Origin of the sequence: Streptomyces abyssalis (genome assembly GCF_001751365.1) — a bacterium.
Lineage (GTDB): Bacteria > Actinomycetota > Actinomycetes > Streptomycetales > Streptomycetaceae > Streptomyces > Streptomyces abyssalis.
The window spans coordinates 57,672-114,957 of sequence record NZ_LJGT01000037.1; the positions used below are offsets into that span (position 1 = coordinate 57,672).

Genomic DNA, 57,286 nt, shown 5'->3' on the forward strand with positions numbered 1-57,286 from the left:
CAAGCCGTTCCAGCAGGTCGGGGAAGTCGAGTTCACCGGTGCCGGGGGCGCCCCGGCCGGGGCTGTCGGCGATCTGCACATGACCGGTGCGGCCGGTGTGCTCGTCGATGACCCGGTGCAGGTCCTCGCCGTTCATCGCCAGGTGGTACAGGTCCATCAGGAACTTCGCATTGCCCAGCCCCGTGGCCTCGTTGACCCTGTCGGCGACCTCGACGGCCTTGGGCGCGCTCACGATCGGGCACTTCGGCGACTCGATGGCGTTGAGCGCCTCGATGAGCAGCACCGCTCCGATGGAGTCGGCCGCGCGGGCCGCCGACACCAGGTTCTCCAGGGCGAGTTCGTCCTGCTCCTGGGGTGTGGCGCCGGGAACGCGGTTGCCGTAGAGGGCGTTGAGCGCCGTGCAGCCCGTCGACTGGGCGAAGCCGACGGCCACGTCGATGTTCCGGCGGAAGCGCAGCGACTCCTCGCCCGGCACCGACAGCGCGCCGCGGTCCGGGCCCGGCAGCTGTCCGGCGTAGAAGTTCAGGCCGGTCAGCCTGGTGCCCGCGTCGCTCAACGCCCGCCGCAGCGCGTCCAGTTCGGACTTCTCCGGTACGGGCGCGTCCACCCACGGCCACCACAGCTCGACGGCGGTGAAGCCGGCTGCGGCGGCTGCGGCGGGGCGTTCGAGCAGGGGCAGCTCGGTGAAGAGGATCGAGAGATTGACGGTGTATCGGTGATCGGTGCCGCCGGTGCCGGCGAACTCTGAAAGGGGCGCCACGGCGATCGCCTTCCCTCCGGGACTGTAGTTCCGTATCGTGAAAGTCAGTTTCTACTTTACGGAAGAGTGCTCTCGTGTCCCGGCAGCTGTCAAGAGGTCTGCGGAGCCGGAGGTCTCACGTCCGGCGGCCGCCGGCCCTCCGCCGCCCGCCTCCGATGGCCTCCGCCGAGGGCGTTGCCGTAGGTTGACGACGTGCGATTGCGAGTTGAGTTCACGACCGAGCCCTTCGATCTGGATGAGCCCCCGCAGCATGCGCTGGTGGCCCGTGAGGTCGTGCAGAGCGCGCCGCTGGACTCCGTCGACGTGGGCCCGTTCGGCAATACGGCGGAGGGCCCGGCCGAGGAGGTGCTCGGCACCGTCCAGGCCCTGCTGCGCGACTCGCTCGGCGCCGGCGCGACCCGTATCTCGCTGCAGCTCAACGTCCTCCCGGACACGGGAGGCGATCCCGCTCCGGACGCCGCGGGCGGCGGGTCATGACCGGCGCCGGAGGCGGTGACGGCCACCCCTTCGCGGACGCGGTCAAGCCGCTGGTCGACGCCATGGGCGGCGAGATGATCGCCCCGGAGGAGGCTCAGGGCGACGACGTGGTCCTCAGCTGGGAAGGCCGGGAAGTCGTCGCCGTGCGGCTGCCCCACCTCTCCGACTCCCTCGACCACATCCTCGCGGAGCTGGAACGCCGCCACGGCAAGCCGCTCTCCGAACTCGACCGCAGGACGAAGCAGTCGGTCGTCCGCGTCCTGGAGACACGCGGCGCCTTCTCCGTCCGGCACGGCGTCGAGACCGTGGCGAGCGCGCTGGGCGTCAGCCGTTTCACCGTCTACAACTACCTCAACCGCGAGACCCGAGGCGACGCCGCCGAGCAGCCACCCCCCGGGGGCTGACCTTCCCGGGGACCGGACCCGCAGGGCCGCCGGCCGGCGCCGCGCAGCCCGCTCCCTCCGCGCTCACTGGTCCCGTCGGTGCACCGCGATCAGGGCGAGGGCGGCACCCGCGGCCGCCCACAGTGCGTACACCGTCCACGCTCCGGCGGCCGTCCACGGATGGACGCCCGGCTGAGCGCTGCCGACCTGAACCAGCCGGGTCCACGCGCTGTAGGGCAGCGAGTGGTCGACGACCGCCGCCACGTACCGGTCGTCGCTCAGGCCCATGGGCAGCAGGAAGAGAAGGACGGACTGCGTGACCATGGTGATTGCGCCGTGCCGGACGAGAGCGCCGAGGGCCAGGCCCGCGAGCGCCGCCACCGGACCCAGCAGCGCGGACGCCACGACGACGCGCAGTGCTCCCGGATCACCGAGCGACAGACCGGCGTGGCGCTCGCCGAGGATGGCCTGCGTGAGTCCGAAGGAGGCCGCCGCCACTGTCCCGCCCAGGGCCGTGGTCACCACCGTGACGACGGTCGCCTTGGCCGCCATCACCGAACGGCGGTCGGGGACGGCCGCGAACGTCGTGCGGATCGATCCCGTGCCGTACTCACCGACGATGACGAGGGCACCGATGGTGCCCGCCGTGACCATGAGACCGAGTGCGGCGGCGTCCGTGAAGGCGTCCAGCATCGCCCACTTGGGAACGAAGGCGGCACGCATGCGCGCGTCCCACCCCGGCCAGTGGCGGTAATCCTCGTACGCCGTACCGGCGTTGAAGCCGATGACCGTCAGCGCGCCGATCACCAGCGTCCACACGGTGGAGCGCAGCGACCACAGCTTCGTCCACTCCGCCGCCAGAACGCAGCGGAACCCTGCGGAGGGCTCGCCGTGTGGCGGCCGTGGCTCTGCCGCCGTCGTCGCGGTCACCGGCGCTCTCCGGCGAGGTGTTCGGCGCTTCCCGCGGTCAGTTGCATGAAGGCCTCCTCAAGGGAGGACGTACGGGTGGTCAGTTCGTTCAGCAACACGCCCTGCTGCAGCGCGAGTTCACCGATCCGTGCGGCTGTCAGGCCGGTCACGGCGAGCGCTTCGCCGTCCGGCCGCACCGCCGCACCCTCGGCGGCCAGCGCCGCGGTCAGGGCGGCCGGGTCGGGCGTGCGCACGGCCACGGCCGTGCGCACGCCGCGGGCCGCGAACTCGGCGAGGCTCTCCGCGGCGATCAGCTCGCCCCGGCCGATGACGACCAGCTGGTCCGCGGTGTTCTCCATCTCCGACATCAGGTGGCTGGAGACGAACACCGTACGGCCCTGTGCGGCCAGCCGCTGGAAGAGGCCGCGTACCCAGGTCACGCCCTCGGGGTCGAGGCCGTTGAGCGGCTCGTCGAAGAGCAGCACCGGCGGGTCACCCAGCAGCGCGGCGGCGATTCCCAGGCGTTGCTTCATGCCCAGGGAGAAGCCGGCGATGCGCCGTCCCGTCACGCCTGCCAGACCTGCCTCCTCCAGCACCTCGGCGACCCTGCGCCGCGGGATGCCGTTGCTGCGGGCCAGCGCCGTCAGGTGGGCCGCCGCGCTGCGGCCCCCGTGGACGTCGCCCGCGTCGAGCAGAGCACCGACGTGCCGCAGGCCACGCCTTCGGTTCCGGAAGGGAACTCCGCCGACGGTGGCTGTCCCGCTCGTGGGATCGCTCAGCCCCAGGATGATCCGCAACGTGGTGCTTTTTCCCGCCCCGTTGGGGCCGAGAAACCCGGTGACGTGCCCGGGGCGCACGGTGAAGCTGAGGCCGTTCACAGCGGTGGTCCTGCTGTAACGCTTCGTCAGTTCTTCGGTTTCGATCACATGCTCACGGTGCCGCGCGGCATCCGCGCACGTCGTCCGGCCGGTGGTGACAATCGGCGCGGCCGTTGCCGCCCCAGGGTGTACACCCGTGGTCCGATGACCGCATGGCAGTGCGTCGTTACGATCGGCGCATGTCCGCCGAATCCTCACTTGCCCTGCTCGGTGAGTCCTCCCGTGCCGGGGGCCGGCGGAATCCGGGTGTGTGGACGGCCGTGGTCTGGTGCGCGGCGATGATCTGGCCCGTCGTGGAGTTCGTGTGGCTCGTGCCGGGGCACGGCGTTTCCTACGACTACCCCCGTACTGCTCTGGATTCGGGCACGTCCAGGGCGTTGCTGGTCTCGGCGACCGTGCTGGCGCTCGCCGGCAGCGTCCTGCTGCGCCGGCGGCCGGCCGCGGGCTTCGGCCTGGTCGTCGCCGGCACCGTCGTCTCGACGGCGGCGTGGCGGCAGAGCGAGATTCCGCCCCCGCAGTTCCTCGCGGTGGACGTCGCCCTGTGCTTCGTCGCGGCCGTTCGGCCACCCCGCAGCTCACTCGGCTCCGCCGCACTGGCGCTGGCCGTGCAGTCCGGGTACCTGGTCGTGCGGATGCTCATCCACGGCGGCCATGAAGGGACGTCGCCGGAGCCGTACATGGGCCTCACCGTCGTCATCGCCTGGCTCGTCGGGAACTCGGTGCGTCAGCGCCGCGACCACGCCGAGAAGCTGCGCGCTCAGGCGGCGACCCAGGCGGCGACCCAGGCCGTGACCGCCGAACGGCTCCGCATCGCACGGGAGTTGCACGACATGGTCGCGCACAGTATCGGCATCATCGCGCTTCAGGCCGGTGCGGCGAGGCGCGTCATCGACTCCCAGCCGGCCGCAGCGCGCGACGCGCTCGAGAACATCGAGACGGCGGGACGGGAGACGTTGTCCGGGCTGCGCAGGATGCTCGGCGCGCTCCGGCAGGCCGAGCCGGAACGACGCCCACAGGCCGCGCCGTCCCCCGGCTCCGGTCCCGGAGGCCTGGCGGACGTCGGTGTGCTGGCCCGGAGGACGACGGACGCCGGAGTCCGCGTCGACGTCCGCTGGCTGGGCGAACCCAGCCCGCTTCCACCGGAGATCGACATGTCCGCCTTCCGCATCGTCCAGGAGGCGGTCACCAACGTGGTGCGGCACGCAGGCAGCGATTCCTGCCGGGTGTCCATCGACCGCCGGGGCGGCGAGGTGTTCATCGAGGTCGTCGACAGCGGGCACGGCGACAGCGTCGGCGGCGGCGCCCGCAACGGGACCGGCGGCGAGGCCGGCTGGGGTCTGGCCGGAATGCGCGAGCGAGTGGCCCTGCTGCACGGGGAGTTCACTGCCGGGCCCCGGTCCGGCAGCGGCTTCCGCGTGGCCGCCCGCCTTCCGGTACCGGCCCGCGAGGCCCGATGACGGTCCGCGTCGTACTGGCCGACGACCAGCCGCTCGTACGGGCCGCACTGCGGATGGTCATCACCGACGCCCCGGACATCGAAGTCGCCGGTGAGGCCGCGACCGGCGACGAGGCGGTACGGCTGACAGCGGACGAGCAGCCCGACGTCGTGGTGATGGACATCCGCATGCCGGGCATGGACGGCATCCAGGCCACCCGGCAGATCACCGCTGCCGGCAGCGGAGCCCACGTCATCGTCCTCACGACGTTCGACGACGACGACTACGTCTACGGTGCGCTCCGCGCCGGAGCCGCTGGTTTCCTCGTCAAGGACATGGCGCTGGAGGACATCCTCGCGGCGGTCCGCGTGGTTGCCGCGGGGGACGGCCTCATCGCACCGGGGGTCACCCGGCGCCTGATCAAGGCGTTCGCGCAACGCCCCGCACCGGCACAGCCGGCTGGGCCGCCGGGTGAACCCGCCGGCATCACCGGCCGGGAACGTGAGGTGCTGACCCTCATCGGAAGCGGCCTGTCCAACACCGAGATCGCAGCGGAGCTGTTCATCAGCGTCGCGACCGCGAAGACCTACGTGACCCGGCTGCTCGCCAAGCTCGGTGCCCGCGACAGGGTGCACCTCGTGATCATCGCGTACGAGGCGGGACTCGTCGCTCCCTCCGGGTGACGTCCGCGAGGGGCGGGAGCGCGAGGGCAGCCGGGGCGGCCCCGGCAGCCGGAGCCGCGCGGGCAGCCGCAGCCCCGCGGAAACTGCCCCCCTCATGCGGGCTCCGCCCGCCCCGTCACGGCGACGGTCACCCCGAGGCCGATCATGCCGATGCCGCCCGTCGCCCCGAGCAGGGACGCGCGGCGCGGTGAGCGGGCGAGCCAGTCCCTCGCCGCGGAAGCCGCGAGACCCCACATGCTGTCCGAGGCGAGCTGCAGCAGTGCGCCCGCCATCCCCAGCAGCAGCATCTGAACGACGACATGACCCGCTGCGCGGTCGACGAACTGGGGCAGGACAGCCATCAGGAAGACGATGCTCTTGGGGTTCGTCACCCCGACCGTGAACCCTTCCCACCCCTGCCGCAGGCCGCCCGGCGCAGCGGTCTCCGGGGCCGTACGCGTCGGGGCCGCGCGCCCCCGGGCCGTGCCCTCCCGGAGGGTGCTCCGGCTGCCGCGTACCGCCCGCACGCCCAGCAGGATCAGATACGCCGCTCCCACGATCTTGACGGCGCCGAAGAGGAAGGCCGACCGGGACACCACGCTCCCCAGCCCCAGCGCCACCGCGACGACGAGGACATAGCCGCCGACGGCGTTGCCGGTCACGGAGGCGAGCGCCGCACGGCGTCCGTGTGCCAGGGCCCTGCCGACCACGAAGAGCACACTCGGTCCGGGTACTGCGGACAGCAGCAGTGACATCGCGCAGAAGGCTGCCAGGCGGTGGAGGTCGACCATGACCCGGAAGCATTCCGCAGGCCGCCCCCGCGCGGCCACCCGGACCTTCGGACGAGGACTCCGGACGTAGCCGGAGGCGGGCCGGCGGACGCGGCTGCCACGTCCCGCACCCGGGTCCCCGCGATCCCCGCACCCCGTCGAGAATTTCAACAAAGTGTTGACGTCGGGTGTCTCCGGGGCTTAGCTGTTCCCAGCCCGAACGTCTCACGGAGGCATACGTGACGCCCTCCCACGCACCTTCCCATTCCTCGGCGGCACCAGGTCTGACCTGGCTCAACTCCGCCGCCCGCAGCGACGCCCGTACCGCGCTCGACGAGGTCTGCACCGCCTCCGCATGGGCGGACTCGCTGCTCGCCGGACGTCCGTACGCGGACACGGCGGAACTGCTCGCCGCGAGCGACGCCGCCATGGCCGGGCTCACCGCGGCGGACCTCGCCGAGGCCATGTCAGGGCACCCGCCCATCGGACGGCCTCGTCCCGGCGACCCGTCCTCCGCACGTGAGCAGCGGGGGATGGCGGGAGCTCCGGAGGCGCTCAAGGAGGAGATGCTGGAGCTGAACCTCGCCTACCAGGAGCGGTTCGGGCACGTCTTCCTGATCTGCGCGACCGGACTGAGCGGGGAGCAGATGCGGGACGCCGCACGCAGCCGCCTCGGCAACTCGCCCGAGGAAGAACGGGAGACCGTCCGCACCGAGCTGACGAAGATCAACCGGATCCGGCTGACCGCACTGGCGGACACGGGTGCCACCGACCCCTCGGCGGCACCCACCGCCTCGGTGTCCACGCACATCCTCGACACCAGCGCCGGCCGGCCCGCCGCCGGCGTCGGCGTCGAACTCTCCGTGCGTACGGGCCGCGAGGCGCAGTGGTCCGCACACGCCGTCTCGACGACGGACGCGGACGGACGCTGCAAGGACCTGCCGGCGCTGCCCGGGGGCACCGCGCACGCGCGGCTCACCTTCGGGGTCGAGCCGTACCTGACGACGAACACCGCGGACGGGCCCGAGGAGCCGGACGGGGCGGGGGAGCGGGGGACCTTCTTCCCCGAGGTGACCGTGGTATTCGCGGTCGCCGCCGGCGAGCACTATCACGTGCCGCTGCTGCTCAACCCGTACGGCTACTCCGTATACCGAGGGAGCTGACAGCGACATGACGGTGCCGAACACGATTCTCGGCCAGAACCAGTACGGCAAGGCGGAGAACCGCGTCGTCAAGATCACCCGGGACGGTGCCACCCACCACATCAAGGACCTCAACGTCTCCGTCGCTCTCAGCGGCGACCTCGACGAAGTCCACTACTCCGGCTCCAACGCGAACGTCCTGCCCACCGACACCACCAAGAACACGGTCTTCGCCTTCGCCAAGGAGCAAGGCATCGAGTCCGCCGAGCAGTTCGGCATCGCGCTCGCCCGCCACTTCGTCGACACGACCGAACCGATCCGCACCGCGCGCATCCGCGTCGAGGAGTACGCGTGGGAGCGCATCGCCGGCTCCGGCGGCGGGAGGCCCCACTCCTTCGTGCGCGGCGGCCGCGAGACCCGCACCGCGCAGATCACCTACGACGGGCAGAGCGTCCAAGTGCTCAGCGGGCTCAAGGGACTTACGGTGCTCAACTCCACGGACTCGGAGTTCTGGGGCTACATCAAGGACAAGTACACGACCCTCAAGGAGGACCACGACCGCATCCTCGCCACCGAGGTGACGGCCGTGTGGCGGCACAACTCCGCACACCAGGGCCCCGGCTGGGACGCCTCGTACGAGGCCACCAGGGAGCAGATGCTGGGGGCCTTCGCGGAGACCTACTCGCTCTCACTGCAGCAGACGCTCTACCAGATGGGCTCCCAGGTCCTGCAGAACAGGCCCGAGTTGGAAGAGATCCGCTTCTCGATGCCCAACAAGCACCACTTCAGGGTGGACCTGGAGCCGTTCGGCCTCGGCAACGAAGCGGCGGACGGTGCCGTCTACTTCGCCGCAGACCGCCCCTACGGCCTCATCGAGGCCACGGTGCTGCGCGACGGCGCCGAGTCGCTCATACCGGCCGACATGACCAACCTGTGACCACCGCTGCCGCGGCACGACGCGGCCGGCACCGAGGACGGGACTCCCGACACCATGACTGACCCGGCAGACCGCACAGACCGGACCGAGGGCGCAGCCGAGAACACGGCCGAGGGTGTGGCGGAGCGCACCGTCATCGAGAACTGCGCCGTGGCGACCGTCGACGCGCACGGCACCGAACACGCCGTCGGACACGTCGTCGTGGCGGGCGACCGGATCGAGTACGTCGGTGAAGGCAGCGCGCCGGCGGGACTTGACGGTGTCGTGCGCCGCGTCGACGGTGCCGGCCATCTCGTCACTCCAGGCCTGGTCAACACCCACCATCACTTCTATCAGTGGCTCACCCGCGGTCTCGCACAGAACGCCAACCTCTTCGACTGGCTCGTCGCTCTCTACCCCGTGTGGGCACGCATCGACGAGGACATGGTCCGCGCCGCCGCGCGCGGCTCGCTCGGCATGATGGCGCGCGGCGGCGTGACCACCGCCATGGACCACCACTACGTCTTCCCGCGCGGCGCCGGCGACCTCCTGCGTGCCGAGATCGACTCCGCGCGCGAACTCGGCGTCCGCTTCAACCCCACCCGGGGATCGATGGACCTCGGGGCGTCGGACGGCGGACTTCCGCCGGACTTCGCCGTCGAGACCACCGACGACGCCCTCGCCGCGACCGAAGCGGCCATCGACACGCACCACGACCCGTCCTTCGGCTCGATGCTGCGGATCGGCGTCGCGCCCTGCTCGCCGTTCTCCGTGACGACCGAACTGCTGCGGCAGGCAGGTGAGCTGGCACGGCGCAAGGGTGTACGGCTGCACACGCACGGATCGGAGACGGTGGAGGAGGAGAAGTTCTGCCACGAGCGGTTCGGCATGGGCCCCACCGACTACCTGGACTCGGTGGGCTGGCTCGGCGACGACGTGTGGATGGCGCACTGCGTCCACATGAGCGACTCCGACATCGCCGCGTTCGCCCGCACCCGCACGGGCGTCGCCCACTGCCCCTCCTCCAACGCCCGTCTTGCCGCGGGCATCGCGAGGGTTCCCGACATGCTGACGGCGGGCGTCCCCGTCGGTCTCGGGGTCGACGGCACCGCGTCCAACGAATCCGGCGAACTGCACACCGAGTTGCGCAACGCGCTCCTGGTGAACCGCCTCGGCGCACACAAGGAGAAGGCCCTCACCGCACGTCAGGCACTGCGTCTGGGAACGTACGGCGGAGCCCAGGTCCTCGGCAGAGCCGACGAGATCGGCTCGCTGGAGCCCGGCAAGCTCGCCGACCTGGTGCTCTGGCGGCTCGACGGCATCGGGCACTCCACGATCGAGGACCCGGTCGCCGCGCTCGTGCTCGGCGCCGCCGCCCCGGTGACGCTCTCGCTCGTGGGGGGCCGGACGGTCGTCGAGGACGGCCGTCTCACCACCGCCGACGAGGACCTGATCGCGCGCGAGGCCCGCAACGAGGCCCGGCGCCTCGCCCGTATCGCCGCGGACGCGGGCTGAGACGCAGCGGCCGGACCGCGGCCCCGGTCCGGGACCTGAACACGCGGTCCGGGGCCGCGACAACACAAGACTCCGGCCGGGAGGGACGGCTCCCGGCCGGGCCAGCACCACCTCAGCCGTTCCCGGGCGTGGCCCAACCCCCTCACGCCTCCGGGACGGTCCGGCACCACCGGGCGTAACGGCGACGCAGAACACCGTGGAACGTGACCTGACCTGTGGCACCGACAGCAGGACCGGAGGACCGCCGTGAACAAGACGCCCGGACCCAACGAGACGCCCGGACCCAACGAGACGCCCGCCCCGGACGACGAAGCAGCAGGGAGCGGGCACCCGCCCGCGTCGCCGCAGGGCAAGCACCCCGTCGACCAGACCCTCCCGCCGCTGAAGCTCCTCACCACCGGCCTGCAGCATGTGGCGGCCATGTACGCGGGAGTGGTGGCGCCGCCGCTCATCATCGGGGCGGCCGTCGGACTGCCGGTCTCCGAACTCACCTTCCTCACCGGCGCGAGCCTGTTCCTGGCGGGCGTCGCGACCCTCCTGCAGACGATCGGAGTCTGGCGGATCGGCGCGCGCCTGCCCTTCGTCAACGGCGTCACCTTCGCGTCGGTCGCGCCGATGCTCGCGATCAACAAGTCCGAGGGCCCGCAGGACGCGCTGCCGGTCATCTTCGGCGCGTGCATGGTCGCAGCGGCACTCGGCTTCCTGCTCGCGCCGTACTTCAGCAAGCTGGTGCGCTTCTTCCCGCCCGTGGTCACCGGCACCGTGATCACCCTCATCGGCGTCTCGCTCATGCCGGTCGCCTTCAACTGGGCGCAGGGCGGCGACCCCGAGGCCCCGGGCTACGGCGCGACGAAGAACATCGCCATGGCCGGCGTCACCCTCGTCGTCGTGCTGCTGCTGCGTCGCTTCACACGCGGCTTCGTCAAGCAGATAGCGGTGCTGCTCGGACTCGCGGTGGGCACGCTGATCGCCGTCCCCGTGGGCATCACGGACTTCGGCGCGCTGAGCGGCGCGGGCATCGTCGGCTTCCCCACGCCCTTCCATTTCGGCGCACCGCAGTTCGCGCTGGCCGCCATCGTCTCGATGTGCGTCGTCATGCTCGTCTCGATGACCGAGTCCACCGCCGACATGCTGGCGCTGGGAGAGATCGTGGACCGCCCGGCGGACGAGAAGACCATCGCCGCCGGGCTGCGGGCCGACACCCTCGGCTCCTTCCTCAGCCCCTTCTTCAACGGCTTCCTGGCCACCGCCTTCGCGCAGAACATCGGCCTGGTCGCGATGACGCGGATCCGCAGCCGCTGGGTCGTCGCCGCGGGCGGCGGCATCCTCATCCTGATGGGGCTGTGCCCGGTGGCCGCCGCTCTGATCGCGACGGTGCCGCAGCCGGTGCTCGGCGGGGCCGGCGTCGTACTCTTCGGCTCCGTCGCGGCCAGCGGCATCCGCACCCTGGCCAAGGCGGACCTGGGCGACGACAGCAACATCGTGATCGTCGCGGTGTCGCTGGCGGTGGGTGTGGTCCCCGTCGCGGCCCCCGACTTCTACGACGTCTTCCCGGGCGGCGCCCGCATCATCCTGGACTCCGGCATCTCCACGGGCTGCGTCACGGCCGTCGTCCTCAACCTGCTCTTCCACCACGTGGGCCGCCGCCGGGACGAAGCCGCCGCCGCACCCGCGGCCGAGGGCGCAGTCCCCGCCCACGAGGGCGGAGCCAACGCGGACGAGGGCGGAATCCCCCGACCGCGCACGACCGGCACCGCGGACAGGCAGGGCAGGGAGGCCGCTCAGGAGTGAGTCCCGCCGCCGGGTCAGGGAAGGGCGGGAGGAGGCCGGCGCGCAGCGTCCCGGGCACGGCCCGGCGAAGAGCCGGTACGAGACGGCCGGCGAGCGCTAATCGGGGAACTGGGCCCAGAAGTGACCGACGATGTTGTCGACGAAGCGCCGTCCCTCTTCGCCGGTGGCGTTGCTGCTGGCACGGCCGAGGGTGGCGGCCATGAGCGCCTGGTACTCCTGCTGCATGGCAGCCAGAGGTTCCTTCAGCTCGCTCTTGTCCATGGAGACGAGCTTGGAGATGGCGCGGATGTGCGCCTGCCAGCGGGTGGAGACGGCTTCGGTGAGGAGACGGGCGAGTTCGTCCTCCAGGCCTGTGATGGCGATGAAGTCGCGAGGGGGGAGCTTGAGGATGCTGCCCAGGTTGGCGGACTGACGCTTGTCACCCGTCCAGCTGCCCGTCTCCTCCATGCGACGGTAGGCGTCGAGATCGACCCCGATGAGGCGGGCGATGTCGTCGGCCGACATCCCTTGGGCCAGGCGGTGTTCGAGCAGGGAGCGGGGACGGCCCATGAGTTCGCCGGGGTGGCACCACAAGGCGCCGGCCAGGGCGGACAGCTCGTTGGCGTTGGGCAGGGCGTCGCCGCGTTCCCACGCGGTGATGTGGTCGGGGCTGACGTGACTCATGCCGTACGAGGCGCGCATGCCGTAAGCGACGTGGCCAGGGGCCATCCCCAGTCTCTCGCGCAGGGTACGGGCGGCGCGCGCGTTGAATGAGATCGGTGGATGCACGGGGTGAGAGTAGGGGGTTACACACCGCGACTCCACGGTTGCTGTCCCGGCATTCCGTTTTGGGGGATAGGTCGGGGGCGATTCTGTAGGAACCCACAGGTCTGTTTCGAAGCCGTAAACCTCCGAGACCGCAGAGGAATTGTGAATCCCCGCCTCACGCGTATGATCCGCTCGGCAAGGCACCGCATGCGTGTTTGAACACTGCCTCCACGCTCCCCGGCGGCACCGCCCTGCTTGCCCCTCACACCTGTAGGTCCAGGAGACGCAGAAATGCAGACCAGCCCCGCACGTCCGGCCGACGCGCCGCCCAGGAGAGACGGCGGCCCGATCGACCGGTACTTCCGCATCAGCGAACGTGGATCGACGCTCAACCGGGAGATACGTGGTGGATTCGCCACGTTCTTCACGATGGCGTACATCCTCGTGCTCAACCCGATCATCCTCGGCAGCGCCGAGGACAAGTTCGGTCAGCAGCTCGACGGTGCCCAACTGGCCACCGCCACGGCCCTGGTGGCCGGGGTGATGACCTTGATCATGGGCGTGGGCGGCAACCTTCCGCTCGCCCTGGCCGCGGGTCTCGGCATCAACGTCATCGTCGCCGTCCAGGTCGCCCCCCTCATGGCCTGGGAAGACGCGATGGGCCTGATCGTGCTCGAGGGCCTGCTGATCAGCATCCTGGTGATGACGGGTCTGCGCGAAGCCGTCATGCACGCCATCCCGCAGCCCCTCAAGCAGGCCATCAGCGTCGGCATCGGCCTGTTCATCGCCTTCATCGGCCTCGTGGACGCCGGGTTCGTCACCCGCATCCCGGACGCGGCGAAGACCACCGTTCCGGTTCAGCTCGGCACCGGCACGCTCACCGGCTGGCCCATGCTCGTCTTCTGTCTCGGCGTGCTGCTGACGATCGTGCTCGTCACCCGCAAGGTGAAGGGCGCCATCCTGATCAGCATCGTCGTCATGACCGTCGCCGCGATCGTGATCAACGAGTTCGCCGAGGTCAAGAACTGGGGTGTGACCTCGCCGGACCTGCCCGGCAACCCCGTCGCCGCTCCCGACTTCGGACTCGTGGGCGCGTTCGATCTGTTCGGCGCGTTCGGACAGGCCGGCATCCTCACCGTCGTCCTGCTCATCTTCGCCCTGATCCTGTCCGACTTCTTCGACACCATGGGCACCATCGTCGGCGTCACCGCCGAAGCCGGGCTTCTCGACGAGCGTGGTCAGGTCCCCGGCCTGGGCCGCGTCCTGCTCATCGACGGCGGTGCCGCCGTCGCCGGCGGCGCCTGCTCCTCCTCGTCCGCCACCACCTACATCGAGTCGGCGGCCGGTGTCGGGGAAGGCGCACGTACCGGATTCGCCAGCCTCATCACCGGCAGTCTGTTCGGTCTCGCGCTCTTCCTCACGCCGGTCCTGACCATGGTGCCCCTCCAGGCCGCCTCCCCGGCGCTCGTCGTGGTCGGATTCCTGATGATGACGCAGGTCAAGCACATCGACTGGGACCGCTACGAACTGGCCATCCCCGCCTTCCTGACCATCACCGTCATGCCGTTCACCTACTCCATCACCAACGGCATCGGCGCCGGCTTCATCGCGTACGTGTTCATCAAGGCGTGCGTGGGCAAGGCCCGGGAGGTGCACTGGCTGCTCTGGGTCAGCGCGCTGCTGTTCCTGGTCTACTTCGCCATCGAGCCGCTGAAGATGCTGCTCGGCATCAAGTAGCCATCCCTGCACGGCACATCGCGACGGCCCCGGCGGCACTCCCGCCGGGGCCGTCGCCGTACAGGAGCGGGGCAGGTCGCGTCGGCTATGGTCGCGGCGTGCGACTACTGCTGACCTCGGACACGCATCTGCCGAAGCGTGCCAAACGGCTCCCCGACGAGCTGCTCAGCGAACTGGCCGCCGCTGACGTCGTGTTCCACGCCGGGGACTGGGTCGACACCGCCACGCTCGACCTGTTCGAAACACGCGCCCGCCGTCTCGTCGGCGTGTACGGCAACAACGACGGGCCCGCACTGCGCGCCCGCCTGCCCGAGGTGGCGGAAGCCGAACTGGGCGGCGTGCGCTTCGCGGTCGTGCACGAGACCGGGGAGGCGCGCGGCCGTGAACGCCGCTGTGCCGAGCGCTTCCCCGAGGCCGAGGTCCTCGTCTTCGGGCACAGCCACATCCCGTGGGACAGCACAGCCGGAGAGGGCCGCCTCCGCCTGCTCAACCCGGGCTCGCCCACAGACCGCCGCCGCCAGCCTTACTGCACGTACATGACGGCGGAGGTGACGGCCGAAGGCCTCTCCCAGGTGCAGCTGCACCGCCTGCCGCGCCGCGGCTGAGGCCTCCGGTGGGGCCGCTGCCCGGGAGCGCTCACCGGCGGCCCAGCCGCACCTCGTGCAGCGCGTCCGCGACGAGCCCCGGGTCCGGCGGACCCATGTGCGAGGCGCGGGGGAAGTCGCGGACGTCGAAGCGGTTGTGCGGGGTGAGTTCGTCTGCCTCGGCGATCATCCGGTCCTGCAGGGCGGGCGGCACCAGACGGTCCCTGCCCGTGCGCAGATACGTACGAGGGACGCGGCCCCACGTGTGCGCCCGGCCGACTGCCCGCTCTCCGTAGGCCCGTACGCACTCGTCGGTCTGCATGAGGCCGAGGATCCGCCGGAAGGCCGCATCCGGATAGTCCGCGCAGACCATCTCCTTGAAGAGCGCGAGGTCCTTGGCCGAGCCCGTACGCCAGTTGAGGCGGATCACGCCCAGCTTCTCCGGGTCGCCGATCACCTGCTCGTCCGGATCCATGGCGTCCGCGGCCTCCGGAGAGGACATGCACGCCTCCAGCGACGGCATCGCCCGGCTCGGGCAGAAGGCTGCGAAGTAGCAGATGCGGTCGAGGAGCCGGGGCACCGCGTCAGCGACGCGGCTCACGGAGGTGCCGCCCATGCTGTGGCCGACGAGCACCACGGGCCCGTGACGTGCCGCATCGCGTACGTGCCCCTCGACGCGGCGTGCGTAGTCGTCCAGAGTGAGCTCCGCCAGCGGCGACGGCTCGGTGGCCAGGGCCCGCAGGTCCTGCCTCTGGTACGCCTCCGGCACGAAGGCCTCCGTGCCGTGCATCGGCTGGTCCACGGTGACGGCGCGGTGTCCGCGCCGCTGCAACTCCCGCGCGATGCCGGCCAGATGACCGCCGGCGCTGTGGGTGCCGTGCACGAGGACGTACGTACGCGGGCCGTGCCCGCTCCGGCTCCCGGCCGGGTGCCCGCCCTGCTGCTCGTCGCGCCGCCCGGTCCCGGAGGCGCCGGCCACGCCCGCGCCCGCACTGCCGGCCAGCGCCGCGCCTCCCCCGGCCAGGCTGAAGGTGCGGAGAACTCTCCGCCGTGTCGCACCGCTTGCGGCCCCAGCACCCGTGACCGGGCGGACCGCGTCCGTCCCGTCGTTCTTCTCCCGTTTCGTCATGGCCCCGAAGCTACGTACGCCCGGCAGCGCACGACATGGCTCTGAGCCCCGGAGCGGGGGTGTACCTGCCGCCACCGTTCCGTCCACGGGCCGCTCACCGAGCTGCTGCTTGTGATCTACCGCCGCCGTCCCGCACGCGGCGGCAGCGTCGGGATAACCGGTGATGAGAAGTTGCTCGACTTCTGGCTGGATCGGGTCGGATTCGGCTGATCCGGCCGCCCGTGTCACGTATCTCCGGCGCCCTCCGGATGCTCTCTTTTGCCGTTGGCTCATCAACGACGTGCGGCCCGCCGCGGGCGAGTACGGTGACGTCTCACCGATGACCCTCCGGTTGGACGTCCCGGGGAAACACGGAGCCGGCACCCCGGCTCCGCGGCTGAGGCAGAGGAACGGTGTTTCGGGTGACTGCGGACCATCAACAGGAAGATGTCATGCCAGAGGCCTCACTTGAACACGACGGAGGCGAGGCCGCCGCGGCGCGACGTGAGGGGACGGGGGCCGATCGGAGCGGGACGCCGGCCGGGAGCTTCGACGCCGGGGCCGCACCCGCCGCGCCGGCCCACGCGGGCGCTCCCGCACCCGCTCCTGCGTCCGCTCACGCCGCCGCGGGCCCCGGCGCCCCCGTTCCGGGCCGCTCCGGCGACCACGCCGCCCCGCCGCCGCCCGTCCCCGCCGCCGCCCCGACCGCCCCTCCCAGACGCGAGCCTCTGTGGGCGCTGGCGACCGTGGCCTCGTACGGGGTCACACTCTTCGTGGGCAGTGAGGACCTGGTCCTCCTCGCGATACCCGGGATGCTCTCTCTCGCCGTCCTCGAACTGCTCGGGGTGCGCTATGTGCTGCGCAGACCCGCCAGGGGCGGCGCGGCGCCGTACGCCACCGACGGCAGCGATCACCGCGGAGTGGTCAACCACCTGTACACAGCCCTGCTGAAGCGCTACGGCGTGCTCGTGCTCATCTGCCTCGCGCTCATGGCCGTACCGCTGATCACGCGAGCCACGTACCTCATTCCCCTGATGGGCGTCGGGCTTCTCGGCATCGTACTGGCGACGGTCTGCTGGTTCGACCAGCTGCGCTGGGTACGGCAGTGCGCCCGCGTACTGAGTGTGTACGGGTTCGAATTCCGCACCCCCGTCTACCAGTTGGACCTGTCGCGGAACGGAGGGCGGGTCCTGGTGCTCGGTTACGAGGGGCTGGAGTCCCCTGACATGTTCGCCCGTGAACCCATGGGGCACCCCTGCTGGCCCGAGCGGATCGCCGAAGGCGTCTGGTTCGCGGGGGACGAGGTGTTCGGAGGCGCGCTGCTGGTTCCCGGCACGGGCGAGCTGATGTGCCTGCAGCCGCTGGACTGGGACGCGTTCGACGAGTGGCGGGCCGCGGCGGACGAGGAGCGGCGCGCGAAGGCGAAGCGCGCAGGGCTCGACCGCAATTCCGTCTGACGCCCTCCGTCTGACGCCGCTCCGTCCGGCGACGCCGCCCGCGCGTACGCTGCCCGCCCCGCCCCCCGGCGGCGACCGGCGAGCCGCCTCGGCCTGCCCGCGGCCCCGGGTCAGGATGGTGCCTCCCGATCCAGGAGGAGGGCGCCCCGATGGACTTCCGTGACCCGCCGAAGGCCGCCGCGTGGCAGCACATGAAGGCCCGCTCGGGCTTCGAGGTCGTCTACTTCCAGCACGCGCCGTCCGGCGACGGCTGGCGCGTCCACGGCTGCACGACCGCCCTCGAAGACGGCACGACCTGGATCGTCGACTACGAGATCGAACTGGACACCGACTGGGCCACCCGCACCGCGCACATCTCCGGCCGTTCCGCCGCCGGTCACCGCACGACATCGATCCTCACCGACGGCTCCGGTCACTGGCAGATCGACGGCGTGGTCTCGACCCACCTCGACGGGTGCCGCGACATCGACCTCGAATCCTCCGCGATGACCAACGCGTTGCCCGTACGCCGCCTCCGCCTCGCGGACGGAGACCGCGCGGACGCCCCCGCCGCGTACGTACGCGCGGCGGACCTCTCCGTAGAGCGGCTCGACCAGACCTACGAACTCGTCCGCGACAAGGCCGGACAGCAGCGCTACGAATACGCCGCCCCCGCCTTCGGCTTCAACTGCCGCCTCGCGTACGACAGCGCCGGCCTCGTCCGCGACTACCCCGGCATCGCCATCCGCGTCACCTGAGGGCCGCACCGAGAGCGATGGTCCGCCGGCTCGGCCGCGAGGGCTGGATCAGGCCCCAGCGGGTGATCGACTGCGTCGGCGGGGCGCAGGCCCGAAGTCGGAAACGACGACCGGTCACCAGGGCTTGAGTCTCCAGCCGCTGGAAGGTCCAGACTTCCCGCATGAGCGAAGACGAACACCAGGCCTGCCTCACGATCGGGCAGCTCGCCGACCGTACAGGCGTCCCCGTCCGCACCGTCCGCTACTGGTCGGACGTCGGTGTGCTGACGCCCGAGCGGCGGTCCGGAGGCGGTTACCGGCTGTACGGCGCCGAAGCCGTCGCGCGCCTCGAACTCGTCCGAACCCTACGGGAGTTGGGGCTCGGACTGGAGGAGGTGAGCCGCGTAGTGCGCCGGGAGGCACCCGTCGCCGAGATCGCGGCCGCGCACGTCGCCGCTCTGGACGCCCGCATACGTGCCCTGAAGGTGAGCCGGGCCGTCCTTTCCACCGTCGCGGAACGCGGTTCCACCGCAGAGGAGACAGCACTGATGAACAAGCTGGCGCGGCTCTCCGTCGCCCAACGCAGGAACATCATCGAGGACTTCATGCTGGAGGTGTCCGAAGGCGTCGACGGGGGCCCCGAATTGGCGGAGCGGCTGAGACGCTCCCCGGTCGAACTGCCCGACAGCCCCACGCCGGAGCAGGTCGACGCCTGGCTTCAGCTGGCCGAACTGATGCAGGACCCGGACTTCCGCTCCCGGATGCGGAAGATGCTGGAGCTCAACGTGAAGGGAAGCCCGGGCGGTTCGATCTGGTTCACCCGGCACGTGGTGAACGTCGTGAGCGAAGCACGCGAGGACGGCGTGGACCCGGACGGGCCGGACGCCTCGGAGGTGCTGACGGATCTCTTCGGCGACGCGGACAGGGCCGGGATTCTCCAAGGCCTGGACGCGGGTCTGGAGGCGGGAGCGGACCGCTACGCCGAACTTCTCCGCAGCGTGAGAGGCCACGAGCCGCAGCCGTCACGTGCTCCGGACTACGAATGGCTGGGGCGGGCGTTGCGGGCGGAGCTCCGGCGGGAGTAGCGCACCGGCTCCACGGCCCGGCACGCCCGCGCACCCCTGCGACCGTGCACCCCTGCGACCGTGCACCCTGCGCCTGTGCACCCCTGCATCCGTGCCCCTGCGCGCCGGGCCCGGGAGGAGGCGTCGGCGCGCGGTCAGCGATGCCGCACCAGTTCGACCCTCTCGGGGCCAGCGGACTCCAGCGGGCCCTTCACCGACCAGCCGCATGCCTCGTAGAACGCGATGGCGGCGTGGTTGGAGGTGAAGCTCTCCAGGCGGATCTCGTCGTACTCGGCGAAGAGCATCTTCTCGGCCTCCGTGAGCAGGACGCGTCCCAGGCCCTCCCGCTGGCGGTCCACATCGATCATGATCAGGTCGATGGTGGGGCCCTCGAGAATCGCGAGTCCCACGATCCGCCCCGCTGCTGTCATGCAGTGCACGTGGCCCTGCCGGAAGTGCGATTCGATGTGGTCGTCCGAGGCTCCGCTGCCGATGAACCCCTCGACGCTCTCGTCACCCAGGAACGGGCGGTAGCGCGAATCGATTGTGCGGCGGGCGAGTTCTTGAAGCGCCGGGAGATCCGTCGCGGAAGCGGGGCGCACGACAGGCGCCGGTGTCCCGTTCCGCAGGCCGTCGGTGGTCATTGCGCGCTCCTTGAGGCCGGGCGGCCCGTCGGGGCCCGCCAGCGGGCCCGTCACAGCCACATGGCGTCGCTCACGGATCCCAGGCTGGTGCCGGACAGGCGACGGTGCAGGGTCATGGCCTGGTCCTCGGTCAGGGACGCGACGTGGTCGGCGGCGGCACGCAGAGGGTCGCCGTGGAGGTCGAGTTCCTCGGCCCGGTCGGTGGGGAGCAGCCGAGGGGACTCGTAGGTCCAGCGAAGCAGTTCGGAGACGATGCGCTGCTTTCCGTGCTGCTGGGTGGCGAGTGCGGGGCGGTCGATGACGTAGCACCAGACCAGTTCCTTGAGCAGGTCGCAGGCGGCCCGGCTGTCGGCCGGTACGACGAGGCGGGCTCCGTAGCGGATCGCTGCCGGGCCCTCGACCGCCAGCGCGATGTCGCGTGTGAAGTGGTCGATGAGTTTGGCGGTCCGGGCGTTGACGGCGACGTCGTCGTCGTGACGGCCGGCGTAGGGGCCTGGCACCGACAGGGCTTTGGCGATGTCGGCGAGGAGGTGCGACGCCTCGTCCCGGTCGAACGCGACACCGGCGCGGCGGCGTTTGGCTTCCACATAGTCGAGGAACCGTTGCGTCTCGCGTTCGGTGTCACCGCCCGCGGCTCCCGGGGGCGGGAGGAGCGCGGCCAGCGGGATCAAACCGGTGCGGTAGAAGTCCTCCACGTCGTGACAGGCGTAGGTGACGTCGTCGGCCCAGTCCATCACCTGCTCCTCGATCGGCACGGCGTCGTCACCCCGGCCCGCTCTCACCCATGCGAACGCCTCGCGGTCGGCCGCGTAGACGCCCCATTTGGCGTGCCGCGCGGGATCGACGTCGCGCGGGGCGCGCTCCCAGGGGTACTTCGTCGCGGCGTCCAGGCAGGCCCGGGTCAGGTGAAGTCCGCGGTGTCCGGGGTACTTGTGGGCGGCGAGGAAGGTGAGGATGTGCAGGGTCTGGGCGTTGCCCTCGAAGCTGTCGAGCACCCCGCCCGCGAAGTGCAGCTCGTCCATCGTCGCCCGCAACGCGGTCTCTCCGGCGTGGCCGAAGGGCGGGTGACCGATGTCGTGCGCCATGCAGGCCGCTTCCACCAGCGCCGGGTTGGGGCCGCCGTAGCGCCGCTCCAGGCGCTCGGCCATTCGCCGCCCCAGCTGGGCGACCTTCATCGAGTGGGTCAACCTGGTGTGGTAGGCGCCGAGTTCACCGCTGGCGACGACCTGGCTCTTGCCGGCGAGCGCGCGCCATTGCGTGGAGTACAGGATCCGGTCGACGTCGTGCTCGAACGCCGACCGTTGTCCGTCGTCGGCGACACGCCGGCGCAGGGAGTGCTGCTCCAGGTCCTCGTCGCTGTAGTGAGCCGGTCGCATGAGGGGATCGTAAGTCCGTGATCGTGTGCTGGTCACATGATTATGGGTGGCTGCCGCCTGCCTCCGCGCAGCCGTACGGGGTGCCGGCAGTGGCTGGTTGACCGGCCACTGCCGACGTGAGGAATCAGTCGAGCAGTTCGTACGCGGGGAGCGTCAGGAACGCCTCGTATTTCTCATCCAGCGCGACCCGCAGCAGCAGCTCGTGTGCCCGCTGCCACTCGCCCGCCGCGAAGGTCTCGGCGCCCAGTTCCTCGCGCAGTTCTGCCAGGTCCTCGTCCGCGACGCGCCGGACCAGCTCCGCGGTGACGCGCACCTCGCCCTCCGGGGCGTCGGGCAGCACCACTCCGGCGTTGACCCACTGCCAGATCTGCGAGCGGGAGATCTCCGCGGTGGCCGCGTCCTCCATCAGGCCGAAGATGGCGACGGCGCCCATGCCGCGCAGCCACGCCTCGATGTAACGGGTGCCGACCTGGACGGCGTTGCGCAGGCCCGCGTACGTCGGCTTCGCGTCGGTCTCCTCGACGGCGAGCAGTTCGGAGGCGGTGACCTCGACGTCCTCGCGCAGCCGCTCCTTCTGGTTCGGACGGTCGCCGAGGACCGCGTCGAAGGACTCCTGCGCGACGGGGACGAGGTCCGGGTGTGCCACCCAGGAGCCGTCGAAGCCGTCGGAGGCCTCGCGTTCCTTGTCGGCCCGCACCTTGGCCATGGCCTTCTCGTTGGCCTCCGGGTCGCGCCGGTTGGGGATCTGTGCGGCCATGCCGCCGATGGCGTGGGCTCCGCGCTTGTGGCAGGTGCGTACGAGCAGTTCGGTGTACGCGCGCATGAACGGGGCCGTCATCGTGACCGAGTTGCGGTCCGGCAGGACGAACTTCGCCCCGGCGTCACGGAAGTTCTTCACGATGGAGAAGAGGTAGTCCCAGCGGCCGGCGTTCAGCCCCGAGGCGTGGTCGCGCAGTTCGTAGAGGATCTCCTCCATCTCGTACGCGGCGGTGATCGTCTCGATCAGGACGGTGGCCCGTACCGTGCCCTGGGGGATGCCGCAGTGGTCCTGGGCGAAGACGAAGATCTCGTTCCACAGCCGGGCTTCGAGGTGCGATTCGAGCTTGGGCAGGTAGAAGTACGGCCCCTTGCCCATGTCGATGAGGCGCTGGGCGTTGTGGAAGAAGTAGAGACCGAAGTCGACGAGGGCGCCCGGCACTTGCTCACCGTCGACACGCAGGTGCCGCTCGTCGAGGTGCCAGCCGCGGGGACGCATGACGACGGCGGGCATGCTCTCGGCGGGCCCGAGCGCGTAGGACTTGCCGGAGTTCTCGTCGGTGAAGTCGATGGTGCGCTCGTAGGCGGAGATCAGATTGAGCTGGCCGCCGACGACGTTCTCCCACGTCGGGGCGGAAGCGTCCTCGAAGTCCGCGAGCCACACCTTGGCGCCCGAGTTGCACGCGTTGATCGTCATCTTGCGGTCGGTGGGGCCGGTGATCTCCACACGGCGGTCGTTCAGCGCCTCCGGGCAGCTCGCCACCTGCCAGTCGCCGTCGCGGATGTGAGCGGTGTTGGGAAGAAAGCCGAGGGTGGAGGTGCGGGCGATCTCGGCCCGCCGCTCCCCGCGCTGGGCCATCAGCTCGTTGCGGCTCGGTGTGAACCGGCGGTGCAGGGCGGCCAGGAAGTCCAGCGCCCCGTCGGTCAGCACTTCCTCCTGACGCTCCACGGGAGTCGCATCGACGATTTCGACGGCGGAGGGCGCTCCTGCGGACATTTCGGGTCACTCCTTATGGCGGCGTGGGGGCTCGGCCGCCGGATCGCGTGCGTACCGGCACGGAGTGCCGCGAGCCGCGCGGCACTCGTGGAAGCGGCCCCGACGTTCACCGGGAGCGCGGGAACGCTTCTGAACAGTGGATACTAGTTTCCTTATGGCGGAATAGGCAAGAGTCTGTTGACGTCGAGACATTCATGGGCCGTCAGCGGCCGCCGTCCGGTGACCCTGGGTGCCAGCCGACTCCGGGAAACGCGGACCGCGCCGTACGACGGGTGGTGAGGTGCTGAGTTCCGCGGCCGCGCGGGGTGAAACCCGCAGGGGCCGAGGTGTGGGATGTGCCCGCCCGGTGCTCAGGAGCCGGTCCGCTTCAGCCGTTCCAGGTCCTGCGGGGTGTCGATGTCCGACGGGTCGGCGATGTCGCCGCACTCCACCAGCTCGATTTCGTCCTCACGCGTACGCAGGTAGGGGCGCGCCCCCTGATCGCCCTCCGCGCTCTTCACGATGCCCGCCCAGTGCTCCGCCCCGAACAGGACGGGATGCCCGCGCCGTCCCTCGTACGACGCGGCCGCGAGCGTGGCCGAGGAGCGGCACACCGAGCGGACGCGGGCGACCGCACCCGCACCGATGCCCGGCTGGTCGACGAGCAGGACGAGCGCGGCGTCCGTGCCCGTGCCCGTCAGCGAGTCGAGGCCCAGCCGCAGCGAGGAACCCATGCCCGACTCCCAGTACGGGTTGTCGAGCACGGTGCAGCCGGAGAGTTCGGCCCGCGCCCGTACCTGCCCGGCCGCGGCGCCCAGGACCACGTGCACGCGCTCGCAGCCGCCGGCGCGGAGCGTACGTACGGCGTGCTCGACCAGCGGCCGCCCGTGCAGCGGCAGCAGCGCCTTGGGCCGTCCGCCCAGGCGGCGTCCGCCGCCGGCCGCGAGCAGCAGCCCGGCCACCACGGGGGCGGCCGGGCCTTCCGGCTCGTCCCGCTTGGTCGTCATGGGAGCTCTCCTCGCGTTCTGTGCTTCTCGGGGGCAGGGTGCGGGGGTTGTCGCCTGGCGGCGGGGGTGGTGGTGCCGGGCGGGCACAGGCCGCGCAGTCCCGCACCCCTTCACGTACGCCTTCCTGTCGGCTCAGCGTCCCGTACGTCCCCGCCGGTGCGGCACATCCATTCCGCACGATTCTGTACGAGCCGCGCAAGACGTTGCGAACTTGGCGTTGCACGCCCCCAATTTCGCCCTCCGTGTGGCGCGATGTGCGGAGAGTGGCGTTTACTTGGGCGAGCCGGTCGCGCTCGATCCTGTGGGGGACAGGCGCGCGGCACCATCTCTGTGGGGGAGAACTGTGCAGCGAAGCGATGCTGTGGGGCAGCGTGTGATACCTGCCGCCGACCGCGGGGAAGACCCGCGAGTCGCCGGGCTGAGCGCTGCCGTTGCCCGTCTCCGGGCCGAACTGGACGCCTACCCCGCCCAGTTGCATGACAGGCACGCTGCCGAGGACGAACTGACCGCCCTCGACGGCCAGGTCGCCAGTGGTGCCCCGACGGCCGAAGAGCTGCGTCATTCGCTGCTGCTGACGGTCGCGGCCGTCGGTTCGGTGAGCGCCCTCGCCGACGCTCTCTCGGGCCTGCGGAACGCCATCGAGCTCTTCGGTGAGCCGTCCGGCTTCCGACGGGTGAACTGACCTGTGAACCGGCGGACGTTCACGGACTCCGGCGTGCCGCGGACGCACCCGTAGGACTTCTGCCCAAGTGAGCCGGGGGCTGCCGCCGGTCCGGTGTGGGCTGTTCCGAGCCGCGCTCGCCTGCGTGCTGACGCACACTGGTACGCCCTTTCGCGAATTCCCCTTCTCCGCCTGCCGGCAGAGCCGTTCCGCTGCCTGGAGGGCCGGGCACGCCCGTGGTGCCGCCCAGCCGTGCCGCCCTGCCGCGGCCGCCGCGGCCGCCGCAGCGCAGGAGCGCAACCGGAAGCAGACGGACGTAAGGAATCCGTCCCAGTCCTTACGCACAGCGGACGCCGAGGCTGAACCGCTGGCACCTGCCGAGTACTTCACGCCAGCGTGTTGGAGCGATGAGAGCGCGGGGGCAGGCCGTCCGGTCCATCGGAACAGCCATCACGCGAAAGTGAGGATCCAACGTGCGTGCTCACAAACGGAACAAGGCCGGGCGCAACGTCGCCATGGCAGCCGTCGCGCTGCTGCTCGGGGGCGGCGGCATCGCGATCGTCAACGTAAGCGCCAACGCCGGGCAGAACGGCGGCTCTGCGGCCTCGCAGGCCGGCCATGCGCACGGCGACGCCGAGCAGGGCGGCCCGGTCGGCAGCGACTTCGTCGACATCACCAAGGTCCCGGACAACGTGGAGAAGCCCGGGAACGGCCCGGGCGCTTCGACCGGCACCTTCACCTCCGCCTGCGGCACCAACGCAGGTGACCAGCACAACTCGGACAACGTGATCGTGGCTCCGGGCGTGGCCAACGGCGCGCACCACACGCACGACTACGTCGGCAACAAGCAGGTCGACGGCGATTCGACCGACGAGTCGCTCGCCGCGCAGGACACCACGTGCACCAACGGCGACCAGTCCACCTACTACTGGCCGGTGCTCCGCGACCGTAGGCAACAGGGCGAGGACGCCGGCAAGCCCGGAGGCGGAGCCGAGGGCAACATCGGTTCCATCATCGAACCGGCCACCGTCGACCTCACCTTCCGCGGAAGCCCCCGTGGCGACGTCGTCGCCATGCCGCGCTTCCTGCGGATCATCACCGGCGACGCGAAGGCCTCCACGAACGGCGGCGCGAACGCCAACGCCGCCTGGTCCTGCACCGGCTTCGAGGACAAGGTCCAGCTCGAGGACAAGTATCCGATCTGCCCCGACGGCAGCAGGGTCGTGCGGACCGCGTTCTTCCAGAGCTGCTGGGACGGCCAGAACACGGACAGTGGGGACCACCGCGCCCATGTGGCCTTCGCCGAGGACGACGGATCGTGCCCCGACGGCTTCAAGGCCATCCCGCAACTGGTGCAGCGCCTGACCTATGACGTGCCCGACGCACCGGACTTCGCGGTGGACAGCTTCCCCGAGGAGAAGCACAAGCCGGTCACCGACCACGGCGACTTCATCAACGTCATGAGGGACGGCCTCATGAACCGGGCCGTGGACTGCATCAACTCCGGCCGGCGGTGCGGCTGACGACACGATCCGGCGCCGGTGCCCCGCCAGGCCCGGGTCCGGTGCCGGCGTCTCCGTACGGCGCCACGATCCGTCCCGTCCGTCCGGGGCCACCCGGACGGACGGGACCGGCGCCGGTGCCCCGCCACCTCCCGTTGTTCAGCTTCCGTAGCCGCAAGAGGGGTTGTTGAGAATGGACGATTCCGGATCGCCCTGGACACCGATGCGCCGTCGCCCGCCCGGCCGCGGAGTGACGTGGGGGCTCCGGGTCGCGCGTGCGGCGCCGGCGGGGGCGGGCGCGGTCGTGGTGCTGCTGCTGGCGTTGACGGTGGTCCTCCAGCAGGTCGGCGCCTGGCCGTTCGCGCGGCATGACATCCCCTCCCGCTCCGTGCCGGACGCCCGGCTGCCCTTGCCGCCGTCGGCCGTGGGCTCCGGCGGTTCGCCGTCCGACGGGGAAGGGGCGGGCCGGGCTCCGGGCGGGAGCGGCGAGCCGGAGCCCGGCGCGCCAGGTGACGGCAGGACCGCTCCCGGTGTGCCCGGTGACGGCGCGCCAGGTGACGGCGAGGGGACTGCCGACTGCGGCTGCAAGGCCGTCTGGCACGTCGACGGCCAGTGGGAGGACTTCAACGCGACGGTGAGGGTCACGAACACCGGGGAAGTGCCCGTACGCGGCTGGCAGATCACCTGGACGTGGCCGGACGGACAGCGGCTGGTCAAGGGCTGGAACGCCGAGTTCCGGGAGTCGGGCGCGGCTGTGACGGTGCGGAACGGCCGCGGCAACGCGGAGATTCCCACGAAGGGTCAGACGGCGTTCGGCTTCCAGGCGACCCGAAGCGGAAGTCCCGCCCCACGTCTCACCTGTCACGTCCTCTGAGATGTCACGTCCTCTGAGACCACCCGGCCCCGCGCCCAGGACCCGGCATCAGGCACCGCGGCCCCCGGCAGCCCGTGCCGGAATCGCGGGCTGTCCGTTCGTGGGATTTCGTCTAGGCTCCCCATGCTTCATGAAACAAGGGGGGAAGCGGATGGAGCCGCTGCGGCTGGACGATCCACGGAATCTGGGCGACTACGTGCCGATCGGGCGGGTGGACGCTCCGGACGGCGAAGTCCCCTTGCCAGTACGCCGGTTCGTCGCAAGAGGTGCGGGAGGCGGCCGTACGGTCCTGATCAGCGTGCCCCTCGCGGAGCTCGCCGGCGACCACGAGTACGGCGAGCGGTTCGCGGCGGAGGCCGAAACGGCCCGGCGGCTCGGGGCGGAAGCCCGCCTGCCGTGGACGGCACAGGTCATGGAGAGCTCCCGCCTCCCCGGCGGTCCGCCGTGGTACACGACGCCGTACGTGCCCGCCCTGCCGCTGCCGGGCGTACTGGCGGCACACGGCGGCGGTCTCCCCGAACGCACCCTGCGGGCGCTCGGTCTCGGGCTCGCCGAGGCACTCACCGAGCTGCACGCGCGCGGAGCGGTGCATGCCGGGGTCTCGCCCGGTGCCCTGCTGGTGGCCGCGGACGGGCCGCTGCTGACGGCGTACGGAGCGATGCGTGCGCTGGTGCCCGGGACAGGTCACTTCGCCCACCGTCCCTCCCTTGCCGGTCTCCCCGAACGCGGCGGCGTGCCGCCCGAGCAGCTCTCGGGCGGTACGCCCGGTCCACCGGGTGACGTCCACGCGCTGGGGGCGGTGCTCTGCTATGCGGCATCCGGGCTGGACGGGGCGGACTCCTCCCGCATGCCCGCGAGCATGCGCACCCTGGTCGCAGCCTGCCTGTCCGAGGACCCCGGCGACCGTCCGCAAGCGGCCGTCGTACGCGACGAGTTGAGAACAGGGGCGGCGGCCTTGCCGGTGACGTCCGGCCCGCCGCCCGTCCCCGTGGCGGCGCAGCGTCGGGGCCCGGTCTCAGCCCCCGCCGCCGTTCCGTGGTCTGCCGGGGGTGCTGCCGGAGGCACGGTGCTCGACAGCGCCGCGAGCGCCTTCGGGCCGGGCTGGCTGCCGGCACGCGTCATCGCGGCCATCGCCCGGCAGTCCGCTTGCGCGCTCGGGGCGGCACTCCCCGCCTGACGGCCCGGCTGTTCCGGCCCGGGTTCCCGTCCGGCTGTTCCGGTCCGGTCCGGTCGAGCCCCGATGCCCCGATGCCCCGACTTCCCGATGTCTCCGACGTTCCGGCCGCACGCCCGCACCAGCGGTGCTCCGCGGCGTGCACCCGTCCTTGCCCTCACTCATCCGTGGACTGCGATCCGATGGCTCCTCAGCATCTGCCCCTCACCCATGACGACCCCGTGCAGCACGGCCCGTACCGCTTGGTCGCGCGCCTCGGCAGCGGGGGCATGGGCACCGTCTACCTCGCCCGCGACTCCGGCGGCCGCGCCGTCGCCCTCAAGACCATGCACGCACGCATCGCGGACGAGCCCGAATTCCGCAGCCGTTTCCGGCTGGAGGCGGATGCCGCCCGCGTCATCGGAGGCCGGTACGGAGCCGAAGTCGTGGACGCCGACCCGCTGGCGCGGACACCCTGGCTGGCGACGGAGTACGTGCTCGGCCCTCCGCTGGACGAAGCGGTGGAGTACTGCGGCCCGCTGCCGGAGGAGTCCGTACGCGCACTGGGTGCGGCCCTGTGCGAGGCGCTGGGACAACTGCACAGCTCCGCCGTCGTGCACCGTGACCTCAAGCCGTCCAACATCCTCCTCAGCGCCTCCGGGCCGAAGGTCATCGACTTCGGCATCGCCAGGGCGATCGGGGACGACCGGCTGACGCGCACGGGCACCGCCGCCGGAACCCCCGCCTACATGTCGCCGGAGCAGGCCGGCGGGCTCGAACACACCGCAGCCGGCGACGTGTTCGCGCTCGCCGGGGTGCTGGTGCACGCAGCGTCCGGGCACGGCCCGTTCGGCGGCGGGCAGGCGGCCGACCTGCTCTACCGCGTCCGCTACGGCGAGCCCGACCTCGGCGAGGTGCCGGAAGCGCTCGTACCGGTGCTGCTCCGCTGTCTCGCCAAGGACCCCGCGGCGCGGCCCGGCATGGCGCAGCTCGCGGCGGAACTCGCGTCCCGGCTGCCCCGCGACGGCGGGGAGTTCGCGGAGGCTCTTCCGGACAGTGTGCTGGCGGAGATCGGGCGCCGCAGCGCGGAGGTGTGGAGGATCGAGCCGCACAGGCTGCCTCCGCCGCCGGGCGGCACGTTCGGCACAGGCACAGGCACGGGCACGGGCACGGGCACAGGCACAGGCGCCACAGCAGGTGCCGGCGGGTACACGCCCACCCAGGCGGCGTATCCGGCCCCGTCGGTCACCGGGGGCGACGGCGTCCGCACCGGCTTTCCGCGTCGCAAGCTCCTTGCGGTGGCGGGCGGTTCGGGCCTGGCGCTGGCCGCGGCGGGAGCCGGGGCGTGGGCCTGGGCAGGCGGCGGCGGTGCCGGAGGGACGGCACCGGACGGGTCTGCCTCCCGCGGGCCGGGCGGTGCGCCGGAGCCCGTGTGGCGGGCCGCGACGTCGTTCTTCACCGACGGCGATCTCCCGCCGCTGCTGGTGGGCGGGCAGCTGGTGACGTCGAACAGGGAAGGTCTGGTGGCCCTCGACGTGAAGTCCGGCGACCAGCAGTGGACCAGCGCCGAGGCCGACGACAACCAGGTGACCGGCGACGGCGAACGGCTCTACGAGATCGTCGCGGAGGCCACGAAGGGCAGCGGCGTCACCATCCGCACGCTCGATCTCCGTACCGGCGCACGCGCGGGCGAGGCCGGCAGGCTCCCGGACTTCGACGGCCGCGAGCACGGCGACGGCGACCGCACCACACAGCCGCTCGCCGCCGCCGGCGGAGTGCTCTACCTCGCGGCGCGCACGCGCGAGGCGAACGCGTCGAATAGGCCTCTCGCGCAGGGCTGGTACGTCGTGGCGTTCGATCTGCGCGCCCACAAGGAGCGCTGGCGCAGGCCGCTGAAGCAGTACGCCACGTCCTTCGCCTCCTTCGGCGACGACGTCAGCGCCTACTCCGTCAAGCCGCTGCGCGGGCGCCTGCTGCTCGCACGTCCCCGCAACGACTACGAGAGTCCGCTGCAGACCGTGGCCGCCTGGGACCCGCGGAACGGTGAGGTGATGTGGAACGCCGAGCCCCTGCCCAGGGAGCTGGACGACGACGCGCCTCCGCTGCCCAGGCAGCTGGCCACCGACCTGCGGCACGTCTACTTCGGCTCCGGCCGCGTCACCGCGCTCAGGCTCTCCGACGGCAAGGAGGCGTGGCGGTACGAGAGCGCGGGCGTCCGCGGCGGACACGCGGCCGCGAACCCGGACGAGCAGCCCGCCCTGTACGGACCGCCCGCCGTACGCGACGGCGTGGTCTACGCGGCGGAGCGGAACCGCGGCCTGGTCGCCGTCGGCGCCCGCGACGGGAGACTGCTGTGGAAGCAGAAGTCCGGCAGCGAGCCCGCCCCCGATCTCGACGTGCCGCCCGTCGTCGGCGAGAAGTACGTCTACGTCTCGGCCGGGGGGCACAGGTGTCTGACCGCGGTCAGCCGCCGTACGCACCGCACCGCCTGGAAGTTCCGCCTCACCGGCGACGGCGACGGCGGCACGGGCGAGCGCTTCGTGGTGCACAGGAAGGCCCGGCGGATCATCGGCAGGGGGCGTGGCGGGGCGTATGCGATACCGCTGGAGTGACGCGGACGCCGGTGCCCGTCCACGGCCGGGCCCCGGCGTGTGCGCTGCCCGATGGCCCGCCCCACCCCTCAGCAGGAAGGCTTCGCGTTGAAACCCCTCGGCTACGGCGATCCGCTCCGACTCGGCCCGTACCGCATCATCGGCACGCTCGGCGAAGGCGGCATGGGCAAGGTCTATCTCGGCCGCGACGGTTCGGGCGAGGTGGCGGCGGTCAAGGTGCTCCGTCCCGAACTCGCCCACGAGACACACATGTCGCAGCGTTTCGTGCGGGAGGCGCAGGCCGCGCAGGCCGTACGGAGCAAGGGCGTGGCGCGGGTGCTGACCGCGCAGACAGACGGCGGAGCGCCCTTCATCGCCACGGAGTTCCTCGCCGGGCCGACCCTCGACCGGGCCGTCGAGCGGCACGGGCCGTTTCCCGAGCCGGAGGTGAGAGCGCTCGGTGCGGCGCTCGCCCGGACGCTCGGCGACATCCACGCCGCGGGGCTGGTGCACCGGGACCTGAAGCCCTCCAACATCGTGCTGACTTCGGGCGGTCCGCGCATCATCGACTTCGGCATCGCCCGCCCGGAACACGGCCTGACGCTGACGACGACCGGTCAGGCGCCGGTGACGCCCGGCTACGGTGCGCCGGAGCAGGTGCTCGGACAGCGGACGGGACCGCCCGGCGACGTCTTCGCGCTCGGTGCCGTGCTCGTCTTCGCCGCGAGCGGCGAACGGGCGTACCAGGGCGATCAGATAGCCGTCGTGCAGTACGAAGTGGTGCACGGTGAGCCCCGGTTGGAGGGTGTGCCCGAGGCGCTCGTGCCGCTCATCGCCCCCTGCCTCACCAGGGACGCGGCGCAGCGGCCGCAGCCCGCGCAGATCACCTCGGCTCTCGCCCCGCCCCGTGACGGCCGGCAGCTGTGGAAGAAGGGCGGGCTTGGGGACGACATCGCCGAGGCGGAGTCGGCCGCGAAGCAGCTCGCCACGTTCCCCCCGGCTCCCGGCAGCCAGAACGGCACAGCCGCCACCGGGCCCGCCGCCGGGTCCGCCGCGCCGCCCCCGGCCGATTCCCCCACGCGGCGCCGCGTACTGACCGGCCTCGCCGCCGGCGGCACCCTGCTCGTCGCGGGCGGCGGCACGGCCTGGTGGCTGACACGGGAGGAGCCTCCGCGGCGCGCCCATCCCTGGTTCGCGCTGCCGCTCCAGGACGGGGAGTACGAGGAAGGCAGGGCCCCCGAGCCGCTGTGGGGGCCGCGGGACGTCGCGTTCGCGCAGTCGCCAGCTCCACTGGTGTCCCGGGACCTCGTGGTCGTCGGGGGCAAGCGGGACGCGCGTGTGACGGCGTTCTCCGTACGGGACGGAAAGCGGAAGTGGGTCTCCGAAGCCGCCTTCTACCAGCCGTTGTTCGCCGCGTCCCCGCGTCTGATCGTCACCGGCGGCTCCGACGGGCAGCTCTTCGGCGTCGACGCCCGCACCGGTGCCGTCGAGCGGCGGCACCCGACCGGGATGAGCGTCCTCCTCGCCGTGGACGCGCGTGCCGCGTACTGCCTCGTCGAGGACGAAGTGCGGTGCGTGGAACTCGTGTCGGGGAAGGTGAGGTGGCGCAAGCCGGCACCGCTGGACGAGTTCTCCGGGGGGCGCGGAATCTCCGCGACGGCCGCGGGCGGTCTGCTGGTGCTCGCCACGGCCAAGGACGCGGCGATCGCCCTCGACGTCCGTACGGGCGGGAAGGTGTGGAGCAGGCCCGGCGGAAGCACCGGCGCCGGGGTGCCGCCCGTGACGGCGGGCGGCGAGGTCTATCTCGGCGGGCAGTCGCTGAGCGCCGTACGGCTGCGGGACGGCGAGGAGCAGTGGTCGGTGCCGGCGGAGGTCAACGAGGGCTGGAGCGGACCGGCCGTACAGGGCGACGCCGTCTACGCCTCCGCCGGGTCCGAAGTCCGGTGCCGCGGACGGCGCGACGGGCGGGAGGTGTGGCGGCGGGAGGTCGACGGCGGGGTCTTCGCGGGCGGCAGGCCCGTGGCGGAGGGCAACACCGTCTGGGTGACTCTGAAGGAGACCGCGGGGGTCGCCGCGCTGGATACGCGGACGGGCCGCGCGGCATGGGTCCGGCGGCACAAGGACGGCGGGAGCGTACGCATGACCGGCGCGGGGAACCGCGTGTTCCTGCTGACGGAGGGGAAGCTGACGGCCATGCCCGTCATCTGACGGCCGCCGGCGGCCCATTGGGAGGCGTGGGCGGAGGGTCCCGGTCTCAGCGAGGGGTCCCGGTCTCAGCCGCCGCCCGAGCCCGTGCTGGCCAGCGCCTTGGACAGCTGCTCGGCGACCTCGTGCATCAGCGGCACGAACTTGTCGGTGGCTGCCTCCGTGACCCGGCCCGCCGGCCCGGAGATCGAAATGGCCGCCGCCGTGGGGGAGTCGGGGACCGAGACGGCGATGCAGCGCACCCCCAGCTCCTGCTCGTTGTCGTCCATCGCGTAGCCCACTTCGCGGACGTGCTCCAGCGCCGCGAGGAAGTCCTCCGGCGTGGTGATGGTCCGCTCGGTCGCGGCAGGCATCCCCGTACGTGCGAGCACCGCGCGCACGTCGTCGGGCGGGCTGCCGGCGAGCAGGGCCTTGCCGACTCCGGTGGAGTGCGGGAGCACGCGCCGTCCGACCTCCGTGAACATCCGCATCGAGTGCCGCGAGGGCACCTGCGCCACGTAGACCACCTCGTCGCCGTCCAGCAGTGCCATGTTGGCGGTCTCGCCCGTCTCTTCGACCAGGCGCGCGAGATACGGGCGCGCCCAGGTGCCCAGCAGCCGTGAGGAGCTCTCACCGAGGCGGATCAGGCGGGGGCCCAGCGCATAGCGCCGGTTGGGGTGCTGGCGTACGTAGCCGCAGGCCACCAGCGTGCGCATCAGCCGGTGGATGGTCGGCAGGGGCAGCCCGCTGCTGCCGGAGAGCTCGCTCAGCCCGACCTCTCCGCCCGCGTCGGCCATCCGCTCCAGCAGGTCGAAGGCGCGCTCCAGGGACTGGACGCCGCCCGACTGGCCCGTGGCGGCCGTGGAGGTGTGTGCGGCGGTGGCGGCGGATTCTCGCCGGTCGGACGACGGCACGTCGCGTTCCTTTCCTGCGGGTGGGCCGCATGCTACCGGCACGGAATCCCCGTCCCCTGCGGCCGCTCACCGTGCGGATCTTCGGGCAGAGACCACCGGAGGCCCTGGCGGTTTCTGCATGGCGGAATTATAGTTCCAATTTGCGGAATCCACCATGGTGTGTGTCTTGACGGGGCAGTGAACTGCCAAGAGGATCTGGCATCAACAGATTGTTGAAGAGAAGGGGTGGTCCGGTGCCCGGCGTCCAACTCGTGCTGCGCTCGTCGCGCGTCGTCACACCCGAGGGTACGCGTGCCGCGTCGGTGAGCGTCGCGGACGGCCGGATCGTCTCGGTCGGTCCGCGTGACATGCCGGTGCCCGACGGCGCACGGCTGGTGGACGCGGGCGACGACGCGGTGCTTCCCGGGCTCGTCGACACCCACGTCCACGTCAACGACCCCGGCCGCAGCGAGTGGGAGGGCTTCACGACCGCCACCCGTGCGGCCGCCGCGGGCGGCATCACCACGCTCATCGACATGCCGCTCAACTCCCTGCCGCCGACCACCACCGTCGCCCACCTGCGGACGAAGCAGGAGAGCGCGCGCGGGCAGGCCCACATCGACACCGGATTCTGGGGCGGCGCGATCCCCGGCAACGTGGCGGACCTGCGGCCGCTCCACGACGCCGGAGTCTTCGGCTTCAAGTGCTTCCTCTCGCCCTCCGGCGTCGAGGAGTTCCCCGAACTCGGCCCGGCCGGACTGGAGTCGGCGCTCGCGGAGATCGCAGGCTTCGGCGGGCTGCTCATCGTCCACGCCGAGGACCCGGCGCATCTGACGGCCGCACCGCAGAAGGGCGGCCCCGCCTACGCGGACTTCCTCGCCTCCCGCCCGCGCGCCGCGGAGAACGACGCGATCGGCCGGCTCATCGCGCTGGCCCGGAAGCTGGACGCACGCGTGCACGTCCTGCATCTGTCCTCCGCCGACGCACTGCCGGCCATCGCACAGGCCCGCCGGGAAGGCGTGGCGCTCACCGTCGAGACCTGCCCCCACTTCCTCACCCTCTCCGCCGAGGAAGTCCCGGACGGCGCAACGGAGTTCAAGTGCTGTCCGCCCATCCGCGAGCGCGCGAACCAGGACGCACTCTGGCAGGGCCTGGCCGAAGGCGTCCTGGACTGCGTCGTCTCCGACCACTCGCCCTGCACCGCCGAACTCAAGGACGGCGACTTCGGCACCGCGTGGGGCGGCATCTCCTCGCTCCAGCTCGGGCTGCCGGCGATGTGGACCGCGGCCCGGGCGCGGGGCCACTCCCTCGACGACGTCGTGCGCTGGATGTCCTCGGGACCGGCCCGGCTCGCCGGGCTCGGCGGGCGCAAGGGGGCGATCGCGCCCGGCCACGACGCGGACTTCGCCGTCCTCGCCCCCGAGGAGACGTTCACCGTCGACCCCGCGCGGCTCCACCACCGCAATCCGGTCACCGCATACGCGGGCCGCACGCTGCACGGCGTCGTACGCGCCACCTGGCTGCGCGGTGAGCGGATCGCCGAGGCCGGAGACGCCGGCCGTCCCCTCCGGCAGACCGGACGACTGATCGAGAGGCCCACCGGATGACACGCATGGCAGCAGCACGGCACGTCGCGCACTTCACCGGTGCCGCGAGCCCGTACGCGGGCGGCGACCCCTACGCCGACTACCGCACCGCCGAACTCCCCTTCACCCACCTCGCCGACCTCGCCGACCGCCGCCTCGGTGCCGGCGTGATCGCCGCCAACGACGAGTTCTTCGCCGAGCGCGAGAACCTGCTGAAGCCGGGGCGCGCCGAGTTCGACCCCGAACGCTTCGGCCACAAGGGCAAGATCATGGACGGCTGGGAGACCCGGCGCCGGCGCGGCACCGGCGCCGGGCACCCGCACCCGTCCGCGGACGACCACGACTGGGCCCTGGTCCGGCTGGGAGCGCCCGGCGTCGTGCACGGCATCGTCGTCGACACCGCGCACTTCCGCGGCAACCACCCCCGCGCGGTCTCCGTCGAGGCGGCCTGCGTGCCCGGTGCGCCCTCGCCGGAGGAGCTGCTCGCCGACGGCACCGAGTGGACGGTCCTCGTCCCCGAGACCGACGTCGGCGGGCACGCCGCCAACGGCTTCACCGTCGAGGCCGCCCGCCGCTTCACGCATCTGCGCCTCAACCAGCATCCCGACGGCGGCGTCGCGCGGCTGCGCGTGTACGGCGAGGTCGCCCCCGATCCGGGGTGGCTCGCCGCCCTGGGCACCTTCGACCTCGTCGCGCTGGAGAACGGCGGCGCGGTGCAGGACGCCTCCGACCGCTTCTACTCGCCGCCCGGCAACACGATCCTGCCGGGCCGTTCACGGCAGATGGACGACGGCTGGGAGACCCGCCGCCGCCGCGACACCGGCAACGACTGGATCAGCTACGCGCTGACGGCTCAGGCTCAGGTCCGCGCCGCCGAGATCGACACCGGCTTCCTGAAGGGCAACGCCGCCGGCTGGGCCGCGCTATGGGCCAAGGACGGCGAGGACGGCGAATGGCGCGAGCTGCTGCCGCGCACCGCGCTGCAGCCGGACACCGTGCACCGCTTCGTGCTGCCCGATGGAGCGCAATCCGTGACCCATGTACGGCTGGACATCTTCCCCGACGGCGGAATCGCCCGTGTGCGCCTGTACGGGTCTCTCACCGCACAGGGCGCCCGTGACCTCGAAGAACGGCACGAGCGGTGGGCCTCGGGGACGTGAACACCCGGGAAAAATCCTCGACTTGGCGTTGACATGTCATCTACGCGCGTCAGCATGGATGCATGAGATTCCCCCCACGAATCGCGCGCGTAAGCGCCCTCAGTGCCCTGTCCCTCACCCTCCTCGTCGGCGGTCCCGCAGCGATCGCCCAGGCGACCGCGGAGGCCCCGAAGTCCTCGGCCCCGGCGGCAGTGGCACCCGCGGACGTCGGTGAGATCTGCGAGTCGAAGCTGCCGAAGGAGGCACACGAGACCCTCGACCTCATCGAGAAGGGCGGCCCCTACCCGTACCCGCAGGACGGGACCGTCTTCCAGAACCGCGAGGGAATCCTCCCTGACCAGAACGAGGGCTACTACCACGAGTACACCGTGGAGACGCCCGGCTCCGACGACCGCGGAGCCAAGCGCATCGTGACCGGTGAGGAGAAGCAGGAGGACTACTTCACCGAGGACCACTACGAGTCGTTCGACAAGGTCGACTTCAGCTGCTGACGCACCGGCGGCACAGGTCTCCGGCTGCCGGCGCCGGAAGCACGGCAGCCGGAGACGGACGGGCGGTCAGCCGGTGGGCGCCCCGGGCCACGTGAAGGTCGCGACGGCGCCCGCCGGCAGCTCGTACGCCAGCGAGCGACCGGCCTCCGTGACGGAGAACTTCCGCGGCGAACCGGCGGAGTTGAGGACGACGGCCGCCCGTGAGCCGTCCGGGTTCTCGAACACCACGTCCTCGACTCCGCCCGGCTGCTGCGTGGTCGAGCCGATGCGGTGGGCGCCGCGGTCCACGAACCTGGAGATGTGGCCGAGCGTGTAGTACTCGGCGTTCCTCGTGACGCTGCCGCCGTCGATCTCGACGACCCCGTTGCACCTGGTGCCGCAGTTTCCGAAGTGCGGTCCGCCGTTCTCGTCGAGCGCCATGTTCCACAGCACCACCGTCTCCGAGCCCGAGCGCATGCTGCGGATGACGAGGTTCTCCGTCTGCCACTTCAGGCTGTCGGCGAACGTGTTCGCGCTCTCGTCGCTGTCGGTGCCGGAGCACTCGGTGAAGAAGACTCTGCCGCCCGCGTCCCGCACCTGCTGCTGGGCCTCCGGCTCACCGCCGTAGCAGTGGAAGGCCGCGCCCTGCACACGGCCGATGTCCCCTGTCTTCGCCAGGACTTCGAGCGGGTATTCGGGCTTGTCCCAGTTGTGGTCGTAGGCGAAGAGCTCCGTGCCCAGACCGGCCGCGGTCAGCTTGCCGTCCAGCACGCGCAGGAACTCCGCCTGCTCCGCGGCGGACATCCCCATGGACGGGTACGTCGTCTCGAACAGCGGCTCGTTCTGAACGGTCAGATCGTGCACGGGCACGCCCGCGTCCGCGTACGCCTCGACCGCCTTGACGAGATAGTCCGCGTACGCCTCCTGGTTCTCCGGCTTCAGGCTGCCGCCCTCCAGCGCCCCGCCGTCCTTCATCCAGGCCGGCGCGGACCACGGGCTGCCCATGACGCGGATGCCGGGGTTGACCGCGAGGGCCTGCCGCAGCAGCGGCAGGATCTCCTTGCGGTCGCGGTCGACGGAGAAGGAGCCCTTCTCGTCCTCGTAGCTGTAATAGGGCAGTTCGGCGACGAAGTCGGAGCCGCCGAAGGGCTGGCGCAGATAGTCCAGGCCGATTCCTTCGCCGTCCGTGGAGAACAGGCTGTGCATCAGCTGCTCGCGTTCGCCCTCGGGCAGCGCGGCCATCAGCCGGGCCGACGCCTCGGTGAGGGAGGCACCGGCGCCGGTGAACTGCTGCTCCCGCTCGGACGCGTCGACGGCGAGGTCGATCTCCTGCCTGCCGCCGTCGAAGGCGACGTCCTCGCCGCGCTCCAGGCGCTTGCCGCCGTCGGCCGTCGTCACCCACACCTGGGCGGTCGTGGCGGCCTGCCCTGCTGCGGGAGAGCCGCCGCCGTCCGCACGGGCGGCCTCGCTCACGAGGACATGGGTGGCGGCGAGCAGCGCCAGAGCGGTGGCCGACGCGGCGAATCTCCGTCTGTGTGTCATGTGCGCTCCCTTCGGGTGCGTGTACGTCTTGCGCGGCTTCCAGGACGGGCGGGGACGGGGGAGGGGGCCGGAGCGGTGACCGCGACGGCGGCCGGCCGGCTACGCCGCGCGGCGTGCGCGGCGCCGGTGCCTCCGGACGAAGTCCGCGTACCGGTGTCCGCTGCTCTTGATCGTCCGCCGTTGCGTCGAGTAGTCGACGTGGACGAGCCCGAAGCGCTTGTCGTAGCCGTAGGCCCACTCGAAGTTGTCCATCAGCGACCAGGCGAAGTAGCCGGCGAGCGGCACGCCCTGTTCGACGGCGTCCACGCACGCCGCGAGGTGTTCGTCCAGGTAGCGGACGCGCTCCGGGTCGTCGACCTGGCCGTCCGGGCCCACCACGTCCGGGTAGGCGGAGCCGTTCTCGGTGACGTACAGGCAGCGCGCCCCGTAGTCCTCGGTCATCCGCACCAGCGTCTTGGTCAGCCCCGGCGGGTGCACCTCCCAGTCCATGTGGGTGCGCCGGGCTCCGGCCGGTACGACGGGACGGGCGTGGGGCAGCGGGCCGCCGGGGTTGTCGGCGACGAGGGCGCGGAAGTAGTAGTTCAGGCCCAGCCAGTCCAGCGGCTCGGCGATGGTCGTCAAGTCGCCCGGCTGCTCGGGGAGTTCGACGCCGTACAGCTCCAGCATGTCCTGCGGGTAGCCGCGGCCGTGCAACGGGTCCATCCACCAGCGGTTGGCGTGCCCGTCGGCGCGCCGCGCGGCCGCCACGTCGGCCTCCTTGTCCGACGCCGGCTCGCAGTGGGTGAGGTTGTTGACGATGCCCACCTGCGCGCCCGGGGAGGCCGCACGGACGGCCTGCACCGCGAGCCCGTGCCCCAGGTGCAGGTGGTACGAGGCGCGCACCGCGGCCTCGATGTCCCGCACCCCGGGCGCCATCTGGCCTTCCAGGTGGCCGATCCACGCCGAGCACAGCGGCTCGTTGAGCGTCGCCCAGTGCTTCACGCGGTCACCGAGCCGTCCGGCGACCACCGAGGCGTACGCGGCGAAGTGCTCGGCCGTCTCGCGCGCGGGCCAGCCGCCCCGGTCCTGGAGGGCCTGCGGCAGGTCCCAGTGGTAGAGCGTGGGGAAGGGCGTGATGCCCTCTTCCAGCAGGGCGTCGGTGAGCCGGTCGTAGAAGGCCAGTCCGGGCTCGTTGGTGCTGCCGCTGCCGTCGGGCACCACGCGGGGCCACGCGATGGAGAAGCGGTAGGCGTCCACGCCCAGTTGCTTCATCAGCGCGATGTCCTCGCGCCAGCGGTGGTAGTGGTCGCAGGCCACGTCTCCGTTGTCGCCGTTCGCGACCGCGCCGGGCACCCGGCAGAAGGTGTCCCAGATGGACGGGCCGCGGCCGTCCTCGGAGGCGGCACCCTCGATCTGGTACGAGGCGGTGGCCACGCCCCAGCGGAAATCGGCGGGCAGCGCCAACGGAGACGTCGCGGGGGCGGGGGAGGCTTCGGTGACTTCGGACACGGACTTCCTTTCGTACGGAACCAGCGGATCGGGCGGATCGGACGGAACCAGCTGGAGCGAGCCGGAACGGGGCGAACGTGTTTGCTGCGGGCGGGAGTTCGGAGCGTGTGGACCCGCCGGCAGGCGTGACGGGCCGACGGCACGGCGGAGGGACCGTGCCGTCACGGCCGCCCGGCGGGCCGGGCCGGTGGATCAGGCCCGTTGGATCAGGGCCGTTGGATCAGGTTCGGTGAGCCGGGTGGTCCCGGGGGAGCCGGGGCCGGCCGGGGTTCACTTGACCGCCCCCGCGGTGAGGCCGGTGACCAGATAGCGCTGCAGCAGCAGGAACCCGGCGACGATCGGCACGCTCGCGACGAGCGAGGCGGCCATGACCTGGTTCCAGTAGACCTGCGTCTGCGTGGCGTAGCCCTGCAGTCCGATGGCGAGTGTGCGGGTGGTCTCGTTCGTCATGACGGACGCGAAGAGCACCTCGCCCCACGCCGTCATGAAGGAGTAGACGGCGACGGCGACGATGCCCGGAACCGCCGCGGGCACCACGACGCGCACCAGCGCGCCGAGCGGTCCGCAGCCGTCGGTGAGGGCGGCCTCGTCCAGGTCGCGCGGGATGGAGTCGAAGTAGCCGATCAGCATCCAGATGGAGAAGGGCAGCGTGAAGGTGAGGTAGGTGACGATCAGCGCGCCGCGCGAGCCGTAGAGGGCGACGCCCGTCGCGTTGCCGAGGTTGACGAAGATGAGGAACAGCGGCAGCAGGAAGAGGATGCCGGGGAACATCTGCGTCGAGAGGATGGTGACCGTGAACAGGCGCTTGCCGCGGAACCGGTAGCGGCTGACGGCGTAGGCGGCGAAGGTGGCGATGACCACCGAGCATCCGGTCGCAGCGCCCGCCACGATCAGCGAGTTGAGGAAGTAGTCCGCCAGCGGCACCGTGCTCCAGATGTCGACGTACGGACTGATCGTCAGCGAGCTCGGAATCCACCGGAAGCGGTCCGAGACGTCCTGAAGCGGCTTGAGTGAACTGCTCACCATCACCAGCAGCGGGGTCGCCGCGAAGATCGTGAGCAGCGTCAGGACGACGCGCCGCGTCCAGATGAACGACCGGGGCGGTGCGGTCGGGGAGACGCGGCCCGGGCCCTTCCGCCCTCCCGCGCCCGAGGCCCGTCCCGCCAGGTGCCCGCCGGGCTTCCGTGACGTGCCGCCGGCGGTGCCGTCGCCCGCCGTGCCGCCCGTCCCGCCGTCAGCGGTGCCGTCCGCGGTGGCGGTCGCCGTGGCCTCAGACATCGCGTTTCCTCCCCGCGCCGGTCACCAGCAGATAGCCGCCGGTCACCAGCAGCAGGAAGAGCAGCAGCAGTACGGACATGGCCGAACCGGAGCCGAAGTCCCAGGTGACGAACGACGCTTGGTAGATGTGGATCGAGATCAGGTCCGCGGCCTCGGGTGCCGACTTGCCGAAGAGGATGTACGGCACGTTGAAGTCGTTGAACGTCCACAGGAACAGGACCAGCACCAGGACCTGGTTGACGGGGCGCAGCGAGGGCAGCGTGATGCGGCGGATCTGCTGCCGCATGCCGGCGCCGTCGACGTGCGCGGCCTCGTACAGCTCCTTGGGGATGTTCTGCAGCGCGGCCATCAGGATGAGGAACGCGAACGGCCAGGTCCGCCACACCGCGACCACGACCAGAGCGGCGAAGCTGTTGTCGCCGATGAGCCAGAAGGGTTCGGAGTCGGTGAGCCCCAACTGGTCGTGTATGACGTGGTTGACCATGCCGCCGTCGCGCTGGAGCAGGAAGGACCAGGTGATGACGGCGGTGTAGACGGGCAGCGCGTAGGGCGTCAGGAACAGCGCCCGCAGCACGCCCCGTCCCCGGAAGGACTCCTGCATCAGGATCGCCGCCGTCACTCCCAGCAGCCACGCCAGTGAGACGGCCAGCACCGTGAACGCGCAGGTGACGAAGAACGAGTGCAACAGGGCTTCGCCGACAGGGGCGTTGACGTCGACGGCGATGCGGAAGTTGTCGGTGCCGGTCCACGGTGCCGCACTCCAGTCGCGTATGTACTGCTGCGTCAGCTCCTTGAAGCTCATCGTCACGCCGACGGCCATCGGGCCCAGGTGGATGAGGATCTCCAGGACCAGCGCCGGCAGCAGCAGCAGATACGGCAGTCCGGCCCGGCGCAGGCGGTCGGGGAGGATACGCCTGCGCCGGGGGAGCGGGGGACCGCTGTGTGACGGGCCGGCCTCACGGTCCGGACGGGACGTGCCGGGTGGGGGGCTGAGAGTCGTCATCGCCCGGCTTACTTCCGCATCTGCTGCTGGGCGGCGGACAGTTCCTTCGCGACGGACTCGGTGGTCACCTTGCGTCCCGCCGCGGCGTCCGCGAAGAGGTCCTTGGTGGCGTTACCGACGAGCGTCTCGAACTTCGACTCGTCCTTGACCTGCGGAAGCGGGGCGGAGGAGGTGGTGAGCACCTCACGCAGCACCTTCAAGTCGGGTGTGTCGAAGGCCTTGTCGCTCTGTGCAGCCTTGACCGGAGGAATCGATCCGTAGGCCGCGTTGAGGGTGCGCTGCTCCTCGTCCGACGTCATGAACTTCGCGAACTTCATCGCGCCGTCGATGTTGTCGGTGTTCTTGAAGACGGCCAGGTTGATGCCCGCGACCATCGACCGGGTGCCCTTCTCTCCCGAGCCGGGGTTCTGCACGGGGATCGGCGCGACGCCGTACTCGTCGGACTTCATGCCGTTGGACTGCAGAGCGGTGCCCGCCGCCTGCCACAGCAGCATGCCCGCCTTGCCCTTCGCGAAGTCCCGCACGGACTCGCGCTTGGCGAACTCGGCGTTGCCGGGCGCCGCGATCTTGTCGGCGGCCAGCAGGTCGACGTACTGCTTGACGGCGTCGACCGCGCCGGGCGAGTCGAACGTCGGCTTGCCGGAGGCGTCGAAGAAGTCGGCACCGTGCTGCTTGCCGAGGATGAAGGCGTGGTGTGAGTTCTCGACCGGGTCGCCGCCCTCCAGGGCGATGCCGTGCTTGCCGTCGCCGGTGAGCTTCTTGCCGTCCTTGACCAGCTCGTCCCAGGTCTCGGGCGGTCCGTCGATGCCCGCGTCCTTGAACATCTTCTTGTTGTAGTAGAGGCCGTAGGCGAGCGAGTAGATCGGCAGGGCCGCCGGGTCCTTGTCCGGAGCGCCGGCCGCGGCCAGAGCGGAAGGCGTGAAGCGCTCGGCTCCGCCGACCTTCGCCATGTGCTCGTCGTCCCAGGGGAGCAGCGCGCCGGTCGCCTGGAGCGAGGCGGACCAGGTGTTGCCGATGTTCAGCACGTCGGGGCCCTGGCCCGAGGACGTCGCGGCCAGGATGCGGTCCAGCAGGCTGCTCCACGGGATGACTTCGAGCTTGACCTTGATCCCGGTCTTCTTCTCGAAGCGCTTCAGCTCGGGGGCGAGCACCTTCTTGTCGTGGGCGACGCTGGTGCCCTGGTTGCTGGCCCAGTAGGTGAGCTCCTTCGGCTTGTCGTTGCTGCCCTCGCTGTCGGTCGTGGTGCCGCCGCCGCAGCCGGCGGTGACGGCTGTGAGTGCGGCGGCGAGTGCGACGGCTGCTGCGTTGCGTGCCCGGCTTCTGCGCATGGCTGACGGCCCCTCCCCGAGGCGGCTGTGTTCGGACCCTGAATGGTCCGAACCATTAATTTCACGCCGTGAGTTAAGTAGTGAGAGAAGGGGGCGTCAAGAGTTCTGACAGAGGTACGTTTGGCAGGGGAGGGCAGCTGATGGGCGGATACGACAGGCGTACTGTACGCGACCTGCGGCGGAACAACCGCGCTGCCGTGCTGCGCCGTCTGTATTTCGAAGGCCCGCTCAGCAGACAGGAGTTGGGCCCGGCGACAGGGCTCAGTTCCGGGTCGATAAGCAATGTCGTCACCGAACTCCTCGCCGAGGGCGTCCTGGAGGAGGCCGGCTCCGTAGGCTCCGACGGCGGCCGTCCCCGTACGCTGCTGCGCGTCGCCGCGCACTGCGCCTGCCTCGTCGGCGTCGACGTCGGCGAAACGCGGGTGCGCGTCGAGCTGTTCGACATGATGCTCACCGAAGTGGCCCGCAGCGAACAGCCGCTGGACGACGGCCGGCACGACGCGGCGCTCGTCGTCCAGCTCATCGAGAAGGGCCTCGCCTCGGTGCTGGCTCAAGTCGGGGCGTCCACCGGCCCGTTGCTGGGTGTCGGTGTCGGCGTCCCCGGCATCGTCGAGCGGCGGGCGCACGGCGGAGCGCTCGTGCACGGCCAGACCATCGGCTGGGACGCCGTTCCCCTGGAGGCCATGCTCCGCGAATCCGGCGGAATCACCCAGGGCGACGCCCTCGCCGAGGGGCGGCGCGCACCGCTCCACATCGACAACGGCGCGAAGACCCTCGGCCAGGCCGAGATGTGGTTCGGCGCCGGCCGTGGCGCCCGCGACGCGGTCATCGCGCTGATCGGTTCCGGGGTCGGTGCCTGCGTGGTCACCGGCGGCGAACCGTACAGCGGTGCCTCGAGCGGCGCGGGCGAGTGGGGCCACACCGTGCTCACCGTCGGGGGCCGGCGCTGCCGGTGCGGCGCCAGGGGCTGCCTGGAGGCGTACGTGGGAGCGGCCGCGGTGATCGACCGCTGGCGCGAGGCGGGCGGGGAGCCGGACGGCGGGGACGAGGAGACGGTGCTCGCGGAACTGCTGGCCACGGGGGGCGGCGAGGGGGCGCCGGGGCGCTTGGCGCGAGAGGTGCTGGCGGAGACGGCCGAGTATCTCGGCGCGGGCATCGCCGACCTGGTCAACCTCTTCAACCCCGAGCGGATAGTGATCGGAGGCTGGGCCGGACTGTTGCTGGGACCACAGTTGCTTCCGGCTGTGCGTGAGGCGACGGACGCGTACGCTCTCCGGTACCCGGCGGCCCGCACGGCCGTCGAACTGTGCAGGCTCGGCCCGGACGCGGTGACCGTCGGCGCTGCCACGCTGCCGCTTCGCCGCTTCCTCGACGCGGGAGGAAGTCCGCCCCCAGGGGTGGCTTTGTCCGTGTGAGCGGGTACCGTCTCCACAGAGAGTGATGCCATGGTGGCAGCTGTGGAGAGACCTCTAGGGGGAAATGGGTGGTAAACGGGCCGGAGGCCATCACATGCGGTGAGGCCATGCTGCTGATGCTCGCCGAGCCCGGCATGCCGCTGGACCGCGCAGTCTCCTTCCGCCGCTCCGTCGCCGGTGCCGAGTCCAACGTGGCCCAGGGCCTGGCCCGTCTCGGCCACTGGGCACGCTGGATCGGCCGCGTCGGCGACGACCCCGCCGGCGAGGCCGTGCTCCGGGAGCTGCGCGCCGACGGAGTCGACGTCTCCGGCGCCGAGATGGACCCTCAGGCGCCCACCGGCCTGCTGCTGCGCGACAGCCACGCACAGCGCGTGATCGACGTGCAGTACTACCGCTCGGGCTCCGCCGCCTCGCTGCTCTCCCCGGACCAGATCCGTCTGGAGATGCTGGAGGGTGCCCGCGTCGTGCACGTCTCCGGCATCACGCCCATGCTCTCGGAATCGGCGGCACAGGCCACCTGGGCCCTGGTCGAGCGCGCACGCCAGGTCGGCGCCGCGGTCTCCTTCGACCCGAACGTACGGCGCAAGCTGGGCTCGGAGCACGAGTGGATCCGCACCGTGGGGCCGCTGCTGCGCGAGGCCGACCTCGTCATCGCGGGGGAGGACGAGCTGGAACTGCTGCTGGGCGGCGGCGCCGAGGAGACCTCGAAGGCGCTGCTGACGATGGGCAGGGCCCGCACCGTCGTCGTCAAGCGCCGCGACCACTCCGCGTCCGCCCTCGGCCGCGACGGGGAGTGCACTCAGGAGCCCTTCTCCGTGCCGGTGTCCGACCCGGTGGGCGCGGGGGACGCGTTCGCGGCCGGCTGGCTCTCGGCCTGGCTGCGCGGGCGGAAGCCCGAGGAGGCCCTGGCCGAGGCGGCGTGCGTGGCGGCCCTGGTCGTACAGGCGCCGGGCGACACCGACGGGCTGCCCACGGCCCACACCCGGGACAGGGCCCTGGCGGGCTTCCTCCAGGACTCCGACTCCGTGAACCGCTGAGCGCGGCACTTCCCGTGGCGCATGCCGGGAACCAGAAGGAAACACCAAGCAGACCGAGCGCATCGCACTTCAGACGGGGAGCGGAGACAGGCGGCCCATCACGGGTGCTCCGCCTCTCCCCGGCCGGACGAGAAGAGAGGCGGCGACTGCCGTGTACCGATGGGAGATCACCCGGACCGCCCTTGAGCAGCGTGTCTTCGCCATCATCCGAGCCGACAGCTACGAGCGCGTGACGGCCACGGCCGACACCCTGCTCGGCGCGGGCATCACCAGCCTGGAGATCTCGCTGACTTCGGCCCACGCCCTGGACGCGGTGGCCACGCTGCGGCGCGAGACCGACGAGGAATGCGTCATCGGGGCCGGCACCGTCCTCGACGAGGCCTCGGCGCGCGCCGCCATCGACGCCGGTGCCCGCTTTCTCGTCTCGCCCGCCCTGGACGCCGAGGTCATCCGTACCGGCCACCGCTACGGCGTGCCCGTCTTCCCCGGCGTCGCCACCCCCACCGAGATGGTGCGCGCGATGGAGCTGGGCGCCGACGCGCTGAAGCTCTTTCCCGCCTCCGGTTACGCCCCGGGCTGGCTCAAGGACGTACGGGCGGCGCTCCCGCAGGCGCCGCTGCTGCCCACCGGCGGTGTCACCGTCAAGAACGCCCCGGAGTGGATCGCCGCCGGCGCCGTCGCCTGCGGCATGGGTTCGGCACTCACGGAGGGGGACAGGGAGGCCGTGGCCAAGCGTGTCACTGCGCTGCTGCAGCGGTTGGAGGAGGCCGTTCCCTCCCCGTCACGCAGATCCAGACGCTGACCGGTCCGCCGTGCGCGATGCCGTCCGCTTCCGGCGTCGCTTCTCCTCCTGCGCCGTCCTCTTCCGGTTACGGCGCTCTCGTCCGCCGCCGCGCTCTGGACGGCGCTCCGCGCACTGCCCTGTGTGGCGGTCCGTTCACCGCCGGCGGCCGCCGTGGCGCGCGCGGAGACCCAAGCCGTGGGGGAGCCGCATGTTCCGCCTCACATGCCTCCGGAACCCCCACCTCAACGGCACATGATGAATCTAGTCTGGCCGCAATGAGAATCAGGGAGTGCCGGGAAGAGGACGTGGCGTTGCTCGACGAGCACATGCCTTCCCCCGGTGCTGCCTGCGACCACGCCTCCCGGTTCGTACGGCACCTCGGCGGCGGCAGCACTCTCCTCGTCGCCTGGCGCGGCGAACTGCCCGTCGGCAGCTGCGAGATCCGCTGGGAGGGCTGCCGGGCACCGGAGGTGCGAGCCGTACACCCCGAGTGCTCCGAGATCAGCGGCCTCGGCCTCTGGCCGGAGGCGCTCCGCTCCCAGCGCGTCGGCACCGCCCTGATCCACGCCGCCGAGCGACTCGTGCTCGGGCGGGGGCGCGTCAGCGTCGGCTTGGGCGTCGAGAAGAACAACCCGCGCACTCAGGACCTCTACAAGCGCCTCGGCTACCGCCCCTCGACTCCGTATCTCGACTGCGGCTCGTACGAGGACAGTGCGGGCCTCATCCATCGCGTCGCGGACGCGTGCACGTTCATGGTGAAGGACCTGGACCCCGCTGGTCCCGTCCAAGTCCCGTAGCGCCGGGGGCGGTTGCCCCGGTGCGGGCCCGTGCGGAGTGACGCGCGCCGGAGTCCGGCTTCTGACCGAACGGGCCCCGGATGAGCACCACCTGGGTTCGTGAACACCCGGTCCGGTACGCGTCCCACGCCCCGGAGCCGCACCGTCACCGGCGCGGGGGAGCTACCCTCGACTCCGGCACGCACCGACCAGTGCCCGCCGGGGGCGGAGGGACCTCATGACCAGCTCGAAGTCCACCCCTGACTGCTCGTTCGACGCCGCCCTCGACACGTGGCGGGTGTGGCAGGAGAGCCCGTGGGGCCGACTGCGGTACACACTCGCCGAGTTCAACCTCCAGCGGCGGCTGGCGGTGCTCGGTCCCGGGCCCCTGCGCGTGCTGGATCTCGCCGGCGCCGACGGCGGCGACGCGACGCGGCTGCTGCGGCGCGGGCACGAGGTCACCGTCGTCGACTTCTCCCCGGGCATGCTCGCCGCGGCGCGCGAACGCGCGGGGGACGAAGGCACGAGCGGCCGTCTGAGCACGGTCGAGGCGGACGTCTTCGACCTTCCCGAGTCCGTGGCCGGCAGCCGCTACGACGTCGTGCTGTGCCACAACCTCCTGCAGTACCAGGACGATCCGGCGCCCGCGCTGCGCACCGCGGTCCCGCTCGTACGCGGCGGCGGTGTCCTGTCCGTCATGGCGATCAACAGGCATGCGGTGCCGCTCGGCCTCGCCGTCCGCTCGCTCGATCCCGCCGCCGCGCTCGACGCCCTGGACCGGCGGAAGGTGCGTGGCCAGACCTTCGACGCCGAACTGACGCTCCACACGGCGGAGGAAGTCACCGCGCTCCTGGCCGAGTCGGGCTGCACGGACATCGAGCACTGCGGCATCCGCAACGTCAACGACCACATCGTGGACGACGCGCGCAAGCACGACCCCGGCTTCTTCGCGGCGCTGGAGGCCCTGGAACTGGCGACGACCAACCGCCACCCGTACCCGCACACGGCGAGGATCTTCCAACTCCTCGCCCACGTCACCTGACCGAGCACGAATCATCGGGAGCCTGAAATGACCGTCCGCCGTGTCGTCCCCGACATCCAGTCGGACGCCCTGGAAGAGAGCCGCGACTTCTACGGGCTGCTGGGGCTCGAGGAGGTCATGAACATGGGCTGGGTCATGACGCTCGCCTCGCCTTCCAACCCGACGGCTCAGATCATCCTCATCGAGGAGGAGCAGACGGCTCCCGTCACGCCCGACATCAGCATCGAGGTCGAGGACGTCGACGCCGTGTACGAGGCCGTGCGCGCGGGCGGCGCGGAGATCGTACGGGCGCTGCAGGACGAGGAGTGGGGCGTGCGCCGCTTCTTCGTCAGGGACCCGAACGGGCGCGTGGTCAACGTGCTGAGCCACGGCTGACCCGCCGAGTCGTCCGAGCGGTCCTCCTGGGCAGAAAATACGTCCTGGTCCGAGTGGGCAGCGGGTGTACCGCGGTCCAGGGGCCCGGAGACCGGTGGGGCGGACGACCTCGTGGCCTCCGTGTTTCCCCGCCCGTGCGGCGCGGCCGCTCGGGCGATGCAACCGTGCCGAGCGGACCGGCCGTTCCCGGTGCGACAGGCCGGCAGTCAGGAACCGATGGGCCCGGCTCGGTAGCATGCAACGCGTGGCCATCAAACTGGAGAACGTCGGCATCGCCGTTCGCGACCTCGAAGCGGCGATCTCCTTTTTCACCGATCTCGGCCTCACGGTCCTCGGCCGTGACACGGTCAGTGGTGAGTGGACCGACACCGCCGTCGGCCTTGACGGCAATCACGCCAACATTGCGATGCTGCAGACGCCCGACGGTCACGGTCGTCTTGAGCTCTTCGAGTACATCCACCCCGAAGCGATCGAGTCGCAGCCCACTCGGCCCAACGAGATCGGCATGCATCGCGTCGCCTTCTCAGTCGACGACATCGACGAAGCCCTTGAGACAGCCGCAAAGCACGGATGCCGTCCGCTTCGCGGTGTGGCGACCTATGAGGACGTCTACAAACTCACATACCTCCGCGGTCCCAGCGGCATCCTTGTGATGCTCGCCGAGGAGCTGAAGAAGAACTGACGACGCGGTGGTCCTGCGTTCCCGTGACGCCGATTTCGGCGAAGCCGGCCTGGGCCAGCTCTCTGTAGGCGGATGCAGCATCTGGCCGACCGGTGGCGTGCATCAAGGCTGCCAGGTCTGTGAGTGTTTCGGCTTCGCCGTGCCGGTCGCCGATGTGTTGCCGAGTGGTGAGTGCTGCCCGCAGGTGTCGTTCGGCTTCCTCGTAGCGTCCGAGTCGTGTGCAGGCGTAGCCGATGCCGTTGACGGCCATGGATTCGGTGAAGAGGTCGCCGGTCCGTTGTCCGGTCTCAGCAGCACGGCGATGCCAGTCCGCTCCTTGTTCGGGGCGGTCGCCGAAGCAGCATGCGAGACCCAGGGTGATCATCGCCCACGTCTCGTTATGCGGGTTGCCTATGCTCTGCGACAGAGCGAGTGCCTGCCGCGCTCCCTCTTCGCAGCTGCTCAACTGTCCCTGGTTCAGGCTTACCAGGGCGAGACCGACCAGGGCACTGGCCTCGGGATGCCGGTCCCCTAGGGATCTTGAGAGGCTGAGTGCCTTCTCCAGGTGTTCCTGTCCTTCGTCGTTGCGCTGCAGCCGCAGGCACATGTGTCCCAGAGAAGCGAGCGACCATGCCTCGGTGCTGCGGTTGCCGGTCTGTGCGCAGACGGCGAGCGTCTCGTGCAGCCGTTTCTCGCCCACGTCGTACCGGCCCGTGGCCCAGTTCGCGTAGCCCACGCATTGCAGGGCCACTGCCTCACCGCGACGGTCACAGACCTCCCGGAAGACCGTGAGGGCTTGCTGGTGGTACTCCCCGGCTCGGACAAGCCGGCCGAGGTGCCAGTCAGCCAGGCCGAGCCCGTTGAGCGCGATTGCCTGTCCGCGCCGGTCACCGGTTTCCTCGAACAGTGCGAGCGCCCGCCGGTGCTGGCGGGCGCACTCCGCATAGTTGCCGAAGAACCAGTGCGCCAGCCCCAGACCGGCGAACTCGTACGCCTGCACGCGTCGGTCACCGCATTCTTCCGACAACGTCAGTGCTCGCCGGTGCTGCTCCTCGGATTCGCGATAGCGCCCGTGGATGAACCAGTTCACCAGCCCCAGATTCCCAAGGACCAAGGCCTGGCCCCGCCGGTCACCGGTCTCCTCGAACAGTGCAAGCGCCCGATGGTGCCGCTCCGCGCTCTCGGCGTAACGTCCCAGCCCGAAAGCGGCGCAGCCCAGACCGTAGTGAGCGGTGGCCGCGCCGTGGCGGTCACCGGTCTCCTCGAAGACGGCCAGCGCGGCATGATGACGCCTCGCCGCCTCCTCGTGCCGGCCGAGGCTGTCACACACCATGCCGATGTCCGCCAAGGTCCGGGCCCGCCGTGCTCGGCCGTCGGCTCCTCTGGCTGCGGTCAGCCCCAGCCTGAGCCCCTCCATGCAGTCGGTGCCGTATGAGCGCAGTCCCAGAAAGGCATGCGCCGCTGTCGCGAGTCTCCAGGTGCAGCCGCGCCATTCGTGCTGCGCCGCCTCCCGGCTGACTGCGAGCAGATTCGCCCGTTCCTCCTCCAGCCATTTCAGGGCCGAGTCGGCGTCGTCGGCGAGGTGCGGCACTTCGGGATGCTCCTCGCTCAACACCCCGTTGCCCAACGCCCCGTCGCCGGCCGGTCCGCGGTGCCACCACGGTTCAAGGCTGAGCCGGGCGGTCTCGGCCCCGGCGCAGTACCAGCGCACCAACTGCCGTACAGCCGCTGTGCGTTGCTCAAGGCTGCCGGCGTCCGCGGCACGATCCCGTGCGTACAGCCGCAGCAGATCGTGGTAGCGATAGCGTCCGGCGACGTGCTGCTGCAGCAGGTGCTCGTCCAGCAGGGACTCCAGCAGATCTTCGGCCTCGCCACGGCCTGTGCCCAGAAGGGCGGCGGCCGAGTCCGCTGTGCAGTCCGGGCCGGGGTGCGCAGCCAGCAGCGTGAAAGCCCGCTGCTGCGCGGGGGACAGCCATTGATAGGACAGGTCGAACGTGGCCTCCACCGCTCGCCTCCCCACGGTGAGTTGCGCGAGCCGCTTCTCATCGGTCTCCAGCCGGTCGGCCAGCTCGTCCATCGACCACGCGGGCCGGGTGCGCAGCCGACGTCCCGCCAGCGCCACCGCGATCGGCAGCCGCCCGCTCAGTTCCGCGACGCGCATGGCCGCGGGGGATCCCGTCTCGTCATGGGTGCGGTCGGCGACGCGGTCGATCAACTCGACGGCTTCCTGCGGGGAGAAGACATCGAGCCGGATCGTATGGGCGCCGTCCAGCCCGGACAGCACACGGCGGCTCGTGATCAGCAGCAGGCAGGAAGCCGAACCGGGCAGCAGGTGGCGCACCTGCTCCTCGTCGGCCGCGTCGTCCAGCACCACCAGCGCCCGCCTGCGCGCCAGCCGGTCGCGGTACAGGGCAGCGCGCGCCTCCACACCGCCGGGAATCCGGTCGCCGGGCACGCCGAGCAGCCGTAGGAAGTCCTCCAGCACATTCGCGGGGTCGACCGGGGCGCGCTCCGGTGTGAAGCCTTTCAGGTCGGCCCACAACTGGACGTCTGCGAAGCGGTCCTGGGCGATGAACTCGTGAGCGGCACGCACCGCGAACCGTGTCTTGCCCACCCCTGCCATTCCTTCGACGACGGCGACCAGCACTCCCCGCTCACCGGCTTCGGCGCCGCCGGTGCCCGGAGCTTCCACCAACTCCCGCAGTTCACGCAGCTCTTGCTCGCGGCCGACGAACTCCGAGATGTCCATCGGAAGCTGGTGCACGCCCCGCGTGCCGTCCGGAACGGCCGGCTCCTGGCCGTCCGCGGCGGATCCGTCGGCCTCCGCGCCCGGCGGCGGCCCCTGCCAGGACAGCGAGGGGGAGGCGGCGAGTATCCGGCGGTGCAGTTCCTCGACTTCCGTACCGGGATCCACGCCGAGGTCGTCACGCAGGCCGCGACGGACCTGGTGATAGACGTTCAGAGCGTCTCCCTGCCTGCCGGCTCGGTAGAGGGCCAGCATCAGCAGCGCGGCGAATCGCTCGCGCAACGGGAACTCGGCGACCAGACGCCTCAGTTCGGCGACCAGCCGACCGTGGCGTCCCAAGTCGAGGTCCGCCTGGATGCGCTCTTCCAGCACCGCGGTCCGCAGCTCCGCCAGCCGGTCGCGTTCCGCGTCCAGCACGGCACTGGAGACGTTCCCCAGTGCCGGGCCGCTGAAGAGGCTCAGCGCTTCGTGGAGTTCCGCCCCGGCCTGCTGTGCATCTCCTTGCGCGAGCGCTTTCCGGCCCCGGCCGACCAATCGCTCGAAGGCCGCGAGGTCGAGCCCGCCCGGCCCGACCCGCAGAACGTACCCGCCCTCGGACCACCCCAGAACCTCCGACGGCGATCGCGCCGCCCGGCCGGGTTCCAAGATCCTCCGCAGCGCCGAGACGTACTTCTGCAGCTGATTGACCGCATACGCCGGCGCGGGATCACCCCACACCGCCTCGATCAGCGACTCGCGCTGCACCGGCCGGTTCACGTGCAGCAGGAGCACCGCCAACACTGCACGCTGCCGCGCCGCCCCCAGGCCCAGCTGCTCCTCGCCGCGCCAGGCCCGGACCGGCCCGAAGACCGCGAACCGTAAGTGCTCCCCGGGACCTTCTCCGTTCCCACGCACGTCTGCCAACCCCCGTCGTCTGCCCGGCCCTTGGTGCCGGCCCCGCATCCCGCCCGCTCTCCCGAGCACACCGGACGCCCCGCATGCCTGCACCAGTGTGTCGCCCAGAGCCCGTACCAGCGATACGCCCAATCAAGCCGACCACAGTAGCCAGGCAAGGGGGCGAGCGATCGTCCCCGAGTCCTGCCTCGCTGTAAGGGGGGAGAGTCCGGCGGTCTTGAAGCCTTCCGGCTCGCGAGGCGGACGACGACGGCACCGGCCCCGCACCGCTGCTTCATGCGGCCCGAACCAGCGGTGCGGGCCGGCGCCGTTACGTGATCGCCGGGGCAGATCTCAGGCGACGTGGACCGCACACCGGCAAGACGGCAAATCAACGGGAAGCAGGGGGTAGACATGATCAGTTGGACCAAGCGTGCCGTTGTGGGCACTGCTTTCGCGGTGGCGACGATCAGCATGGCAGCGTCACCTGCCGTGGCGAGTGACGCGACCGCCGCGGGGGACAATTACCCAACAGTCGCGGGGGACTCGTATCCCAAGGTTGCTGGGGACCACTGGCCGACGGCCGCTGAAGACACCTGGCCGAAGGTCGCTGAGGACAACTGGCCGATCATCGCGGGGGATCAGCGGCCGGATCAGGGGCGCACGGTTGTTCATTCACAGGCATGCAAGACCGTCACCGCCAAGGAAACGGTCAATATCCGTTCGGCGGCTTCGACCCGGTCCAAGGTCTTGGGTGCCCTCAAGAAGGGCAGGTCCGGATGCTTGATGTCTGTGGTCTCCAAGGGCGGCAGCTATTACGCATGCGGTGGCAGCAGCCGGACGTGGTACAAGATCAAGGTCGCCAAGCAGCTACCCGCGGGGTATGTAGCCGCGCGCTGCATGCTCAACCAGAAGCCGCCGAGGTCCTAGGTCCGGCATCGACCGGGAGAAGGCCGTGACCACACTGCGCGGTTGCGGACGCGGCGACTGATCGCCACAAGGAGGGCCCCGGTTGGCGAAATTCGAGGGTCGTTGCAACACGGCTGGTCAGCTGGCTGGATGCAGTAGCTTGGCGAGGCGCTCGGCTGGGTTTCCCAGCCGAGCGTCTTGCGTGGGCGGCTGTTGAGCTCAGCCGCGACCGTCGAGGGGCAGTTCCCGGGACCCCCTGATACGCCCTTACTCCCCTACGCCAGTTCCGCCACCGCCACCGGACGGCCCTCGCGCCGCGAGACCTCGCATGCCTCGGCGATGCGCAGCGCGGCCAACGCCTCATATCCGTCACAGGGGTTGGGTGCCTCGCCCCGCACCGCCCGTACGAACGCCGCCAGTTCGGACTCGTACGCGGGCGCGAACCGCTCCAGGAAGCCCGGCCAGGGCGTGCCCTGAGAGGCGCCCGCCGTCGGCTCCACGGAGGTGATGGGCGTACGGGCGTCGAGGCCGACCGCGATCTGGTCCTTCTCGCCCGCGACCTCCATGCGCACGTCGTAGCCGGCGCCGTTGACGCGGGTGGCCGTCGCCGTGCACAGGACGCCGTCGTCCAGCGTCAGCAGCACGGCGGCGGTGTCGACGTCCCCGTGCTCGCGGAACATCCCGGGGCCCGCGTCCGACCCTGCCGCGTACACGGAGACCACCTCCCTGCCCGTCACCCAGCGCAGCGCGTCGAAGTCGTGGACGAGGCAGTCGCGGTAGAGGCCGCCGGAGAGCGGAATGTAGGCAGCCGGCGGCGGCGCCGGGTCGGAGGTCGCAGCCCGTACGGTGTGCAGCCTCCCCAGGGAGCCGGACTGCACGGCGGCGCGGGCCGCGGCGTACCCCGCGTCGAAGCGCCGCATGAAACCGATCTGCAGCAGGATTCCCGCCTCGTCGACCGTGCGCAGGGCCGCCGCCGTGCCGGGAAGGTCGAGCGCGATCGGCTTCTCGCAGAAGACGGGCACGCCGCGCGAGGCGGCTGCCTGGATCAGGTCCGCGTGCGAGGAGGTGGCCGAGGCGATCACGACGGCGTCGAGTTCGCGGGAGAGGAGTTCGCCGGGGGAGGGGACGAGCGTCGCGCCGAGATCCGTGGCCACGGCGGTGGCGCGTGCGGCGTCCACGTCGGTGACGAGCAGCTCGCTCACCTCCGGTGCGGCGGTGAGGGTACGGGCGTGGAAGGTGCCGATCCGGCCGGTGCCGATGAGTCCGATGCGCATGGGTGTACGTTCGCCGGTCCGCTCAAGAGCTGTCAATACTTTGTCAGGACAATTGAACGTGCCGCGGGGGTAAGCAGGAAAGCCGCGGCCCGCTTTGTCCGGACAACCGAACTTACGCCTTCCAGTGGGCCGCCCGGCGCACTACGCTCCCCTCGTGGCCAAGAATGATCCCGTGGACCTCGAGTTCAGCGTGGACCGCAGCAGCCCGGTCCCTCTGTACTTCCAGCTAGCCCAGCAGCTCGAGACCGCCATCGAGCGCGGCAGACTCTCCCCCGGCAGCCTGCTGGGCAACGAGATCGAACTCGCGGGGCGGCTGGGTCTGTCCCGTCCCACGGTGCGTCAGGCCATCCAGTCGCTCGTCGACAAGGGCCTGCTGGTGCGCCGGCGTGGCATCGGCACCCAGGTCGTGCACAGCCAGGTGCGGCGCCCCCTTGAGCTGAGCAGCCTCTACGACGACCTGGAAGCGGCAGGTCAGCGCCCCGCCACGCAACTGCTCCGGTACGAGAAGGAGGAGGCGACGGCCGAGGTCGCCGCCGCCCTGGCCGTCGCCGAGGGCGCCCAGGTGCGGCGCGTGGAGCGGCTCCGTCTGACCCACGGCGAGCCGATGGCCTTCCTCCGCAACCATCTGCCGGGTGATCTGCTGCAGGGCGAGCGCGGCGAGGAGCTGGAGTCGACGGGGCTCTACCGGCTGATGCGCGGACTCGGCGTCACCCTGCACAGCGCGCGGCAGTCCGTCGGTGCGCGTGCGGCCACCGCGGAGGAGGCGAAGCTGCTCGGGGAGGAGGCGGGCGCACCGCTGCTGACGATGGCGCGGACGACCTTCGACGACACGGGGCGCCCCGTCGAGTACGCCTCGCATCTGTACCGCGCCTCGCGCTACTCCTTCGAGTTCCAGCTCCTCGTACGGTCCTGACCCGGCCCCGGCACGCGCACGACCCGGAGCCCGCGGCGGTCACGCCCCTGTCCGGCAGGCCACAGGATTTGTTCGGACAAACTCTCATGGAGAATGTTCGGACAAAGTATTGACGCCCCGCTCCGGGCCCGGCTAGAACTCCGCTCATGGTCCTTCGGCGTAGAGCACGTAGAGCGACAACGGTGGCGGTAGCCCTGACGAGCGCGGCCCTTCTCGCCGCCGGCTGCAGCAGCTCCGGCGGCAAGGGTGGCGAGGAGAACAGCAGCGGCGCGGGCGGCGGCAAGGGCGTCAACACCCCGCGCATGACGATCGCGATGGTCTCGCACTCAGGTGAGGGCGACACCTTCTGGGACATCGTGCAGAGCGGAGCGAAGGACGCTGCCCGCAAGGACAACGTCCAGTTCGACTACTCGCACGACGACGAGGCGGGCCGCCAGGCGCAGCTCGTGCAGTCGGCCATCGACAAGAAGGTCGACGGGCTGATCGTCACGCTCGCCAAGCCCGACGCGATGAAGGGTGCCGTGAAGAAGGCGGTGGATGCCGGGATTCCGGTGATCACCATCAACTCCGGCGGCGAGCACTCGGCCGGGTTCGGTGCGATCTCGCACATCGGGCAGGACGAGGCGATCGCGGGTGAGGCGGTCGGCGACGAGCTCAACAAGCGCGACCGCAAGAAGGCCCTGTGCGTCATCCACGAACAGGGCAACGTCTCGCTCGAAGAGCGCTGCGCGGGCGCGAAGAAGACCTTCGACGGGGAGATGAGCACGCTCAACGTCGACGGCACGAACATGCCCGACGTGCAGTCGTCGGTCGAGGCCAAGCTCCAGTCGGACAGCGACATCGACACCGTCCTCACCCTCGGCGCCCCCTTCGCGGCGACGTCGGCGAAGGCCAAGGAGAAGGCCGGCAGCAAGGCGGAGATCGACACCTTCGACCTCAACGCGCAGGTGGTGAAGG

General features: G+C 71.2%; 50 protein-coding genes and 1 pseudogene (2 of these 51 only partly in view). 32 read left to right on the forward strand and 19 right to left on the reverse strand.

The window, feature by feature from the left end:
- On the reverse strand, nt 1-760 hold the 5' portion of the coding sequence (locus AN215_RS03500) for a TIM barrel protein (RefSeq protein WP_070010263.1). Its footprint begins 104 nt before the window's first position; only the first 760 of its 864 coding nucleotides appear in the window; it begins with the start codon at nt 758-760; its stop codon lies off the left edge, out of view.
- A gap of 192 nt (nt 761-952) precedes the next feature.
- Here AN215_RS03500 and AN215_RS03505 point away from each other — a divergent pair, with 192 nt between their 5' ends.
- On the forward strand, nt 953-1,237 hold the full coding sequence (locus tag AN215_RS03505; RefSeq protein ID WP_070010262.1) for a YkoF family thiamine-binding protein: 285 nt from the start codon (nt 953-955) through the stop codon (nt 1,235-1,237).
- Complete coding sequence (locus tag AN215_RS03510) at nt 1,234-1,641, forward strand: helix-turn-helix domain-containing protein (RefSeq protein WP_070010261.1); 408 nt, start codon at nt 1,234-1,236, stop codon at nt 1,639-1,641. The genes AN215_RS03505 and AN215_RS03510 overlap by 4 nt, the downstream gene beginning before the upstream one ends.
- A gap of 63 nt (nt 1,642-1,704) precedes the next feature.
- On the opposite strand, the gene AN215_RS03515 is transcribed toward AN215_RS03510, so the two are convergent.
- Nucleotides 1,705-2,550, reverse strand: coding sequence for an ABC transporter permease (locus AN215_RS03515; protein WP_070010260.1), 846 nt, complete (start codon nt 2,548-2,550; stop codon nt 1,705-1,707).
- A complete protein-coding gene (locus tag AN215_RS03520) occupies nt 2,547-3,455 on the reverse strand; it encodes an ABC transporter ATP-binding protein (RefSeq protein WP_070010259.1) in 909 nt (302 codons plus the stop codon). Before AN215_RS03520 ends, AN215_RS03515 begins: the two co-directional genes overlap by 4 nt.
- 131 nt (nt 3,456-3,586) lie before the next feature.
- Between AN215_RS03520 and AN215_RS03525 the strand changes: the two genes are divergently transcribed.
- Together AN215_RS03525 and AN215_RS03530 are read left to right on the forward strand one after the other, a co-directional pair.
- Nucleotides 3,587-4,864, forward strand: a complete 1,278-nt coding sequence (locus AN215_RS03525) for a sensor histidine kinase (RefSeq protein WP_245694201.1) — start codon at nt 3,587-3,589, stop codon at nt 4,862-4,864.
- Nucleotides 4,861-5,526, forward strand: a complete 666-nt coding sequence (locus AN215_RS03530; protein ID WP_070010258.1) for a response regulator — start codon at nt 4,861-4,863, stop codon at nt 5,524-5,526. Before AN215_RS03525 ends, AN215_RS03530 begins: the two co-directional genes overlap by 4 nt.
- A 92-nt stretch (nt 5,527-5,618) precedes the next feature.
- Here the strand turns inward: AN215_RS03530 and AN215_RS03535 are convergent, their stop codons facing one another.
- Complete coding sequence (locus tag AN215_RS03535; protein WP_070010257.1) at nt 5,619-6,296, reverse strand: LysE family translocator; 678 nt, start codon at nt 6,294-6,296, stop codon at nt 5,619-5,621.
- A 218-nt stretch (nt 6,297-6,514) separates the two neighbouring features.
- Between AN215_RS03535 and uraD the strand changes: the two genes are divergently transcribed.
- The 4 genes from uraD (at nt 6,515) to AN215_RS03555 (ending at nt 11,639) form a co-directional block, all read left to right on the forward strand.
- Complete coding sequence (gene uraD, locus AN215_RS28360; protein ID WP_079122655.1) at nt 6,515-7,438, forward strand: 2-oxo-4-hydroxy-4-carboxy-5-ureidoimidazoline decarboxylase; 924 nt, start codon at nt 6,515-6,517, stop codon at nt 7,436-7,438.
- Nucleotides 7,439-7,445: 7 nt separating this feature from the next.
- Complete coding sequence (gene pucL, locus AN215_RS03545) at nt 7,446-8,354, forward strand: factor-independent urate hydroxylase (RefSeq protein WP_070010256.1); 909 nt, start codon at nt 7,446-7,448, stop codon at nt 8,352-8,354.
- 54 nt (nt 8,355-8,408) lie between these two features.
- A complete protein-coding gene (locus AN215_RS03550) occupies nt 8,409-9,848 on the forward strand; it encodes an 8-oxoguanine deaminase (RefSeq protein WP_079122656.1) in 1,440 nt (479 codons plus the stop codon).
- A 381-nt stretch (nt 9,849-10,229) separates the two neighbouring features.
- Nucleotides 10,230-11,639 (forward strand): nucleobase:cation symporter-2 family protein, encoded by a 1,410-nt coding sequence (locus AN215_RS03555; protein WP_245694288.1) that lies wholly within the window; start codon nt 10,230-10,232, stop codon nt 11,637-11,639.
- Between the two features lie 96 nt (nt 11,640-11,735).
- Here the strand turns inward: AN215_RS03555 and AN215_RS03560 are convergent, their stop codons facing one another.
- Nucleotides 11,736-12,407: a helix-turn-helix domain-containing protein gene (locus AN215_RS03560; protein ID WP_070031107.1), complete on the reverse strand. Its 672-nt coding sequence runs from the start codon at nt 12,405-12,407 to the stop codon at nt 11,736-11,738.
- A 270-nt stretch (nt 12,408-12,677) separates the two neighbouring features.
- Between AN215_RS03560 and AN215_RS03565 the strand changes: the two genes are divergently transcribed.
- Nucleotides 12,678-14,123, forward strand: a complete 1,446-nt coding sequence (locus AN215_RS03565) for an NCS2 family permease (protein ID WP_070010255.1) — start codon at nt 12,678-12,680, stop codon at nt 14,121-14,123.
- Nucleotides 14,124-14,221: 98 nt separating this feature from the next.
- Nucleotides 14,222-14,728, forward strand: coding sequence for a metallophosphoesterase family protein (locus AN215_RS03570; protein WP_070010254.1), 507 nt, complete (start codon nt 14,222-14,224; stop codon nt 14,726-14,728).
- A 31-nt stretch (nt 14,729-14,759) separates the two neighbouring features.
- Here the strand turns inward: AN215_RS03570 and AN215_RS03575 are convergent, their stop codons facing one another.
- On the reverse strand, nt 14,760-15,836 hold the full coding sequence (locus tag AN215_RS03575; protein ID WP_079122658.1) for an alpha/beta fold hydrolase: 1,077 nt from the start codon (nt 15,834-15,836) through the stop codon (nt 14,760-14,762).
- Between the two features lie 431 nt (nt 15,837-16,267).
- Here AN215_RS03575 and AN215_RS28365 point away from each other — a divergent pair, with 431 nt between their 5' ends.
- From AN215_RS28365 to AN215_RS03590, 3 genes are all read left to right on the forward strand, one after another.
- On the forward strand, nt 16,268-17,272 hold the full coding sequence (locus AN215_RS28365) for a hypothetical protein (protein ID WP_079122659.1): 1,005 nt from the start codon (nt 16,268-16,270) through the stop codon (nt 17,270-17,272).
- Between the two features lie 149 nt (nt 17,273-17,421).
- Entirely contained in the window at nt 17,422-18,009 is a 588-nt protein-coding gene (locus tag AN215_RS03585; RefSeq protein WP_070010253.1) for a putative glycolipid-binding domain-containing protein, read from the forward strand.
- A gap of 161 nt (nt 18,010-18,170) precedes the next feature.
- Entirely contained in the window at nt 18,171-19,073 is a 903-nt protein-coding gene (locus AN215_RS03590) for a helix-turn-helix domain-containing protein (protein WP_070010252.1), read from the forward strand.
- Nucleotides 19,074-19,207: 134 nt separating this feature from the next.
- Here AN215_RS03590 and AN215_RS03595 read toward each other — a convergent pair whose 3' ends face one another.
- The 4 genes from AN215_RS03595 to AN215_RS03610 all read right to left on the reverse strand — a co-directional run bounded on the left by AN215_RS03595 (nt 19,208) and on the right by AN215_RS03610 (nt 23,811).
- Complete coding sequence (locus tag AN215_RS03595) at nt 19,208-19,696, reverse strand: GNAT family N-acetyltransferase (protein WP_245694202.1); 489 nt, start codon at nt 19,694-19,696, stop codon at nt 19,208-19,210.
- 50 nt (nt 19,697-19,746) lie between these two features.
- On the reverse strand, nt 19,747-21,072 hold the full coding sequence (locus AN215_RS03600; RefSeq protein ID WP_070010251.1) for a deoxyguanosinetriphosphate triphosphohydrolase family protein: 1,326 nt from the start codon (nt 21,070-21,072) through the stop codon (nt 19,747-19,749).
- 124 nt (nt 21,073-21,196) lie between these two features.
- The gene (gene aceB / locus AN215_RS03605; protein WP_070010250.1) at nt 21,197-22,825 is read right to left on the reverse strand and encodes a malate synthase A; all 1,629 of its coding nucleotides are present in this window, start codon (nt 22,823-22,825) and stop codon (nt 21,197-21,199) included.
- Nucleotides 22,826-23,175: 350 nt separating this feature from the next.
- A complete protein-coding gene (locus AN215_RS03610) occupies nt 23,176-23,811 on the reverse strand; it encodes a nucleotidyltransferase family protein (RefSeq protein WP_070010249.1) in 636 nt (211 codons plus the stop codon).
- 361 nt (nt 23,812-24,172) lie between these two features.
- Here AN215_RS03610 and AN215_RS03615 point away from each other — a divergent pair, with 361 nt between their 5' ends.
- From AN215_RS03615 to AN215_RS03640, 6 genes are all read left to right on the forward strand, one after another.
- Nucleotides 24,173-24,493, forward strand: coding sequence for a DUF5955 family protein (locus AN215_RS03615; RefSeq protein WP_245694203.1), 321 nt, complete (start codon nt 24,173-24,175; stop codon nt 24,491-24,493).
- A gap of 452 nt (nt 24,494-24,945) precedes the next feature.
- Nucleotides 24,946-25,995, forward strand: coding sequence for a DUF1996 domain-containing protein (locus tag AN215_RS03620; RefSeq protein ID WP_070010247.1), 1,050 nt, complete (start codon nt 24,946-24,948; stop codon nt 25,993-25,995).
- Between the two features lie 172 nt (nt 25,996-26,167).
- On the forward strand, nt 26,168-26,848 hold the full coding sequence (locus tag AN215_RS03625) for a cellulose binding domain-containing protein (RefSeq protein WP_079122660.1): 681 nt from the start codon (nt 26,168-26,170) through the stop codon (nt 26,846-26,848).
- A gap of 130 nt (nt 26,849-26,978) precedes the next feature.
- Nucleotides 26,979-28,025 (forward strand): protein kinase family protein, encoded by a 1,047-nt coding sequence (locus tag AN215_RS03630; RefSeq protein ID WP_245694205.1) that lies wholly within the window; start codon nt 26,979-26,981, stop codon nt 28,023-28,025.
- 179 nt (nt 28,026-28,204) lie between these two features.
- Nucleotides 28,205-30,613: a protein kinase domain-containing protein gene (locus AN215_RS03635; protein WP_070010245.1), complete on the forward strand. Its 2,409-nt coding sequence runs from the start codon at nt 28,205-28,207 to the stop codon at nt 30,611-30,613.
- A 51-nt stretch (nt 30,614-30,664) separates the two neighbouring features.
- The gene (locus AN215_RS03640) at nt 30,665-32,800 is read left to right on the forward strand and encodes a serine/threonine-protein kinase (RefSeq protein WP_070010244.1); all 2,136 of its coding nucleotides are present in this window, start codon (nt 30,665-30,667) and stop codon (nt 32,798-32,800) included.
- Between the two features lie 65 nt (nt 32,801-32,865).
- Here AN215_RS03640 and AN215_RS03645 read toward each other — a convergent pair whose 3' ends face one another.
- A complete protein-coding gene (locus tag AN215_RS03645; protein ID WP_070010243.1) occupies nt 32,866-33,690 on the reverse strand; it encodes an IclR family transcriptional regulator in 825 nt (274 codons plus the stop codon).
- Nucleotides 33,691-33,923: 233 nt separating this feature from the next.
- Here AN215_RS03645 and allB point away from each other — a divergent pair, with 233 nt between their 5' ends.
- The 3 genes from allB to AN215_RS03660 all read left to right on the forward strand — a co-directional run bounded on the left by allB (nt 33,924) and on the right by AN215_RS03660 (nt 36,906).
- Nucleotides 33,924-35,276: an allantoinase AllB gene (allB, locus tag AN215_RS03650; protein WP_070010242.1), complete on the forward strand. Its 1,353-nt coding sequence runs from the start codon at nt 33,924-33,926 to the stop codon at nt 35,274-35,276.
- A 5-nt stretch (nt 35,277-35,281) separates the two neighbouring features.
- Nucleotides 35,282-36,415 (forward strand): allantoicase, encoded by a 1,134-nt coding sequence (alc, locus tag AN215_RS03655; RefSeq protein ID WP_107374272.1) that lies wholly within the window; start codon nt 35,282-35,284, stop codon nt 36,413-36,415.
- Nucleotides 36,416-36,477: 62 nt separating this feature from the next.
- Complete coding sequence (locus AN215_RS03660; protein ID WP_070010240.1) at nt 36,478-36,906, forward strand: guanyl-specific ribonuclease; 429 nt, start codon at nt 36,478-36,480, stop codon at nt 36,904-36,906.
- 66 nt (nt 36,907-36,972) lie between these two features.
- Here AN215_RS03660 and AN215_RS03665 read toward each other — a convergent pair whose 3' ends face one another.
- From AN215_RS03665 to AN215_RS03685, 5 genes are all read right to left on the reverse strand, one after another.
- Nucleotides 36,973-38,427, reverse strand: coding sequence for a glycoside hydrolase family 30 protein (locus AN215_RS03665; protein ID WP_070010239.1), 1,455 nt, complete (start codon nt 38,425-38,427; stop codon nt 36,973-36,975).
- Between the two features lie 99 nt (nt 38,428-38,526).
- Nucleotides 38,527-39,915, reverse strand: a complete 1,389-nt coding sequence (locus AN215_RS03670; protein WP_070010238.1) for a GH1 family beta-glucosidase — start codon at nt 39,913-39,915, stop codon at nt 38,527-38,529.
- Nucleotides 39,916-40,185: 270 nt separating this feature from the next.
- Nucleotides 40,186-41,193, reverse strand: coding sequence for a carbohydrate ABC transporter permease (locus AN215_RS03675; protein WP_079122663.1), 1,008 nt, complete (start codon nt 41,191-41,193; stop codon nt 40,186-40,188).
- Complete coding sequence (locus AN215_RS03680) at nt 41,186-42,196, reverse strand: carbohydrate ABC transporter permease (RefSeq protein ID WP_070010237.1); 1,011 nt, start codon at nt 42,194-42,196, stop codon at nt 41,186-41,188. The genes AN215_RS03675 and AN215_RS03680 overlap by 8 nt, the downstream gene beginning before the upstream one ends.
- 8 nt (nt 42,197-42,204) lie before the next feature.
- Entirely contained in the window at nt 42,205-43,524 is a 1,320-nt protein-coding gene (locus AN215_RS03685) for an ABC transporter substrate-binding protein (RefSeq protein ID WP_070010236.1), read from the reverse strand.
- 140 nt (nt 43,525-43,664) lie between these two features.
- On the opposite strand from AN215_RS03685, the gene AN215_RS03690 reads away from it, so the two are divergent.
- The 7 genes from AN215_RS03690 to AN215_RS03720 all read left to right on the forward strand — a co-directional run bounded on the left by AN215_RS03690 (nt 43,665) and on the right by AN215_RS03720 (nt 49,635).
- On the forward strand, nt 43,665-44,939 hold the full coding sequence (locus AN215_RS03690) for an ROK family transcriptional regulator (protein ID WP_070010235.1): 1,275 nt from the start codon (nt 43,665-43,667) through the stop codon (nt 44,937-44,939).
- 107 nt (nt 44,940-45,046) lie between these two features.
- Entirely contained in the window at nt 45,047-45,976 is a 930-nt protein-coding gene (locus tag AN215_RS03695) for a sugar kinase (RefSeq protein ID WP_070010234.1), read from the forward strand.
- A 151-nt stretch (nt 45,977-46,127) separates the two neighbouring features.
- Nucleotides 46,128-46,778, forward strand: coding sequence for a bifunctional 4-hydroxy-2-oxoglutarate aldolase/2-dehydro-3-deoxy-phosphogluconate aldolase (locus tag AN215_RS03700; protein ID WP_070010233.1), 651 nt, complete (start codon nt 46,128-46,130; stop codon nt 46,776-46,778).
- A gap of 257 nt (nt 46,779-47,035) precedes the next feature.
- Complete coding sequence (locus tag AN215_RS03705; protein ID WP_070010232.1) at nt 47,036-47,557, forward strand: GNAT family N-acetyltransferase; 522 nt, start codon at nt 47,036-47,038, stop codon at nt 47,555-47,557.
- Between the two features lie 217 nt (nt 47,558-47,774).
- Nucleotides 47,775-48,578 carry a class I SAM-dependent methyltransferase gene (locus tag AN215_RS03710; protein WP_070010231.1) on the forward strand — a complete coding sequence of 268 codons (804 nt, stop codon included), beginning with the start codon at nt 47,775-47,777 and terminating at the stop codon, nt 48,576-48,578.
- Between the two features lie 27 nt (nt 48,579-48,605).
- The gene (locus AN215_RS03715; RefSeq protein ID WP_070010230.1) at nt 48,606-48,953 is read left to right on the forward strand and encodes a VOC family protein; all 348 of its coding nucleotides are present in this window, start codon (nt 48,606-48,608) and stop codon (nt 48,951-48,953) included.
- A 235-nt stretch (nt 48,954-49,188) separates the two neighbouring features.
- Complete coding sequence (locus tag AN215_RS03720) at nt 49,189-49,635, forward strand: VOC family protein (RefSeq protein WP_216093815.1); 447 nt, start codon at nt 49,189-49,191, stop codon at nt 49,633-49,635.
- On the opposite strand, the gene AN215_RS03725 is transcribed toward AN215_RS03720, so the two are convergent.
- Nucleotides 49,571-52,363 carry a tetratricopeptide repeat protein gene (locus AN215_RS03725; RefSeq protein WP_245694207.1) on the reverse strand — a complete coding sequence of 931 codons (2,793 nt, stop codon included), beginning with the start codon at nt 52,361-52,363 and terminating at the stop codon, nt 49,571-49,573. The genes AN215_RS03720 and AN215_RS03725 overlap by 65 nt on opposite strands.
- Before the next feature lie 180 nt (nt 52,364-52,543).
- A pseudogene (locus tag AN215_RS30815) lies at nt 52,544-53,302 on the reverse strand (AfsR/SARP family transcriptional regulator); the annotation flags it as partial.
- 345 nt (nt 53,303-53,647) lie between these two features.
- Between AN215_RS30815 and AN215_RS03730 the strand changes: the two are divergent.
- A complete protein-coding gene (locus AN215_RS03730) occupies nt 53,648-54,163 on the forward strand; it encodes an SH3 domain-containing protein (protein WP_070010228.1) in 516 nt (171 codons plus the stop codon).
- Between the two features lie 254 nt (nt 54,164-54,417).
- Here AN215_RS03730 and AN215_RS03735 read toward each other — a convergent pair whose 3' ends face one another.
- Nucleotides 54,418-55,416 (reverse strand): Gfo/Idh/MocA family protein, encoded by a 999-nt coding sequence (locus AN215_RS03735; protein WP_070010227.1) that lies wholly within the window; start codon nt 55,414-55,416, stop codon nt 54,418-54,420.
- Nucleotides 55,417-55,606: 190 nt separating this feature from the next.
- Here AN215_RS03735 and AN215_RS03740 point away from each other — a divergent pair, with 190 nt between their 5' ends.
- Together AN215_RS03740 and AN215_RS03745 are read left to right on the forward strand one after the other, a co-directional pair.
- Complete coding sequence (locus AN215_RS03740) at nt 55,607-56,329, forward strand: GntR family transcriptional regulator (RefSeq protein ID WP_070010374.1); 723 nt, start codon at nt 55,607-55,609, stop codon at nt 56,327-56,329.
- A 146-nt stretch (nt 56,330-56,475) separates the two neighbouring features.
- Nucleotides 56,476-57,286, forward strand: the 5' portion of a protein-coding gene (locus AN215_RS03745; RefSeq protein ID WP_070010226.1) for a sugar ABC transporter substrate-binding protein. It continues 200 nt past the right edge of the window; the window shows 811 of its 1,011 coding nt (coding positions 1-811); it begins with the start codon at nt 56,476-56,478; its stop codon lies off the right edge, out of view.

Coding starts and splice junctions, on each gene's coding strand:
- AN215_RS03510 (WP_070010261.1), top strand. CDS start 1,234: ATGACCGGCGCCGGAGGCGGTGACGGCCACCCCTTCGCGGACGCGGTC.
- AN215_RS03525 (WP_245694201.1), top strand. CDS start 3,587: ATGTCCGCCGAATCCTCACTTGCCCTGCTCGGTGAGTCCTCCCGTGCC.
- AN215_RS03530 (WP_070010258.1), top strand. CDS start 4,861: ATGACGGTCCGCGTCGTACTGGCCGACGACCAGCCGCTCGTACGGGCC.
- AN215_RS03535 (WP_070010257.1), bottom strand. CDS start 6,296: ATGGTCGACCTCCACCGCCTGGCAGCCTTCTGCGCGATGTCACTGCTG.
- pucL (WP_070010256.1), top strand. CDS start 7,446: ATGACGGTGCCGAACACGATTCTCGGCCAGAACCAGTACGGCAAGGCG.
- AN215_RS03550 (WP_079122656.1), top strand. CDS start 8,409: ATGACTGACCCGGCAGACCGCACAGACCGGACCGAGGGCGCAGCCGAG.
- AN215_RS03565 (WP_070010255.1), top strand. CDS start 12,678: ATGCAGACCAGCCCCGCACGTCCGGCCGACGCGCCGCCCAGGAGAGAC.
- AN215_RS03575 (WP_079122658.1), bottom strand. CDS start 15,836: ATGACGAAACGGGAGAAGAACGACGGGACGGACGCGGTCCGCCCGGTC.
- AN215_RS28365 (WP_079122659.1), top strand. CDS start 16,268: ATGCCAGAGGCCTCACTTGAACACGACGGAGGCGAGGCCGCCGCGGCG.
- AN215_RS03585 (WP_070010253.1), top strand. CDS start 17,422: ATGGACTTCCGTGACCCGCCGAAGGCCGCCGCGTGGCAGCACATGAAG.
- AN215_RS03590 (WP_070010252.1), top strand. CDS start 18,171: ATGAGCGAAGACGAACACCAGGCCTGCCTCACGATCGGGCAGCTCGCC.
- AN215_RS03595 (WP_245694202.1), bottom strand. CDS start 19,696: ATGACCACCGACGGCCTGCGGAACGGGACACCGGCGCCTGTCGTGCGC.
- AN215_RS03600 (WP_070010251.1), bottom strand. CDS start 21,072: ATGCGACCGGCTCACTACAGCGACGAGGACCTGGAGCAGCACTCCCTG.
- aceB (WP_070010250.1), bottom strand. CDS start 22,825: ATGTCCGCAGGAGCGCCCTCCGCCGTCGAAATCGTCGATGCGACTCCC.
- AN215_RS03610 (WP_070010249.1), bottom strand. CDS start 23,811: ATGACGACCAAGCGGGACGAGCCGGAAGGCCCGGCCGCCCCCGTGGTG.
- AN215_RS03625 (WP_079122660.1), top strand. CDS start 26,168: ATGGACGATTCCGGATCGCCCTGGACACCGATGCGCCGTCGCCCGCCC.
- AN215_RS03630 (WP_245694205.1), top strand. CDS start 26,979: ATGAAACAAGGGGGGAAGCGGATGGAGCCGCTGCGGCTGGACGATCCA.
- AN215_RS03635 (WP_070010245.1), top strand. CDS start 28,205: ATGGCTCCTCAGCATCTGCCCCTCACCCATGACGACCCCGTGCAGCAC.
- AN215_RS03640 (WP_070010244.1), top strand. CDS start 30,665: ATGGCCCGCCCCACCCCTCAGCAGGAAGGCTTCGCGTTGAAACCCCTC.
- alc (WP_107374272.1), top strand. CDS start 35,282: ATGGCAGCAGCACGGCACGTCGCGCACTTCACCGGTGCCGCGAGCCCG.
- AN215_RS03660 (WP_070010240.1), top strand. CDS start 36,478: ATGAGATTCCCCCCACGAATCGCGCGCGTAAGCGCCCTCAGTGCCCTG.
- AN215_RS03665 (WP_070010239.1), bottom strand. CDS start 38,427: ATGACACACAGACGGAGATTCGCCGCGTCGGCCACCGCTCTGGCGCTG.
- AN215_RS03675 (WP_079122663.1), bottom strand. CDS start 41,193: ATGTCTGAGGCCACGGCGACCGCCACCGCGGACGGCACCGCTGACGGC.
- AN215_RS03680 (WP_070010237.1), bottom strand. CDS start 42,196: ATGACGACTCTCAGCCCCCCACCCGGCACGTCCCGTCCGGACCGTGAG.
- AN215_RS03685 (WP_070010236.1), bottom strand. CDS start 43,524: ATGCGCAGAAGCCGGGCACGCAACGCAGCAGCCGTCGCACTCGCCGCC.
- AN215_RS03690 (WP_070010235.1), top strand. CDS start 43,665: ATGGGCGGATACGACAGGCGTACTGTACGCGACCTGCGGCGGAACAAC.
- AN215_RS03695 (WP_070010234.1), top strand. CDS start 45,047: ATGCTGCTGATGCTCGCCGAGCCCGGCATGCCGCTGGACCGCGCAGTC.
- AN215_RS03705 (WP_070010232.1), top strand. CDS start 47,036: ATGAGAATCAGGGAGTGCCGGGAAGAGGACGTGGCGTTGCTCGACGAG.
- AN215_RS03710 (WP_070010231.1), top strand. CDS start 47,775: ATGACCAGCTCGAAGTCCACCCCTGACTGCTCGTTCGACGCCGCCCTC.
- AN215_RS03715 (WP_070010230.1), top strand. CDS start 48,606: ATGACCGTCCGCCGTGTCGTCCCCGACATCCAGTCGGACGCCCTGGAA.
- AN215_RS03720 (WP_216093815.1), top strand. CDS start 49,189: ATGCAACGCGTGGCCATCAAACTGGAGAACGTCGGCATCGCCGTTCGC.
- AN215_RS03725 (WP_245694207.1), bottom strand. CDS start 52,363: ATGGACATCTCGGAGTTCGTCGGCCGCGAGCAAGAGCTGCGTGAACTG.
- AN215_RS03730 (WP_070010228.1), top strand. CDS start 53,648: ATGATCAGTTGGACCAAGCGTGCCGTTGTGGGCACTGCTTTCGCGGTG.
- AN215_RS03735 (WP_070010227.1), bottom strand. CDS start 55,416: ATGCGCATCGGACTCATCGGCACCGGCCGGATCGGCACCTTCCACGCC.